This is a genomic window from Mesorhizobium sp. WSM4833, from assembly GCF_055811095.1.
On record NZ_JBVVQG010000022.1, the window covers coordinates 1 to 56,263 of the forward strand.

The following is a 56,263-nucleotide window of genomic DNA, read 5'->3' on the forward strand; positions in this document are numbered from 1 at the left end:
TCCAGCTCGGCGGCCTGCGCGTCGGTAAGGACGAATCGGCCTTCGATACGTTCGTCGGCTACGCCGGCAACGTCATCAACGACACGCTCGTTCCCTACGGCGATTTCGACACCAACGTCGTCCAGTACTACTTCGACGCCGGCAACGGCTTCTCGGCAGTGGTCTCGCTGGAAGAAGGTAACGCCAATGACACGATCGACAGCTATGTTCCGCATGTCGTCGGCGGCGTGAAGTACACGCAGGGCTGGGGCGCCATCACCGGTGTCGTCGCCTATGACAGCAATTACGAAGAAGTGGCCGGCAAGGTTCGCCTGGATGTGAACGTCTCCAACGAACTCTCGCTGTTCATCATGGGCGGCTACGGTTCGGACGACAATCTCAACGATAACCTCAGCAATCATGTCGACGCCAACGGTCGCGGCTTCTACAAGATGTGGGGTGGCAATTGGGCAGTGTGGGGCGGTGGCACCTACAAGTTCAACGAAAAAACCTCGTTCAACGCTCAGGTGTCTGCTGACGATTGGAAGAACGTCGGCGTTGCCGCGAACATCGCTTACGACGTTGTGCCGGGCTTCACGGTCACGGCCGAAGTCGACTACCTCCATGCAGGCCGATTTGGCGATGTCAACTATGTTAACCCATCGTTCACACCGGCCGACAAGAAGAACAGCATCGGCGGCCTCCTCCGCTTCCAGCGCTCGTTCTAATATATTTCGACTTGTCGAAATCGAAAACCCGGCGGGCAACCGCCGGGTTTTTTACGCCGGGTTCCGAGAGACTCGTCAAATGCAGTTGAGCCGCCCCGAGACCGAGCCCCTGCACTTCTTGAAGGTTTGCGAGCGACAATAGCCAGCCGACGAAGCCGAGCCCCGGCAGCTCCGGCAGTCCGGCAGTGCGTGAGTTTTCGCGCCAAGCACTTCGAGCGTGTCGACCAGCAGAATCAATTGACCAACCGAGCGATTGTGTTGGGATCATCGGGTGCGGAATCACGCGCATCCGTAAGCTTCTTCAGCTCTATTTCTCAGCAGTGCCAACCAAATCGAGGAGACGTGCGCGCATGAGCGGAACGCAGGACTGGTCTGAGTTACGTGTCCGCCAAGTCGCCCAAAGCATCGATGAGTGGCTGGATCTCGCCTTCATAATTCTTCCAGCGCTTGACCGACGATTTGTAGATCGGTTGGCGAACCTGCCAGCGACTGGGTGTGTTGACCGAACCATCCCTGTCGAAAAAGCGCAGGCAGGCGTCATCCCAGGGCAGCCCAAGGTAATCGATGAGGCGGCGTGACTGCGCTTCCTGATCGTCGACCAGCGTCTCGTACTGATTTTCGAAGATCAGGTTCGGGAAAACCTCGTTCCAATGCTGCATCAGGCGGTCATATTCTCGATAGTACAGGCCGAGTGTCTTCAGGTCGGTGTTGTAGCTGTGCCCCTCGCCGAATTTCTGGACAAAACAAGAGACGCAATTGTCGATGGCGTCACGACGGCAATGAATGATTCGCGCGTTGGGAAAGAGAACGGCGATAAGACCGATCAGCTCAAAATTATGAGGCATCTTATCCACGATCCGAAGCGCGGCAGGCGCTCGCTCCCTCAGATAGGTCAGGTGCTCTTCGGCCAGTGTTCCGGACAGGTGTTCTGTGATCGACGCCATCGCATGGTTTAGCCTCCCGGCCGATGACTTTCTGAGGTCGATCGCATTCGCGACTCTTCTGAGTTTGCTTAGTTCCCCTGCGCCATGGACATCGGGATGACTTGCGCAAATTTGTTCCGTGAGTGTCGTTCCCGAGCGCGGCATGCCGACCACGAACACAGGAACTTCCGAAGGATTTCCGTAACCCGACCTGGCAGCCAGCATCTCAGGCGTGAAGGTCTCAATCAGTGAATCTACCCACCGACGGTATTGGTCGATATCGAAGTAGCGGCCCGAGGCCTGTTTGGCCTTGTTGAAATGGCCGAATGCATCCTTATAGCGCTTGAGGTCGTTCAGCACCTTGCCGGCCGCCAGATGGAGCTTCTCTACGCCGTCCAGATCAAGCTTGGGATTGCCGAGTTCACCAACGATGGATTGTAGTTCCTTTGGCTCTTCGGTGAACTTTTGCGTCTGTACAAGGTCGTTGTAGGCAGTCGGCATTGCGATGCGACGTTCGATTGCTTCTTTAAGAAAGGCGGCGGCCTCGTCCATGCGCCCCAGGCTGCTGAGCGCGCTGGCCAGTCCTATCCGCACTTTGGGATGATCGCGGTTGATCTTCAGCGCCTTCTCATAGAGCGGCAAAGCCATGTCGGGTTTATCAAACTGGATATAAGCGTCCCCCAATGCACAAAGCGCTTCGATGAGACCTGGCTGCAACTCCAAGGCATACTGCATATGCTCGATTGCCGGTGAATATTCACTGACCTTCACATAGGCCGAAGCCAAACCAAGGTGGTAGTAGGGGTTTTTTGGTTCCTCGCCGACCGCTCGTGCGAAATATCGCAAGGCCGCCTCATCGTCGTAGCCCAGGCACACGGTCCCCAAAATATACAGGGCGAGCGGATGGTTAGGCGTGCGCGCCAGCACCCGAAGGCATAGGTCCTGAGCCTCGTTAAGCCGCTTGGCCTGCTGAAACTGATACGCCTGCTCCAGCAACGCATCGTCTGCCTGCGCAGGCGAAAGCGAATTTGCGTTGCGCAGATTTGGCTGCGGGAATTTGGGTTTCGGCCCGGTTTGGACCTTGAGGTGTTTGGACCAGGCAGGCGGCAGACGGTTGTTCATCACGTCTCGCTAGCAAAAGCGGCCGAAAGAATCCAGCGTTACGGATCTGCCCAGCGGCAACTTGCACCGACCCATCCGGCGCGCTAGCAAGAAGGCCCTTTCAAGCGAGCTTCCACCATGCACCAGCGCCCTCCCCTCATGCCGCTCATCGCAGCGCTTCCCTCGACGGTGCCGTTTGTCGGCCCCGAAGCGCAGGAGCGCGAGCGTGGCCGCGCTTTTCGCGCCCGCATCGGCGCCAATGAGAGCAGCTTTGGTCCCTCGCCGCGCGTCATCGCCCGCATGGCCGAGATCGCCGGCGACATGTGGATGTATTGCGATCCCGACAATCACGATCTGAAGGTGGCGGCGGCCGCGCATCACGGCGTAAAAGCTGAGAACGTCGTTGTCGGCGAAGGCATAGATGGCCTGCTCGCTCTGGTGGCACGCATGTATGTGGCACCCGGCGATGCTGTGGTCACATCGCTCGGCGCTTATCCGACCTTCAACTTCCACATCGCCGGTGTCGGCGGACGACTGGTGACGGTCCCTTACGAGAACGACCGGGAAAGCCTGGATGGCCTGCTGGCGGCGGTGCGCAGGGACAGGGCCCCGCTGGTCTATCTCTCCAACCCCGACAATCCGATGGGCAGTTGGTGGGAGGCGAGCGAGATCATCCGCTTCATCGAGGCGCTGCCGGAAACCACCATGCTGGTGCTCGACGAGGCCTATGGCGAACTCGGGCCGGCCTCGGCGCTGCCGCCGATCGATATCTCCAGGCCAAACGTCATCCGCATGCGAACCTTCTCGAAGGCGTACGGGCTGGCGGGCATACGCTGCGGCTATGCGATCGCCGAGGCCCAGGTGATCCGCGACTTCGAGAAGATCCGCAACCATTACGGCGTCAGCCGCATGGCGCAGATCGCCGGCGTCGAGGCGCTCGCCGATCAGCACTATCTGCAAAGCGTGGTGGCGCGGGTCGCGGCCGGCCGCCGACGCATCGCCGGCATTGCCGAGGCGAACGGGCTGAAGCCACTGGCGTCGGCGACCAATTTCGTCACCATCGATTGCTGCGGCGACGGCGCCTTCGCGCTGAAAGTTCTGCAAGCCCTGCTGTCGCGCGACGTCTTCATCCGCAAGCCGATGGTGCCACGGCTCGACCGCTGCATCCGCGTCAGCGTCGGCCTCGATCACGAGCTCGACATTTTTGCCGAGGAACTTCCCGGTGCTTTGGCGGCAGCGCGGGGCAATTAGGATACCGCTGGCGCGCAACCGGCAGCAAAAGCCGCCTACAAATCCATTTCCCAGGTCTGGCCGGTCAGATCCTTGCCGAAGCTGCGGTGGTGCTCCTGCGAGACCAGCCTGAAGCCGGCACGTTCGTAGATCGCGCGCGCCGCAACGAGGATGTCGTTGGTCCACAGAACCAGCTTGGCGTAGCCGCAAGCCCGGGCCTGGTTCACGCATTCCGCCACCAGTCGTTTGCCGATGCCGAAGCCGCGCGCCGACGCCTCGACATGCAGCATTCTCAGCTTGGCCACCTTGTCATCCTGATGAACCAGGAACACCGCGCCGACCGGCTGACCACCGCGCTCGGCGATCCAGCAGAAATCGCGGCCGGGCACGAAATTGCGAATGAAATCGGCGCCGATCTCGGCGAGCATGGCCTCGAACTCGATCGTCCAGCCATATTCCTCGGCATAAAGTTGGGCCTGGCGCTGCACGACCCAGCCGACATCGCCGACGCGGTGCGGCCGCAACGTCACCTCGCCGCTTTCACGGGTGGGATCACCCAGCAATTCCCCCGCCTTGCGCAAGGCGCTGCGCAGTTCATGCAACCTGTCGTCGGGTACGCTTTCGATCAGCCGCGCCGTATCCCGATCGGCCGCCGCCTGCAGCCTGGCAAGCGCTGCCTCGCCCCTTGCGGTCAGCGAGAGGACCCTTCGGCGCCGGTCAGCCGGGTCCGTTCTGGCCTCGGTCAGCCCCTGGCCCGCGAACTTGCGCAGGATCCGCGTCAGATAGGCGGCATCGACACGCAACTGTCTCGATATTTCGGAGGCCGCCGGGCCATTCTCCAGCCGAAAAGCCCCAACCAGGAAACCTCGCTCGCCGGCGATTTCGGCGGAAGCCGGGTTGCTGCGGTGACCCAGTTCGAACAGCACGCGCGCCTCGGTCAAAGTGAATGCACTTTGTGTCAGCGTCTCGTCGAGAAGGCCGACAGTGCGCGTGTAGAAGCGATTGAAGCGCCGGACATCGGCCACCAATGCGTTGCGTTCGTCCAACATTTGCGGCCAGCTCCTAATAAAGCAGTTCCATTTTCCTAAATTAGTGGACTGAGTCAATTAAATTCAAGGCCAGAAGGCCAGCTAAAGCCGGAAGGCCCAGCTATTGCGTCCGCGCGCAGGTTGCATTCCTCAGGCCGTGCGCCAGATTCAAAACGAGACAGGCTTGGAGAGATTCATGGCTGGGTCTACGGCAACGTGCAAGGCGTCGGCTTCAGAGCCTGGGCCCGGGATGAGGCCACGGGCCTTGGTCTTGCGGGGTGGGTTTGCAATGAAGCGGACGGGTCCGTAACGGCCGAGATCGCAGGCCTCGATGAGGAGGTCTCGACAATGATCGAGCGCCTCTGGAAAGGGCCGGCCGGGGCTTTGGTTTCCAAGGTCGACGTCGAGGAGTTGGAGGCAGACAACGCCTCTGTTGGGTTCAGGATCGTGGCATGAAGGCGGATTTGGATTGAGCGCCTTGAATTAATTAAACGTTCGTTTTATTATTGCTCCGCAGAGGAGCTGACATGGCACGCACCGCCGGGTCTGATGGCGAAAAGACCGAAGCGACCATTCGTGAGGCGGCGGTCAATCTGATCGCGCGTTTTGGCTACGAGGCGATGTCGATGCGACAGCTCGCCGCCGAGGTCGGCGTACAGGCGGCCGCACTCTACCGCTACTTTCCGACCAAGGAAGAGCTTCTGTTCACGCTGATGCGCGAGCACATGGAAGGTTTGACCGAAGCGTGGGAAACAGCTCGCCCGGTTAATGCGGATCCCGTGCAGCGGCTTTCGGCCTATGTCGAAAACCACATCACTTTCCACATCGAGCGACGGCACGCCACGCATGTGTCGAACATGGAATTGCGCAGCCTGTCGCCGGAAAGGCTGACGCAGATCCTGCGCATGCGCACTGCCTACGAGAAGGAGCTGCGCACCATCCTGCGCGACGGCGCCGAGACGGGCACCTTCAGCATCGACGACACCGGGCTGACCGCCATGGCGCTGATCCAGATGATGACCGGCGTCATCGTCTGGTTTCGGCCGGGCGAACGGCTGTCGATCGCTGAAGTGACCACAACATATCTTTCAATGACAATGCGGCTCGTCGGCGCGAAGATCGACGCCTACAGCGCCGCGCGTCCCTTCGGACGCGCAAAGGACGCTGCAGCATTTTGATTTTGCGCATGATCCCTTTTCGAATCAAAGTCGATTTTCGGGGTCATGCGCAGGGAGGAGAAAAATGTACACCAACACGCTCAGCTTCGGGCATGACGAAGAGATCGAGGCGCTGCGCGACATGGTGCGGCGCTTTGCCCAGGACCGGATCGCGCCGATCGCCGCCGACATCGATCGCTCGAATGAATTCCCGGTGCATCTGTGGGGCGAATTCGGTGCGCTCGGCCTGCTCGGCATCACCGCCGACCCCGATTTCGGCGGCAGCGGCATGGGATATCTCGCCCATGTGATCGCCGTCGAGGAGATTTCGCGCGCTTCGGCCTCGGTCGGCCTCTCCTACGGTGCCCATTCCAACCTCTGCGTCAACCAGATCAACCGCTGGGCGACGCAGGCGCAGAAGGAAAAATACCTGCCGCCGCTGTGCTCGGGCGAGCGAGTCGGCGCGCTGGCGATGTCGGAATCCGGCGCCGGCTCGGACGTCGTCTCGCTGAAGCTGCGCGCCGAAAAGCGCAATGACCGCTACGTGCTCAACGGCACCAAGATGTGGATCACCAACGGGCCGGACGCCGAGACGCTGGTGGTCTATGCCAAGACGGATCCGGACCAGAAATCGCGCGGCATCACCGCCTTCATCGTCGAGAAGGCTTTTGCCGGATTTTCCGTGGCGCAAAAGCTCGACAAGCTCGGCATGCGCGGCTCCAACACCGGCGAGCTGGTGTTTAGGGATGTCGAGGTGCCCTTCGACAACGTGCTGCATGAGGAAGGGCGCGGCGTCGAAGTACTGATGTCTGGCCTAGACTATGAGCGCACGGTGCTTGCCGGCGGCCCGATCGGCCTGATGGCGGCGTGCCTGGACGTGGCAATCCCCTATGTGCATGAGCGCAAGCAGTTCGGACAGGCGATCGGCGAGTTCCAACTGGTGCAGGGCAAGCTGGCCGACATGTACACGACGCTGAATGCCGCGCGCGCCTATGTCTATGCCGTCGCCGCCGCCTGCGATCGTGGCCAGACGACGCGCAAGGATGCCGCCGGCTGCGTGCTGTTTGCCGCCGAGAAGGCGACGCTGATGGCGCTCGACGCCATTCAGCTGCTTGGCGGCAACGGCTACATCAACGACTATCCAACCGGCCGCCTGTTGCGCGACGCCAAGCTCTACGAGATCGGCGCCGGCACCAGCGAAATCCGCCGCTGGCTGATCGGCCGCGAGATCATGGCGGAGGGGGTGTAGGTATGGCCACGTTGCAAACCCAGATCTCCCCCTCCTCCGAAACCTTCCGTGCCAATGCCGAACGCATGCGGGCGCTGGTCGCCGACATTGCGGAGAAGGCTGCCACCGTCGAGCTCGGCGGTTCGGAGGAAGCGCGTGAGCGCCATGTCTCGCGCGGCAAGCTTCTGCCGCGCGAGCGCCTTGCGCAATTGCTGGATGTCGGCTCACCCTTCCTCGAGATCGGCCAGTTCGCGGCATGGTCGATGTATGGCGAGGAGATCTCTTCGGCCGGCATGATCGCCGGCATCGGCCGCGTCGAAGGCACCGAGGTGATGGTCGTCGTCAACGACGCCACCGTGAAGGGCGGCACCTATTATCCGCTGACCGTGAAGAAGCATTTGCGGGCGCAGGAGATCGCGCTGCAGAACAATCTTCCCTGCATCTACCTCGTCGACAGCGGCGGCGCCAATCTGCCCAACCAGGACGAGGTGTTTCCCGACCGCGAGCATTTCGGCCGCATCTTCTACAACCAGGCCAACATGTCGGCATCAGGCATTCCGCAGATCGCCTGCGTCATGGGTTCGTGCACGGCGGGCGGCGCCTATGTGCCGGCGATGTCCGACGAGACGATCATGGTGCGCAACCAGGCAACCATCTTCCTCGGCGGCCCGCCGCTGGTGAAGGCGGCGACGGGCGAGGATGTCAGTGCCGAGGATCTCGGCGGTGCGGATGTGCACACCAGGCTTTCCGGTGTTGCCGACCACTATGCGCTGGACGACGACCATGCCCTCGCCATCTGTCGGCGCATCGTCAAGAACCTGAATCGGAACAAGACTGTAAGCCTGAACTCTAGGAGAGCGATTCCGCCGCTTCATCCGGCGGATGAACTTTATGGCATCGTGCCGACCGACCTGCGCCAGCCCTATGACGCGCGCGAGGTCATCGCGCGCGTCGTCGACGGTTCCGAATTCGACGAGTTCAAGCAGAATTACGGCACCACGCTGATCACCGGCTTTGCCCATCTCCATGGCATGCCGGTCGGCATCATCGCCAACAACGGCGTGCTGTTTTCCGAAAGCGCGCTGAAGGGCGCGCACTTCATCGAACTGTGCTGCCAGCGCAAAATTCCATTGGTCTTCCTGCAGAACATCACCGGCTTCATGGTCGGTCGAAAATATGAAGCAGGCGGCATCGCCAAGGATGGCGCCAAGCTGGTGATGGCGGTTGCCACCGCCAGGGTGCCGAAGGTGACTGTCATCATCGGCGGTTCGTTCGGCGCCGGCAATTACGGCATGTGCGGCCGCGCCTATTCACCGCGCTTCCTGTGGATGTGGCCGAACGCCCGCATCTCGGTGATGGGCGGCGAACAGGCGGCAACGGTGCTTGCCATGGTCAAACGCGAAGGCATCGAGCGCAAGGGCGGAGAATGGAGCGCCGAGGAAGAGGCGAAATTCAAGAAGCCTATCCTGATGAAATACGAGCATGAGGGCCATCCGCTCTATTCGTCCGCACGCCTCTGGGACGACGGCATCATCGACCCTGCGAAGACGCGCGACGTGCTGGCGCTCAGCCTGTCGGCCGCGCTCAACGCCGAAATCGAGGACACGCGCTTTGGCGTGTTTCGGATGTGAGAATGGACGGTCAACTTCGACAGCCAAACGGCGGAACTATACCGGCAGGCCGTTGCTGCCGTGTGAAAAGGCTGAACTGTATGGACCAAGCGATTGGCCAGTATAGGCGGCTTCGAATCTCAAACAGTGAACTGGCGGGGGGACAAAATATTCGCTACTGTTTATCCAGCATGGGGCAATGGGGACGGGCTGGAAATGAAACTGAAATATTGCCAGGGAACGGCTGCTTCGATACTTTCCGCATTTCTAATATTAACGGCGACCGGCATCAGCTCGGCGGAATCGCTCGCAGGACGCAAGGGAGACGTGCGTTTTCCGCCGACCTTGGGTTCGGGCGAATGCAACGTTGCCTACAAGGGTTACGTCGCGGCGAGCGGCCATTCGGCCTACGCCACAACCTTTTATTCGCGCGTTGTCGACCTCTACATCATCTGCGGGACGAAGCTCAACGCGCCGTCCCAGAAGGCGGCGGAAGAGACGGCGCTGCGCAATTGCCAGGCCGGCTTGACACGGTGGAAGCTCAAGACCGCGAGTGGCGGCTGCGCAATCTCGTCATCGAAATAAGCAACCGGCCGAGACTTTTTTGCGAATGGGGGAAGCAGAATGAAATCCGGGACCTGCAAACGAGCAGCCACCCCCATAGTGGCAGGCTTGCTGATGGTGGCGGCCTCCACCGCTGCCATGGCCGGATCGCTGGCAGGCAGCAGGGGCGACGTGCGCTACCCGGTGACCATTCCTATAGGAACCACCGGGGGCTGCGGGAAGGCCTATGCAGCGTATCTCGCAGCCGCAGGCCATTCGGCTTTCGCGGCGACGCCAATCGTTCCGGCGACCGAGTACTTCGTTTGCGGCGTGAAGCTGAATGCATCGTCACAAAAGGCGGCGGCGGAACTGGCACTGAAATCCTGTCAGGCCAGCAAAAGCAAATACAAGGTTACCGTCGCCGGCGCCTGCAGCATCGCCGCGTCCAAATAGACCGGAACGCGCCCGGTTTTTCTCCTTGGGGAAGACAAAATGAAATCCACGAATTCCAAGCGAACAGCCATGGCGATATTGGCCGGATTGCTGACGATCGCGGCGTGCGGCGCGGGCATGGCCGGCTCATTGGCGGGAAGCGAGGGAGACAAGCGTTTCCCGCCGTACCTGCCGCGAAATCCCAAGGATCCCTGCACCAAGGCCTACAAGGCCTATGTCGCGGCCGGTGGCCATTCAGCGTACGCAACCACTCCCTACGCACGGATAATGTCGTCGTACATAGTTTGCGGCGGCCACCTCAACGCACCATCTCAAAAAACGGCCGAAGAGTTGGCGATGAAATCCTGTCAGTCCACCCGCGGCCACTACAAAGTCACGACCGGCGGCAGTTGCGAGATCGCGGCCTCGAAGTAGGTACAGCCGACCGCAAGGTAGAGCACTTCCCTGGTAAGGGAGAGGTTTACTCCGAGGGCTTAAAAGGCTCGCGGGACAGCCCCCCCCTCTGTCCTGCCGGACAGAGGGGGGTGTTCAAGCGCCATGCTTCCCATGGACTTCGAACCTTACATGCGGAGGCTCCATGTTCGCCAAGATCCTGATCGCCAACCGCGGCGAGATCGCTTGCCGTGTCATCCGTACGGCTCGGAAGCTGGGCGTGCGTACCGTCGCCATCTATTCGGATGCCGACGCAAAATCCCTGCATGTCGAGATGGCCGACGAGGCGGTGCATATCGGCGCCTCGCCCGTCGGCGAAAGCTATCTGCGCGGCGACAAGATCATCGCGGCGGCCCTGGCAACGGGTGCGCAAGCCATTCATCCCGGCTACGGCTTCCTGTCGGAAAATCCCGATTTCGTCGACCAGGTGACAGCGGCGGGGCTTATTTTCATCGGCCCATCCGCGGCCTCTATCCGTGCCATGGGACTGAAGGACGCCGCCAAGCGGCTGATGGAAAAGGCCGGCGTGCCGGTCGTGCCGGGCTATCATGGCGAGGCGCAGGAGATCGTGCTGCTTGCCTCCAAGGCGCGCGAGATCGGCTATCCCGTACTGATCAAGGCGCGCGCCGGCGGCGGCGGCAAGGGCATGCGCCGGGTCGAGCATCCCGATGAGTTTTCCGAGGCGTTGTCCAGCGCACGGCGCGAGGCGAAAGCCGCGTTCGGCGACGACCGTGTGCTGGTCGAAAAATATGTCGACAAGCCGCGCCATGTCGAAGTGCAGGTCTTCGGCGACAATTTGGGCAATGTCGTGCATCTCTACGAGCGCGATTGCTCGGCGCAGCGCCGCCACCAGAAGGTGATCGAGGAATCGCCGGCGCCCGGCATGACGCCCGCTTTGCGCAAGGCGATGACGGAGGCGGCGGTGAAGGCCGCCAAAGCGATCAATTATTCAGGCGCCGGCACCATCGAGTTCATCGTCGATGCCTCGCAGGGCCTGAAGGCCGACCGCTTCTGGTTCATGGAGATGAACACCCGTCTGCAGGTCGAGCACCCGGTCACCGAAATGGTCACCGGCACCGACCTGGTCGAGTGGCAGTTGCGGGTCGCGTCAGGCGAAAAGCTGCCCAAGACGCAAAGCGAGATCGCGCTCGTCGGCCATGCCTTCGAGGCGCGCATCTATGCCGAGGACGCGGCAAAAGGGTTCCTGCCGGCGACCGGTACGCTGCATCATCTGAAATTTCCGGATGCGGCCCCGCAAGGCGCCACGATGCGCATCGAGACTGGCGTGCGAGCGGGTGACGCCATCTCGCCCTATTACGACCCGATGATTGCCAAGCTGGTCGTCCACGCAACGGACAGGCAGGCGGCTCTCGAAGCTCTCGGTGCAGTGCTGTCGCGAACCGAGGTCGCCGGCTCGACCGTCAACACCGCCTTTCTTGCCGCTCTCGCCGCCGATCCGGATTTCGCCGCAGGCGATGTCGACACCAGCCTGATCGCCAGGCACCAGACGGCGCTGACCGAGGTCGCGCCGCCGACCGGTGAAACCATCGCTGCCGCGGCCGTTGCGGCCTCCGGCGCCGGAGCATCGCCGTCACCCAACGATCCGTGGTCGTCGCTTGCCGGTTATGCGCATTTCCACAGCGTGGCGCGACGCACACGATTGAAGTTTGGCGAAGACGAAATCGTGGCGAAAGTTTCGGTGCGGCATGACGGGCGGTTCCAGGTGACGCTGGACAAGCCCTATGACGACACCAATTCGCATGATTTTCGCTCAACACCACGCCTCGCCCGCTGGCCAGGCCACATCACCGTGTTCGAAGGCGCCGTCGGCTACACCTTTACGGTGCCGGACCCGCTGGCACGGGCCGACGAGGCAGCGGCGGGTTCAGGCAGCCTGCGCGCGCCGATGCCGGGACTTGTCAAGCTGGTGCGCGTGGGAAAGGGCGATGCCGTGATCAAGGGCCAACCGCTGCTGATCCTGGAGGCGATGAAGATGGAACATACCATCGCCGCGCCGCATGACGGCGTGATCGCCGAGATTGCCACCGAGGGCGCGCAGGTGACCGACGGGACAGTGCTGGTGCGATTCTTCGAGGAACAAGCTATCCCGACCGCTGTAGCCAGCTGACGGTTTGAAGGTAAACAACAAAATGGCCGGGACGAACCCGGCCATTTCTCTATGCTATTCAGTCGCCGGGCCGGCGATTACTGCGCGATCGGCGCATATTTTCCGTCATGCCACTGGTTGATGTCGTAGCTGGCATTCTTGAGATCGCCCTTCTCGTCGAAGGTGACATTACCGACGACGGTGCTGATCGGCGTGCCGTTCTTCAGCGCCTCGGCAACCTTGGCCGGATCGTCGCTGCCGGCACGCTTGATGCCTTCGGCGAATGCCTGGATGGTGGCGTATGAGAACAGCGTGAAGCCCTCCGGCACGAAACCGCCGGCCTTGATTTTCTCGACGGCTGCCTTGGCTTCCGGCTTTGCCTGCGGATCCGACGGGAAGACGAACATGGTGCCCTCGCCGGCCGGGCCAGCGACCTGCCAGAATTCCGGCGAGGCGATGGAGTCCGGCATGATCAGCTGGAACTTCAGGTTCTGTTCCGCCGACTGACGCAGGATCAGGCCAGCTTCAGGATGGTAGCCGCCGAAATAGACGACGTCGGCTTTCAAGTCCTTGAGCTTGGTGACGAGAGCCGAATAGTCCTTCTCGCCAGCGTTGATGCCGTCATAATAGACCTCCTTGAGGCCGCCGGCATTCATCGTTGCCCTGACGGCGTCAGCCACGCCCTGTCCGTAGGCGCTCTTGTCGTGCAGGACGACGACATTCTTGCCGGCGAACTTCTTGGCGATCCATGGGCCGATGAAGGCGCCCTGCGCATCGTCGCGCGTATAAAGCCGCATGATCGTCGGCCAGCCGGCCTTGGCGGCCGCGTCGGTCAGCACCGGGTTGGAAGAAGCCGGGCTCATCATCAGCGCGCCGGCTTCGGCATAGACGGCCGAGGCCGGAATGCTCGAACCCGAGCAGGCATGGCCGTCGATGAACTTGACGCCATCGGCGACGACGCGGTTGGCAACCGACACCGCCTGCTTGGGATCGCACTGGTCGTCTTCGATATCAAGCTTGATCATCGACCCGTTGACGCCGCCAGCGGCGTTGATCGCATCGGCAGCGGCCTGTGCGCCCTGCTTGAACTGATCGCCGATGGTGGCGAGCTGTCCGGTCATCGGGCCGATCACCGCAAAGGTGATATCGTCGGCGAATGCGACCGGCGTGCTCATCATCAGGCCGAATATGGCCGCGTTCAAAATACTCAATTTTTTCATGATGGTAGAACTCCTCCACTCACGCGCGGCCGCCCCGGCCACGCTTCTTCCAGAGAGGCGGGACAATTTCATCCTTCATTCGGCCTGTCTAGGCGCATTGGCGCCGCTCGATTGGGCCTGCAAGACGTCATCCACGCAAAAAGCCACGCCAGCCTTGTTCCGGCTGGTCGTGGCTTTTTTGCCCGTCGAGCAATCTCCAGGCGCCCCGCCCCTAAAAATCCCGCTCAGCTTCCCTGTGTCGCGCACGACTGGGCCTTGCGGCCTGCCGCGTTCTTTCTCTTGCCCTCGTGACCGTCTTGCGCGGCCTTCAATTTCGCCGGGTCCGGCCGTCTGTGCGGCCTTGATCCCGGAGCTTCCCTGTCTTCGATAGGCCTGTCTGCGATTGGCAGATTTCAGTGCATGGTCATCCATTCGCGGGCTTCGCGAAGCGCCGTGGCGATCTCGACCTTCGACATGGCCGCCGACAGTTCCGAGCGCAGTTCCGCGGCGCGGGCCGAGCCCTTGATGGCGGCGATGTTGAACCATTTGTGGGCGGCAACGACATCGGTCTCGCAATCGCGGCCGGTCGCATACATCATGCCCAGTTCGAAAAGGATGTCGGCCTGGGCAGTTGCCCCCATGGCGCCGAAACCTGCTTCAAGCATTTCAAAACGTGCCATTTCAATCCCCTGTTTCCGGCCCCTGTCAGGCTCCCGAGAGCTGCCTTCTTTCGTCCTTGGCGGCTGCTCTTCCGATGCTTTCGAGAATGCCGTGCAGGCTTGAATCCGTCGTTAAATGGCGTGCTTAATTTGAGGAAAACAAAGCTAAAACAAGAGGTAAACGCGGAAATTCGTTAAGGATACAAAGCCAGCAATTCAGCCTGCTTGCGTCAAATTTGACGAAAATTTCCCGATGCCAATTCAAGACTTCGCTAACCACAGGAGACAAAGGCGATACGCCGATCGTTTCATTTCCTTGGCCAGGAGGCGCATTCGGGGCCCTTCAAAATCCGAAAGTCTTCCGTTGCGGCACCGCTTTTGTTTTGCCGGGAGCTGGATTAGCTTACGTTTGCGTAAGCGGCAGACCGGCGAGGCGGAGCATCCGGCCGGACATCTAAAGGGAGGAAGACATGTTTCGAAGAGTGAGCCTGGCCCTTGCGGCCACATTGATCATGGCCGGTGCGGCCTGGGCCGATCCGATCGAGGGCAATTGGAAGACGCAGGCCGGCGACACCGCAGCCATCGCTGGCGGCGGCTCGTTTTCCATCACGCTCAAGTCCGGCAAATATGCCGGCAAGACCATCGGCTCGCTCAAGGCGACGGGCGACAACAAATATGCCGGCAACATCACCGATCCGGCAAACGACAAGACCTATTCGGGCAAGGCGACATTGTCGGGCACCTCTCTCAAGATGAGCGGCTGCGTGCTCGGCGGGCTGATCTGCAAGAGCCAGACCTGGCACAAGCTCTGATCGAGCGCATCTTCCGACCTGATGACGGGGCCCCGACGGGCCCCGTTTTCGTTTTGTCGACACATCCTGCGCCGGTGATGCTCGATGGAGGCCGGGGGCTATCCAACCGACGCCGGCGCCGTCGAAACCCCGTCAATCATCTTGAACCGCAGATGAACGCCGCCATCAGAGCCGGTTCAGTTGCATCAGGGCATTCTCCGGCGTGTTGAAGGAGACCGACCCAATGCTTGCTCGCCGCTTCACCATCGTCTGCCTGCTGGTGAGCCTGTTTGGAATGTTCTTCGCCATCCTCGTCGCTGAAGCGGGCCGTCCGACCCGCGCCTGGGACGAAGCCAGTTCCAGAACCTGCCGCCTCGCCTGCCCCACCCATCTTCGCAACTGAACAAAGAAACCAAGACCTCGAAAAGAAAAGCTGAACGCCATGAACCGCATCGCCGCCAACGCTCTCAAGACCCTTCGGCTTCTGCCGCGGGCGGCGCTTATCCTGACGGTTCTGGCCGCTCCGGTTCTGGCCGTGCCGATGATGCGCGCTGACGCCGGCTCGACGATCGACGCACCGGCCCTGAAGAAGTCCGGCGTCGGCTTTGTGCTTCTGGTCAGCCTGCAGCGCGGTTGAAGAAAAACGGCGCTTTGACCGCCTTCGGTCGCGACACCCCTCCCAAGTGCCGATCCAAGTCTCTATATTGAGCCATGGAAAAGCGAATCTACCCACAAGCCATCGAATCTGTCGTCATGCCGGAGCCTTTTGGCCGGCAAAGCTTTGATAGCGCCGAGAAGGCCGTCAAGGCACTGCAGGCGCTTTACGATCGCAACACCAGGTTCCTGCGCGACTCCTTCGCAGAGCTGGCGGCAGCAGGCGGTGATAATGGCAAGCGCTACCGGGCCTTCTATCCGGAGATCGGCGTCACCACCAACTCGTTCACCCAGATCGACTCGCGCCAGGCCTATGGGCATATGCCGACGCCTGGGCATTTTTCCACCACCATCACCCAGCCGGGCCTGTTCGAAAACTACCTCGTCGAGCAGTTGCGCCTGATCATGCGCAATCATGGGGTTGCGGTCACGGTGTCGGAATCGACCACACCCATCCCGCTGCATTTCGCCTTCCTTGAAGGCACCCATGTCGACGGCGCGACGGCAGAGCGTATCAAGCGGCCGATCCGCGACCTGTTCGACGTGCCCGATCTCGATGGCACCGACGACCAGATCGCCAACGGCACCTTCGAAGTCGCCTTCGGCGAGCCAAGGCCTCTGGCGCCCTTCACGGCGCAGCGCATCGACTATTCGCTGCACCGGCTGTCGCACTATACGGCAACCACGCCGCAGCATTTCCAGAACTTCGTGCTGTTCACCAACTATCAGTTCTACATCGACGAATTCGTCGCCCGCGCCCGCGACCTGATGGCCAATGGCGGCGGCGGATACACGGAGTTCGTCGAGCCGGGAAATGTCATCACCAAGCGCGGGCAGAGCGCGCCCAGCGAAGGCGTTGCACCGCCGCGCTTGCCGCAGATGCCGGCCTATCACCTGAAGAAATCGGGACATGGCGGCATCACCATGGTCAATATCGGCGTCGGGCCTTCCAACGCCAAGACCATCACTGACCATATTGCGGTGCTGAGGCCGCATGCCTGGGTGATGCTCGGTCACTGCGCCGGCCTGCGCAATACGCAGGCGCTTGGCGACTATGTGCTGGCGCATGCCTATGTGCGCGAGGACCACGTGCTGGACGACGATCTTCCGGTCTGGGTGCCGATCCCGCCGCTGGCCGAGATCCAGGTGGCGTTGCAGGAAGCCGTCGCCGAAGTCACCGGCCTTTCGGGCTACGACCTGAAGCGCATCATGCGCACCGGCACCGTTGCCACCATCGACAATCGCAACTGGGAACTGCGCGACCAGCGTGGGCCGGTACAGCGTCTGTCGCAATCTCGCGCCATCGCACTCGACATGGAATCGGCGACCATCGCCGCCAATGGCTTCCGCTTCCGTGTTCCCTACGGCACGCTGCTGTGCGTTTCGGACAAACCGCTGCATGGCGAGTTGAAGCTGCCCGGCATGGCGACCGAATTCTACAAGCGCCAGGTGGCGCAGCACCTGACCATCGGCATCAGGGCTATGGAGAAGCTCGCGGAAATGCCGATGGAACGGCTGCATTCGCGCAAGCTCAGAAGTTTTTCGGAAACGGCGTTCCAGTAGGCCGGTTCCACGCATCGCATGGGCGTTTCGCCATCTTGATTGAGCCGCATTTCTGCCGATAAGCAGGCGGCATGGAGAAAGCGGGCTTCGGGACATTGCTGATTTCGGTTGCATTCCTGGCAATGCTGGCCTGTTCGATCGCGCTGGTGGCCGGGTTTTTCGGAACGCTGCATCCCGCCTTCGATTCCTTCTCGCATTTCCGCGTCCATCTTGCCGTGCTGATGGCGCTTTGCGCACTGCCGCTGCTGGCCACGACATTTCGACTGCAAGCGGCCGTGGCACTGCTTTTTGCCGTGGCGGCCTTCGCCACCACTTCCGGCTCGCTGTCCTTCTCCCGCCTGTGGCCGGTTCAGGCCGCCTATGAAGCCAAGAACGAAGACCGCGCGATCTACAAGCTGCTGCAGATGAACCTGCGCTACGACAATCCAACGCCGAAGAAGGTGCTGTCGCTGATCGGCCGGACCAATCCCGACGTGATCACCCTCGACGAGGTGTCGGCGATGTGGGCGACCGAGCTTGGCTATATCAGCAGCGCATATCCATACCGGATCCTCTGTCCTTACCCTAACAAGATATTCGGCGTCGCGCTGCTCTCGCGGCGGCCCTTTGCCGCCGGCACCGAGGCGCGTTGCGAAAGGCGTGGTGCCATGGCGACAGCGACCGTCGACTTCGGCGGCATCGACGTCGATGTCGCCGCGATCCATCTCAGCTGGCCCTGGCCACGCGAGCAGTACTGGCAGATCGGCGAGTTGACGGAGCCGCTTTCCGCGCTCGGCGAGACGGCCATCATGGCGGGCGACTGCAATGCCGCCCCGTGGAGTGCCGCAGTGCGGCGGGTCGCGGCGCTTGGCGGGCTGACCGTCATGCCTTCCGCCGGCCCGACCTGGATCCACATCAGGCTGCCGGATTTCCTGCGGCGCTTCGCCGGCCTGCCGATCGACCAGGTTTTCAGCAAGGGCGGCGTGACGATCCATTCGGCGACACGGCTGGAAGACACCGGCTCGGATCACCTTCCGGTCATGGTGGAGTTCTCTCTCAGGCTGAACCAGCAAAAGCCGCTCGATGAACATGAAACCGCGACCGCGGCCATTGTCCAGACGGGCAAGACGCCAGGCTGAAGGATCAGGGCCTGACCAAAGCGATGACGAGATGCTGGACATGGCCGCCGTCGCGATGCTCGCGCGCATCGAAAGCGAGCTGCTTGGCCTCATATGCGGCATTGGTGGCCTTGATGCGTCGCTGTGCCTCGCGACGTGTCTTGTAGCAGGACCGGTCGTCGGCAATCCTGAGGCCGGAGATGGATCTTTCCGTGGCCCGCATCATCTCCCTGGCGATGCGGCCATGGGTTTCCTCATGGGCGCGGACGCCGGCGAAGAACCGCGTCCAGCGCTTCCGGAGCGTCGGGGTGGTGGCCGAGGCGACACGCGGAAACGTGTAGAAGAGATTGAGCGTGCCGTTGGCACGCCGCAAGCGGCAGACGCCATTGTCCTGGCTGGTGTCGAGGTCCCAATCCACAGCGTAGCCGGTCAGCGCGATGGCATGCGTCATGAAGCCGTGCTTCGGCCCCTTGCGGTCCATAGCCTGGACTAGTGCCAGCCCCGTGTTCCCGGTGATGTCGTAGGTCCGCGTCTTGACCACCACCCTGGTGCCGGCCGGGGCCGCCGAAGCCAAACCGAACAGCGCACCGATCGCCACAAGGCATGCCAGAACCGCCAGGCGCATTGGCCATCTCCTTATCGTCAAGGAATGGAACCATAAGCGCGCGGCAGTTTCAACAGTTCTAATGTTCCACATGCCACGGGAGACCCCGAGCCATCGTCGGGACCTTTGCACGCCGCGGCCGGCGCGGGCCTACATGCCTTGATAGACCGGGCCTTCTCCGCCTTGCGGCGGCACCCAGTTGATGTTCTGGTTCGGGTCCTTGATGTCGCATGTCTTGCAGTGGACGCAGTTCTGCGCGTTGATGACGAAGCGCACATCCTTGGCCGTGGGATCGGCGGCGGCGTTGCCGTCTTTGTCGACCCACTCGTAAACCCCGGCCGGACAATAGCGCGTCGAGGGGCCCGCAAAGACATCGTGCTCGGAACGCTTCTGCAGCTCCATGTCGCCGACAAGCAGGTGGACCGGCTCGTTTTCCTCGTGATTGGTGTTGGACAGGAACACCGAGGACAGCCTGTCGAAGGTCAGCACGCCATCGGGCTTCGGATAGGCGATCTTCTTGTGCCGGGCGGCAGGCTCGAGCGTTGCGTAGTCGGCCTTGCCATGCTTCAGCGTGCCGAAGGGCGAGACACCGAACAGCGCGTTCAGCCACATGTCGAGGCCGCCAAGGCCGACACCGACGATGGTGCCGAAGCGCGACCACAGCGGCTTGACGTTGCGCACCTTCTTCAGATCCTTGCCGATGTCGGTCGCGCGCCAGGCTTCCTCGTAGGACGCGAGTTCGTCGTTGGCGCGCCCGGCGCCGATCGCCTCGGCGACATGCTCGGCCGCCAGCATGCCGGACAGCACGGCATTGTGCGAACCCTTGATGCGCGGCACGTTGACGAAGCCCGCGGCACAGCCCATCAGCGCACCGCCGGGGAAGGACAATTTCGGCACCGACTGCCAGCCGCCCTCGGTGATGGCGCGCGCGCCATAGCCCAGCCGCTTGCCGCCTTCGAACGTAGCCGCGATCGCCGGATGGGTCTTGAAGCGCTGGAATTCCTCGAACGGCGACAGCCAGGGATTCTTGTAATTGAGGTGGAGGACGAAGCCGACCGCCACCTGGTTGTCCTCGAGATGGTAGAGGAACGAGCCGCCGCCGGTCTTCAAGTCAAGCGGCCAGCCGAAGGAATGCTGGACCAGCCCCGGCCGGTGGTTCTCCGGCTTGACCTGCCAGAGTTCCTTAAGGCCGATGCCGTATTTGCCCGGTTCGCGGCCATCGGAAAGCTTGTATCTGGCGATCAGCTGCTTGGCGAGCGAGCCGCGAGCGCCCTCCCCGATCAGCACATATTTGCCCATCAGCGCCATGCCGGGTGCGAAACCCGGGCCGTGCGTTCCGTCCTTCTCGACGCCCATGTCGCCGGTAACGACACCGGTGACGGCGCCTTGCTCATTGTAGAGCAGGCCGGCAGCGGCAAAGCCCGGATAGATCTCGACGCCGAGCGCTTCGGCCTTGCTCGCCAGCCAGCGGCAGACATTGCCCAGCGAAACGATGTAGTTGCCGTGATTGTTCATCAGCGGCGGCATGAAAATGTTGGGCAGACGGAACGAGCCGGCAGGACCAAGGACCAGGAAATGGTCCGCGGTGACCGGCGTCTTGAAGGGATGGCCGTCCTCGTCGCGCCAGCCCGGCAAGAGCCGGTCGATGCCGATCGGATCGACGACGGCGCCGGAGAGAATATGGGCGCCGACCTCACCGCCCTTCTCCAGGACGACGACCGAAAGCTCGGGATTGACCTGCTTGAGGCGGATGGCGGCGGCGAGGCCCGCCGGCCCGGCACCGACGATAACCACGTCGAATTCCATGCTTTCGCGTTCGATGTCGCTCATCAACCCCTCCGCACTGGCTTATCCCATTCGGGTATCTTGCTGGCTCCCGCGCTGCATAGCGCATCAATTGACGACAGGAAACCGGCGCATACGTGACAATGCCGTTTTGGCCAAAAAGTCGCGCATTGCGAGGCTGGAAGACTGCTTTTCGCCCGCCATTGCCTGCGAGGCGCGCGTTTTTAATTGTTCGACGGCTTGCTTATCGGCCATACTTCACGCCATGCGCTTTCCTGGGCCAGCCGGCTTTTCATCGACGCGCTTTCTTTTCCCGCCCGGCCGGATCCGCCGGGCGCTCCTTTTGGCCCTTCTGATGCTGGCGCCGCATCACGCTGCCGCCGACGAAGTGAAGGTCTGGGCGGCGGGCGCCTACTCCTTCTCCGACGAGCTTGGCGGCTTCCACATCACCGGCGCCTCGGGCATCGGCACAAAGGACGATCCGTTCGTCATCACCGAAGAGCTGACTTCGTCAACGCCGGTGACGCTGACGATCCGCACGACAAAGCCGATCCAGGCCTTCGGCAAGGCCGGCGAATTCGCCAACGGCATGATGTATATGCGCATCGAGGTGCTCAACAACAGCGGCCAGGCCTGGGTCGAATTCCAGTTCGAATTGCAGGAGATCCTGAACCAGCCAAGCGTGTTCGGCGACGGGCTTTCCTTCGACCAGCGCAACAAGACGCCGGACAATATCCGGTCGAGCAATTTCGCCGATTTCGATCGCGATTTCGAACCCTATGACCGGCTGCTGTTCAGGAATGGCAAGGTCGACCCGCTGAAAACCGCCAGCTTCGAATTCCTGATGACCGACTACACGCCCAGATGGACCTTCTACCTGGTGCAGGATCCGCGCATACCAACGGGCTGACACGATAGGAATTTTTTCTTGACTCGGTGAGCTCAGCTATGGTACATTTTTGCCTATGGTGCTGAGTTGCGCCAGTGACCCGCCGCACAGGCGGGTTTTTCGTTTGATGCTCCGTCAGCCAACGCGCCGGCGAGAGGCTCCGAAGGAACCCAAGCTGCCAGCCTTGCAAATTGCCGCCACGCGGACGAATGTGAATCGATGACTGCCGCTTCCCCAACCAACAGACCTGATATCGCCGACCTGCTGGCGTTTTACGCCAGCGTGGGCGTCGACGAGGCGCTCGAAGAGCAGCCGGTGAACCGGTTCGCCGAGGTTGCGCCAAAGCCGATGGAGCGCGCGCCGATCGCAGCGCCTTCGGGTGGCACCGCCGCACCGCTGCGCTCGACGACCGTGTCCCGCGGCGAAGCCGGGGACAGAGCAAATGCACCACCCGTTGCGCGGTCGCCGTCTGCGACGACTGCGGTTCCCGACGAAGCGCAGGCGGCACTTGCCCGCCAATTGGCGACCACAGCAACGACGCTGGACGAGCTTCGCCAGCATATGGCGGCGTTCGAGGGCTGCAATCTCAAGGCCACCGCCAAGAACCTGGTGTTTGCCGACGGCAACCCGGAAGCCGCCGTCATGCTGGTCGGCGAGGCGCCCGGCCGCGACGAGGACATCGAGGGCCTGCCCTTCGTCGGCCGCTCGGGCCGGCTGCTCGACCGCATGCTGGCCGCGATCGGGCTCGACCGCACTTCAGCCTATATCGCCAATGTCATTCCCTGGCGGCCGCCGGGCAATCGCACGCCGACGCCGCACGAAACCGAGATCTGCCGGCCGTTCATCGAACGGCAGATCGAGCTGGTCAATCCCAAGGTGCTGATCAACCTTGGCGGCCCGTCGGCCAAGACCTTGCTCAACACCTCGGAAGGCATATTGCGGCTGCGCGGCAATTGGCGCGTTCACACGACGGCATCCGGCATCGCCATCCCGGCCATGCCGACGCTGCATCCGGCCTATCTCCTGCGAACCCCGTCGCATAAGAAGCTGGCGTGGCGGGATTTCCTCGAAGTGAAGGCAAAGCTGCGAGCGCTCACCTAGCGATAACCTTGCAGGTAATTGAAATGCCGTCCTCACCAGCCTAGCCATCCACTCATGACAACAGCCCAAACCTCCGCCGGCAGCCTCATTCGCGAATGGCGCACGCGCCGGCGCATGTCGCAGCTCGACCTCGCCATGGAGGCCGAAATCTCGCAGCGGCATCTGAGCTTCGTCGAAAGCGGCCGCGCCGCGCCCTCGCGCGACATGGTGCTGCATCTGGCCGAGCAATTGTCGATCCCGCTGAGGCAACGCAACCAGTTGCTGCTCGCCGCCGGCTTTGCTCCCAGTTTCGGCGAACGCTCGCTGACCGACACGACAATGGCACCGGCGATGGCGGCGGTCGAAATCGTGCTCAAAGGCCACGAGCCGTTCCCGGCACTCGCTGTCGACCGCCACTGGAACCTGGTTTCGGCCAACGCCGCCATCGCTCCCTTCCTTGCCGATGTCAGCGAGGCTTCGCTGCTGACGCCGCCGGTCAACGTGCTTCGCCTCAGCCTGCATCCCGGCGGCATCGCGCCACGCATCGTCAATCTTCAGGAATGGCGCACGCATCTGCTCGAGCGCCTGAAACACCAGAATGACGCGAGCGGCGACGCGGTGCTGATCGAACTCGAGCGTGAACTGAGGACTTATCCGTCCGGCCTGAGGAGCAACCGGCCGTCGCCGGTCGAGCCGAACGCCATCGTGCACCCGCTCAGGCTGGCGCATGGCGATCAGGTGCTGTCGTTTATCAGCACCATCACGGTGTTCGGCACGCCGCTCGACGTGACGCTTTCGGAACTGGCGATCGAATCGTTTTTCCCCGCCGATGAACAGACGAGGACGGTGCTGGTTCGGTTGGCGAAGGAGCGAGCCGAGCTGTCGTAATCACCCTTCAGGCAAAGATGCCTTGCGCGTGCGGGTGCGCTCCAGGCCGAGCTGGCGTTCGCGCCAGATGATGAAGATGCCGGCGGCGACGACGATCAGGCCGCCGACAAGCATATGGAGCGTGGCGACGTCGCCGAAGACGAGATAGCCGACGACGAGGCCTAGGATCATCGAGGTGTATTCGAACGGCGCCACGACCGAGGCTTCGGCATGGCGATAGGCCGCCGTCATCAGGATCTGGCCAAGGCCGCCGCAGAAGCCGGCGGCAACAAGAAGGGCCGCCTGGAGCGGCGTCAGCGCCTGCCAGCCGAATGGCAGCGACAGCAGCGACATGCCGCTCGCCGTCACCGAAAACCACAGCACGATGGTCGCCGTGCGCTCGCTTTGCACGAGATTGCGCACCAAGAGCATGGCGACGGCCGAGATCGCTGCCGCGACAAGAGCGGCCATGACGCCAAGCACTCCCTGGTCGTCGAGCGCCTCGTCGGAACTCAGCAGCGTCAGTTCCGGCCAGGAGATGATCAGCACGCCGACCAGGCCGACCGCGACCGCACTCCAGCGATACACACGGATGGCCTCGCCGAGGAAGATGGAGCTGAACACCACCACCAGCAGCGGCTGCGCGTAGTTCAGCGTGATCGCTTCGGGCAGCGGCAGCCGGGTCAACGCGAAAAAGCCGAGCCCCATGGCGCAGACGCCGACCAGGCCGCGGGCGATGTGGTTGAACGGACGCTTGGTGGTGAAGGCAGTGCCGAGTTCTTTCCTGAAGGCCAGGAAGGCGATGATCGGGAAGATGGCGAAGAAAGAGCGGAAGAAGACAATCTGGCCGGCCGGAACGGTGCCTGCGGCTTTGATGCAGGTCTGCATGCCGACGAAGACCGCCACCGACACGATCTTGAGCATGATGCCGGTAAGCGTGTCGTGCCCGCCGGCATCATCGCTGGCTGTGGCCGAGGGGCTGCCGGGGCCTGCTGTCACGCTCCCGACGCTTCTCGGATCGTCGCCCAGATACGCGCCGGCGTTGCCGGCATGTCGATGTGCTTGACGCCATAAGCGCGCCAGAGCGCGTCGGTCACCGCATTGAGTGCCGCCGGGGTCGAGCCGATGGTGCCGGCCTCGCCCGCGCCCTTGATGCCGAGTGCATTGGTCGTCGACGGCACGTTGCGGGTCTCGAAATGGAAGAACGGGAAATTGTCGGCGCGCGGCATGGCGTAATCCATGAAGCTCGCCGTCAAAAGCTGTCCGTCCTCGCCGTAGATAGTGTCCTCGGTCAGTGCCTGGCCGATGCCTTGCACGACGCCGCCATGCACCTGGCCGGCGAGCAGGATCGGGTTCACGGTGACGCCGAAATCGTCGACGATGGTGTAGCGGACAATCTCGGTCGCACCGGTGTCGGGATCGATCTCGACCTCGCAGATGTGGGTGCCGTTGGGATAGGTGCATTCGTCCTGCACGAACTCGCCAAAGCCCTTGAGGTCGTCAGGCGTCTTGGCGGCCTTGGCGATGCTGGAAAAATCGAGCGAGCGATCGGTGCCGACGATCCGGGCAACACCATCGGACAGCTCGATGTCGCCGGCAGAAGCCTCCAGTTCGTCGGCGGCGATGCGCTTGATCTTGTTGGCCAGATCCTCGCCCGCACGGGAAGCCGACACACCCCCCAGCGGAATGGAGCGCGAGCCGCCGGTGCCGCCGCCGGCCTTCAATTCATCGGTATCGCCCTGGCGGACATGGATCTTGTCGATGTCGAGATTGAGCTTTTCCGACAGGAACTGCGCATAGGCGGTGGCGTGTCCCTGTCCGTTGGTCTGGGTGCCGATCTTCAGCGTCACCGTGCCGTCGCCATTGAGTTCGACGAAGGCCGGCTCCGAGCCCGGAAAGGCACAGGCCTCGATATAGGTCGCCATGCCGAGACCGCGGATTTTTCCGCCGGCCTTCGACTGCGCCAGCCGCTCCGGAAACGCTTTCCATTCGGATTGCTCAATGGCGCGCTCCATATGGCCTTCGAATTCACCGGTGTCGTAGAGGCGGCCGGTTTGCGTCCGGTAGGGAAATTGCTCCGGCCGGATGAAATTGCGGCGGCGGATCTCCTCGACGGGCAGGCCGAGATCGTGGGCGCAGGCATCGACCAGTTTTTCCAGCAGGAAGGCTGCTTCCGGCCGGCCGGCACCGCGATAGGCATCGACCGGGCAGGTGTTGGTGTAGAGGCCGGTCACCGAGACGTCGAGTGCCTGGATATCGTAGACACCGGTCGACATGGTGACGCCGATATAGGGGATGAACGGACCATATTGCGAGATATAGGCGCCGATGTTGGCGAGCAGGTCCACCTTCATGCCGAGAAAGCGGCCGTCCTTGTCCAGCGCCATCTCGGCCGTGACGAAATTGTCGCGGCCTTGCGCGTCGGTCAGAAAGTGTTCCGTGCGGTCGCCGGCCCACTTCACCGGGCGGCCAAGCCGCTTCGCCGCTTCCAGCACCAGCGGATATTCGCGGTAGACGAAGCTCTTGGGCCCGAAACCACCGCCGACATCTGGCGTGATGACGCGCAACTGGCCCTTCTTGACCTTGAACACGCTGGCCAGGATATACTGCATGGAGTGCACGCCTTGCGACCCGGTGGTCAGCACGAAGCGCTTCTCCTCGGCGTTCCATTCGCCGATCGCGGAGCGCGGCTCCATGTAGTTGCAGACCAGCCGGTTGTTGACGAACTCGATGCGGGTGACGTGTGCGGCCTTGGCGAAAGCCGCTTCGGTCTTTTTCCTGTCGCCCATGTGGTAGCTGAAGGCGCGGTTGGAACCGAGCTCCGGCCAGACCAGCGGCGTGCCTTCGGCAAGTGCATTTGCGGTCCCGGAGGCTGCGTCTTCGCCGTCATAGTCGACATCGATCAGTTCAGCGGCATCCTGCGCCAAGGCACGGCTGTCGGCGACGACGAAGGCAACGGCATCGCCGACATAGTTGACGCGGTCGCGGCACAGGATCGGGATGTCGCGCGTCGGCGCCTTGGTGCCGTCCGGCTGTTCCTGCATGACGCCGGATTTCAGATCGCCGAGATGGGCAAGGTCCTTGCCGGTCAGTACCAGACGGACGCCAGGTGCGGCCTTCGCCGCCTCGGTCGAACCGATGGTGAAGCTGGCCTTGGCGACCGGCGAACGCAGGACATAGCCATGCAGGACGCCAGCCGGCTGGATGTCGTCGGTATAACGACCCTGGCCCTGGATGAAGGCGGCATCCTCGCGCCGCAGCACGGATGCGCCCATGCCGAATTTCGGTGTGACGACGGTCATGGATGCCTCGTGATGATGACAGGAGAACGAACGCCTGAAATAGGCATTGCCTCAGTTTTGTCGAGGGGCCGTTTCGTGTAAAGAGCGCGGACTTCAAATTTCTTGGACCAGCGGACACAATCCGCCGCCAACGCAATCGACAGGAAAACCCACGGAATGCGCACGGACACCGGCCAGGTCTTCAAGCTCGAAGACTATCGCCCCAACGACTACCTCATTCCGCAAACCGACCTCACCTTCCGCCTTTCGCCAGACGCAACGCGTGTCACCGCCGTGCTCACGATAGAGCGCCGTGACGGCGTCTCCCTGTCGGCACCGTTGGTGCTCGACGGCGACGGGCTGACGCTCAAGCGCATCGAGATCGACGGCAAGAAGGTAAAACCGGCGGATCTGCTGGCGACGCCCGACCAGTTGACCATCCTCGAGCCACCGGTGGCGCGGCGCTTCCAGTTGCTCATCGAGACCGAGGTGGCGCCGGCGGGCAACGAAGCCCTGATGGGCCTCTACCGCTCGAGCCACGTCTACTGCACGCAATGCGAAGCCGAGGGCTTTCGCCGCATCACCTATTTCCTCGACCGTCCCGATATCCTGTCCGTCTACACCGTGCGCATGGAGGCAATGCGCGGCGAGGCGCCGCTGCTCCTGTCCAACGGCAACCCGCTCGAAAAGGGCGACCTCGGCGACGGCTGGCATTATGCCGTGTGGCACGACCCTTTCCCCAAGCCGTCCTATCTGTTCGCATTGGTAGCCGGCAATCTCGGCCGGCTCGCGGACAGTTTCGTCACCCTGTCCGGCCGCACGGTCGAGCTCGGCATCTATGTCGAGCCCGGCAAGGAGACGCTGGCCGGCTATGCGATGGACGCCCTGAAGCGGTCGATGAAATGGGACGAGGAGGCGTTCGGCCGCGAATACGATCTCGACGTCTTCAACATCGTCGCCGTGTCGGACTTCAACATGGGCGCGATGGAGAACAAGGGCCTCAACATCTTCAACGACAAATATGTGCTGGCCGACCGGGAGACCGCGACGGACGCCGATTTCGCCAATATCGAGGCGATCATAGCGCATGAGTATTTCCACAATTGGACAGGCAACAGAATCACTTGCCGCGACTGGTTCCAGCTCTGCCTGAAGGAAGGCCTGACCGTTTTTCGCGACCACGAATTCTCTGCCGACCAGCGCTCGCGCGCGGTCAAGCGCATCGCCGAAGTGCGGACCTTGCGCGCCCACCAGTTTCCAGAGGACCAGGGCCCACTGGCGCATCCGGTGCGGCCGCGCCGCTACCGCGAGATCAACAATTTCTACACCGCGACGGTCTACGAGAAGGGCTCCGAAGTGGTGCGCATGATCCGCACAATTCTCGGTGCCGACGTGTTTCGCGCCGGCATGGACCTCTATTTCGAGCGGCACGACGGTGACGCGGCGACGATCGAGGATTTCATCAAGGTGTTCGAGGATGCGTCCGGCCGCGACCTGTCGCAGTTCGCGCTCTGGTATCATCAGGCGGGAACGCCGAACCTGACGATCAGTTCGACGCACAATCCAGCCGCGCAGGAGTTCACGCTCGAAATCGAGCAGTCGGTGCCGCCGACACCCTCCGAAAGCCGCAAGCGGCTGATGCACATCCCGCTCGCTTTCGGGCTGATCGGCGCCGGCGGCAAGCCTGTGCCGTATAGCAGCGTCGAGGGCGCCAGCGTCGAGGACGGCGTCATCCATATCCGCAAGCGCCGCCACATGGTGCGGTTTTCAGGCGTCACCGAGCGCCCGGCCGTGTCGCTCAACCGCGGCTTTTCGGCGCCGGTGACATTGTCCGTCGAGCAGAAAGCCGACGACCAGTTCTTCCTTGCCCGCCATGACAGCGACGCCTTCTCGCGCTGGCAGGCTTTCAACACATTGCTGACCGATGCGCTGATATCAGCGTTCCGCGAGATCCTCGGCGGCAAGCAGCCGGCCTTTGCGCCGCGGCTGACCGAGCTCGCCGGCAGCATTGCCGGCGACGAGACGCTGGAGCCGGCCTATCGGGCATTGGCGCTGGCCCTGCCCGGCGAAGCCGACATTGCCCGCGACATCGGCAGGAACATCGACCCCGATGCCATCTATGCGGCTCGCCAGGCACTGGCGCTGGCGATCGGCACTGCGAACCGGGACGTTTTTTCGGGCCTCTACCTCAGCCTTGCCGACAGAGAAGCGTTCAGCCCCGACGCCGCAAGCGCCGGACGACGCGCCTTGCGCAACACCCTGCTGGATTATCTGTCGCTGCAGCCGGGCGGAGCGGAACTCGCTGCCGGGCATTTCCAGTCCGCGACCAACATGACCGACCGCGCGGCAGCACTTGCCGTGCTCGCGCATCGTCACCACGGTTCGCCCGAGGCGGTCGAGGCGCTGGCGGCTTTCGAGACGACCTACGGGTCCGACCCGCTGATCATGGACAAATGGTTCCAGATCCAGGCCAGCGTACCGGGGCCGCAAACCGTCGACACCGTGAAGGCCTTGACCAACCACCCGGCCTTCTCGATGGGCAATCCGAACCGGGTGCGCTCGCTGATCGGCACCTTCTCCAGCGCCAATCAGACCGGCTTCCACCGGGCCGACGGCGAAGGCTACTGGTTCTTTGCTCAAACCGTCCTCGAGGTTGAAAAGCGCAACCCGCAAGTGGCGGCAAGGCTGGCGACGGCGCTCAGATCCTGGCGTTCGCTCGAACCCTTGCGGCAGGCGAAGGCCAGGGAAGCGCTGCTCTCGATCGCCGGCGCCGAAAACCTGTCGGCGGATCTGCGGGATATTGTCGAGCGCACGCTGGCTTAGCCGCTCTCTTCCTTCTCCCCTTGTTGTGGCAGAAGGGAGATCCGTGCACGCCGCCAAGCTGGTGAATTTCAACCAGGACCTGCCAGCAGCGGCTTCCGTTAGGCGCTGCGCCAGCGAAAGCCCATTATTTTAGTCGATTTTTAATCTTTTTTCGCCGGACCACTGGACAAGGCGAATCACCTTTGATTCTTTACTGACGATTCGGAAGTGCGGCGTTTGCCGGATCACCAAGCAGCATAGGCAAATTCGGGGAGTGCCATTTATGGCGAAGGCGGACGCGTGGGGCGCGCCCGGAGGGACGGTTTTTGCGCATCGTGAGACGCGCGGCGACGGTCTTGCCGGGAATACGCGACTCATCGCCGAACCGGCCTACCGGCGGCTTCTGGCCGCCGAGCCGCTGCTGCGCCGATCAATACCCGTCCTCATCATCACCTTCCTGATCGTCATCGCGGCGCTGCGCGTGCTGTCGCTGATGAACGAGCGCGAAGATGTCGAGCGCAATGCCAAGGCGATCCTGACGCTGGCGGCGGGCCAGCTGGCCAGTTCGCTCGCCACCACCTCGGAAACGGTGCCCGGCGCCATACAGGATTTGCTGGAGACCACCAGCCGTCAGGGCGCGATGGGCCGCAGCCATGTGCTTGTCATCACCGACAGCGCTTTCAAGATCGTCGCGGTGACGCCACGCTCGATGCCATGGCAGGGCCATTCGCTGGACGGCCTCGTCGAGGGCGGCCAGCCCTTGTTCATGTTCGGCGATCGTGCCGGCGTCATGGACGTCAACATCGACGGACGGGATTGGTACGCCGCGGTCAGCCTCGCGAATGGCGGAAAGGGTGCATCGGCGGCCCTGGTGCCACAGGACGCGGTTTTCGATGCCTGGCGCAAGACCGTTTCGCTGAACGTCACCCTGTTCGTGCTGACGGCCGGTGTGCTGATCGTCATCCTCTATGCCTATTTCGGCCAGGCGGCACGTGCGCAGGCGGCCGACCGCATCTACCTCGAAGCGCATCAGCGCATCGACATGGCGCTGGTTCGCGGCCGCTGCGGCCTGTGGGACTGGGACATGGTGCGCGGCAAGATGTACTGGTCGCGCTCGATGTACGACATGCTCGGCTACAAGCCTTGCGAAACGATGCTGTCCTTCGGCGAGGTCGATCAGATCATCCATCCCGAGGACGGCGACCTGTTCGAGCTCGCCAACAGAATCGTCGCACGCGAGATCGATCACATCGATCAGGTGTTCCGCATGCGCCATGCCGATGGCCAATGGGTCTGGATGCGCGCACGGGCACAGGTCATCGATCCGGAAGCGCCGGAGATCCAGCTGATCGGCATCGCCGTCGACGTCACCGAACAGCGTCATCTGGCGCTGCGTTCCGAGGCTGCCGACCTTCGCCTCAGAACGGCAATCGAGAACATCAACGAATCCTTCGTGCTGTGGGATTCGACGCAGCGCCTGATCATGTGCAATTCCAAATACCAGCAGGACAACGGGCTTTCGGACCGCGACGTGATGCCGGGCACCGCGCGCGCGGCGCTGGAAGAACGCATGCTGGCCTTTGCTTCCGAAAGGCGGCTTGCCCACACCAGCGGCCTGCAGGGCGGCGCCACTTTCGAGCGGCAGTTGGCCGATGGCCGCTGGCTGCAGGTCAACGAACTGAAGACCCGGGACGGCGGCATCGTCTCGGTCGGTTCCGACATCACCCAGATCAAGCTGCACCAGGAGAAGCTGGTCGACAGTGAGCGACGGCTGATGGCAACGATCCATGATCTCAGCCTCGCGCGGCGGGCCGAAGAGGAGCGTTCGCGCGAACTGGTCGACCTCAACCGCAAATACATGAAGGAAACCGAACGGGCCGAAGCGGCGAACCGGGCCAAATCCGAATTCCTGGCCAACATGTCGCATGAGTTGCGCACGCCGCTGAACGCCATCATCGGCTTCTCCGAACTGATGGAACAAGGGCTGTTCGGCCCGCTCGGATCGGAGCGCTACGAGGAATATGCCACCGACATCAACAGCAGCGGCAAGTACCTGCTGGGCGTCATCAACGATATTCTCGACATGTCCAAGATCGAGGCCGGCCAGTTCTCTCTGGACCGGGAAGAGATCGACCTCGGCCCGCTGATCAGCGAAACCGTACGCGTCGTTTCGCTGCAGGCGGCGCAAAAGGCCATCACCGTGGAAACGCGCATTGCCGATGCGCTGACGCTGGTCGCCGATCGCCGTGCGATCAAGCAGATCGTCATCAACCTTTTGTCCAATGCGGTGAAGTTCACCGGCCAGGGCGGCCACATATCGGTCAGGGCCCGCAACACATCCGGCGCGCTGGTGCTGACGATCGAGGACAATGGCTGCGGTATCCCCAAGGAGGCGCTCGGAAAGCTCGGACGGCCGTTCGAACAGGTGCAGAACCAGTTCTCCAAGAGCCATGCCGGGTCCGGCCTTGGCCTTGCCATCTCACGTTCGCTGGCCGAGCTTCAGGGCGGCGCGCTGAAGATCCGGTCGAGCGAAGGTGTCGGCACTATCGTGTCGGTGCGCATTCCGGTGAAGAGGACCGTGCTGGCCGTCAAGGTTGCAGCGTGAAGTTTTTATCACCATCCCAGGCCTGATCCACCTCGTGGACGCGAGGTGAAACGCTTTGACAAAGTTATCTATTTTATCTATTTTGGATAAAAAGAAAGGCCTTGTCATGCGAGTGACTTCAACGGAATTCCAGCAGAATGTCGGGCGTTTTCAGGATGCTGCCCAGCGTGCGCCGGTCGCAATCACAAAGAATGGCCGGACCCACACGGTACTCCTGTCGGCGGCGATGTTCGAGGTCTTGGTCAAGGGACGGGTCGCCCGTCCTGTGGAAGAGCTGGACGACGAGACGCTTAACGCCATCGCCGAAAGCGCCGTATCGAGCGAATATGCCGGGCTTGATGCAATGCTCAAAGACTGGACACCGTGAGCCTGCCCAAACCTATCCCGGGTCTGGTGATTTCCTATTCTTACCTCTGGGTGAGAGAACACGAAAAGGGTGCCGAAGAAGGTCGCAAAAACCGACCATGCGCCATTGTCGCCGCGCGGTCGTGGAGGGCCGTGAAGTCATAACGGTCGTTCCGGTCACACACTCGCCACCAGCTGATCCCGCCGATGCAGTAGAAATACCTGCGCCCCTCAAAGCCTATCTCGGCCTCGATGACACGCCATCATGGATCGTCGTCACCGAAACCAATCATTCCCTCTGGCCGGGTCCCGATCTCAGGCCTATCGCGGGGAGCAAACCGTCCCGATTCGACTATGGCATGCTGCCGCCGCGTTTCTATGCCTATCTGCGCGACCGGATTTTGCAGTCTCACGCAAGCCGGGCGCTGCAGCAGATTCGGCGAACAGAGTGGCTGCATGAGACTGGAGGACCACGAAACGTCCCCGATTCCAAGGGACGATCGCTTCCCGGTCATCCCGCACGAAGCAAAAGGTCGAAATCCTTCCTGACCTTCTGCGACGTCTCCTTGAGATGTGCTTCGAGCACACCGAAATCCGGCAGGTCGGTCACCGCCAGAAGCAGATCCGAAAGCCCCGGCGGAACGTCGTCGCGCTCGAAGGCTCCGGTAAGGCACAGCCGCGTCATCTGGGTCAGCGCCAGATAGAGCGCATAGGCGTCGAAAAGCTCCTGCCTCGCCCCGGCATTGGCGAAGCCCGGTGACAGGCGCGAAAGGATTTCGGCGGTACCGGTAACGCGCGGCCCGGCGCCTACCTGCCCGGTGATGACAGCGACTTGGGCGATGAATTCGAGATCGATCAGGCCGCCGGGGATCAGCTTGATGTCCCACAGGTCGCGCGGCGGCTTTTCCTTCTCGATCATAGCGCGCATCTCCGAGGCCTCGGCCATCACCTTGGCGGCGTCGCGCGGCTGACCAAGCACCGCCGCCACTTCCGCTTCAACCTCGCCGCACAGGCTGGCGTCACCGGCAATGGCGCGGGCGCGTGCCAACGCCATGTGCTCCCAGGTCCAGGCCTCCTGGCGCTGGTATTTCTTGAAGGCATCGATATGGGTCGCCACAGGACCCTTGTTTCCGGATGGCCGCAGGCGCAGGTCGAGTTCGTAGAGCACGCCCTCCGCCGTCGGCGCCGACACGGCCGCGATCAGCCGCTGCGTCATGCGGGTGTAGTAATGCGAAGGCGCCAGCGGCTTGTCGCCATCGGACTCCTCGGCGTCCGGCGCGTGGTCGTAAAGCAGGATCAGGTCGACATCCGATCCGGCGGTCAGCTCGCGGCTGCCGAGCTTGCCCATGCCGAGCAGCGCAACCACGCCGCCGGCAATGGTGCCGTGGCGCGCCGCGAATTCGGCCGTCACCGCCTGCAACGCAGCCTCGATGGTGAGATCCGCCAGATCGGAAAAGGCGCGGCCGGCGCGCGCCGGATCGATCGAGCCGGCGAGCAGCCGGACACCGATCAGGAATTTCTGCTCGGAAGCAAAAATGCGCAGCCGGTCGAGCACGTCCTCATAAAGCCGGTCGCCCTCGACAAAGGCGGAAAGCCGTGCCGACAGATAGGCGCGGTCCGGTAGCTCCGTCAGCAAGGCCGGGTCGAGCAGACCATCGAAGACATGCGGCCGGCGGGTGATGATCGCCGCCAGCCGGGGCGCCGCACCCATGATCGTTGCCAGGAGCTTCAGCAGGGCCGGATTGGACTGCAGTAGGGAAAACAGTTGGATGCCGGCCGGCAGGCCGGCGAGAAATTCGTCGAAGCGCATCAGCGCTTCGTCGGCCCGGCGCGTCTGGCCGAAGGAGCGCAGCAGAGCCGGCGTCAATTCCGTCAGCCGCTCGCGCGCCTCCGCCGACTGGGTGACGCGATAGCGACCGAAATGCCAGCCTCGGATGACGCGGCAGATGTCGCTTGGCCGCTGGAAGCCGAGGCCGTGCAAGGTCTGCAGCGTATCGGGATCGTCGACATCGCCGGTGAAGACGAGATTGCCGATGCCTGTCGAAAGTTCCGGTGCTGTTTCGAACAGTGCCGCGTAGTGGCGTTCGACCTGCTGCAGCGAGGCGCGAAACGCCTGGGAAAAGGCAGGAGCATCGGCAAAGGCGAGCATGCGGGCGATGCGCTCCAAGCCTTCATCATCTTCCGGCAGCGTGTGGGTCTGCTCGTCGGCAACCATCTGCACGGCATGTTCGACGCGGCGCAGGAACCAGTACTGGCGGGCGAGCGCATCGCGCGCCTCGATGGTGATCCAGCCGCGTGTCGCAAGCTCGCCGAGCATCGGCACGGTCTCGCGGCCACGCAATTCAGGGAAGCGTCCGCCGGCGATAAGCTGCTGGGTCTGGACGAAGAACTCGATCTCGCGAATGCCGCCGCGGCCGAGCTTGACGTTGTGGCCCTTGACCGCGATCTCACCATGGCCCTTGTGGGCGTGGATCTGTCGCTTGATCGAATGGACGTCGGCAATCGCCGCGTAGTCCATGTATTTGCGCCAGATATAGGGCTGCAACTCCTTGAGGAAGGCCGCACCCGCGGCCAGATCGCCTGCCACCGGGCGTGCCTTGATCATCGCGGCGCGCTCCCAGTTCTGGCCGCGCGCCTCATAGTAGCGCAGTGCCGCCTCGACCGGGATCGCCAGCGGTGTCGAACCGGGGTCGGGGCGCAGCCTCAGATCGGTGCGGAAGACATATCCGTGCTCGGTGCGGTCCTGCAGGATGCGCACCAGGCGGCGCGTCAGCCGCGAAAACAATTCGGTGGCGTCGAGCGGGTCGACGACCGCCGGTGCTTCCGGATCGAAGAAAACCACCAGATCGATGTCCGAGGAAAAATTCAGCTCATGTGCCCCGAGCTTGCCCATGCCGAGCAGGATCCAACCCGACTGTTTCGACGGGTTGTCGACATCCGGCAGTTTGAGTTTGCCCTGGCCGTGCGCGTCGCGCAGCAGGAAGTCGACGGCGGCACGGGTACAGGCGTCAGCGAGGTCGCTCAACCGCCGGACCGTCAGCGCCGTTTCGGCCTCGCCGGCAAGATCGGCCAGCGCGATGAGGAAATGCGCCTCCGCCTTCCACTGGCGCAGCTCCATCATTAGGCCGGATTCCGAAAGGGTCTCCGCCAAATGCGCCAGGTCTATGGCGGCGCCGATCGCTTTCAGCCGAGCCTCGATTGTCTGCTCGAACAGCCCGTCCAGGATTTGCGGCCGGCGACGTGCCGTATCGCGCAGGAACGGCGACAGATCGAAGACGGCGGCGAGGAAATCCTGGCCCTCCCCTTTGCCGGCCAGAAACTTGGCCAGCCGCGTCAGCCCTTCTTCGCGTGCGGCGGACGCGATCTCGGCCAGTTCCAGCCGCGCACGGTCCTCGTCCAGCGGAACAAGCCTGGCCGCCGGCTTCAGCAGCCAATCTTTCGCTCTCGCAGTCGTGCTCATCAGTGATCCTCCCGAACCGGGAAACTCATGACCACGGATAGTCCAGGATTGCCAGGCAAGAGTTCAAGCCGGCCATTGTGGAATGTCATGACCGCCTTGGCGAGGCTGAGGCCAAGACCGGAACCCGGTTGCGAACGGCTCTTCTCCAGCCGCACGAAACGTTCCGTGGCACGCGCGCGGTCGCCATCGTCGGGAATGCCGTGGCCATTGTCGGCAACCGACAGGCGAACGTCCGCACCGGTTCGCTCGAGCGTGACGCGCACCGCCGGCTGGGCATTGGCGCCGGTGGAATATTTGATGGCGTTGTCGACGATGTTCGACAGCGCCTGACCGATCAGTTCGCGGTTGCCGTTGACGGACACCGCCTCGTGCGCGTCTGCTTCCAGCGACACGCCCGCCTCTTCCGCCACCGGCTCATAGAGCTCGACGACATCGCGTACGGCTTCCGCAAGATCGACGCGGTTCGTATTTTCAGACGAGTAGCCAGCCTCCAGCCGGGAGATCATCAGGATGGCGTTGAAGGTTTTTATCAACTGGTCCGACTCGGCGATGGTGCCTTCCAGCGCCTGCCGGTAGTCGGTGGGCTTTTGCTTGCCCGAAAGCGTCGCTTCGGCCCGGTTGCGCAGCCGGGTCAGCGGCGTCTTCAGATCATGCGCGATGTTGTCGGAAACCTGCTTCAAGCCTTCGTTCAGCGTGGCGATCCTGGCCAGCATGGCATTGAGATTTTCGGAGAGCCGGTCGAACTCGTCGCCAACCCCCGTCACCGGCAGCCTGCCCGACAGATCGCCGCCCATGATGCGACGGCTGGCTTCCGACACGCTGTCGATGCGCTTCAGCGCAGCGCGGCCGACAAAAAACCAGATCAGCAATCCGCCCAGCCCCATCATGCCGAGCGCCAGCATCAGCGCACGGCGGATGACCGCACGAAACCGTTCCGGCTCGCCAAGGTCGCGGCCGACCAGCATGATCATCTGGTTCGGCAGCCGCAGCACCAGCGCAATGGCGTTGTGGCCTTTTTCGCCCTGCGCCTGCGCATCGTTCTGCTCGGATTGGGTGGTGGTACCCTGCTCGGCGGGAAGGTTGCGCAGGCGCTCGAGCTCTCCCTCGCCAAAGCGCTGATAAGAGAACGGACTGCTGGTCCAGCCTTCGGTTTCGAGAACACCAGGTTCGAGGCTCTGCACGTTGCCGGTCAGGATCTGGCCGTTGGCGTCGGCGATCAGGTAAAGGTTTGCGCCGGGCTGGCGCGAGCGCGCTTCGACCACGCGGACCAGTACCGGCAGGCCGCCGCGCTGATAGGCGCGGGCAAGGCCGAGCACTTCGTCATTGATGGTCTCCTGCGTCTGCGCGGTCAGCATTCGCGCCGACAGCGAGGTCATGTAGAAGACGAGCGCCACCGCGCAGAGCGCGAAGAGCAGGAAGTAGAGCGCCGAAAGCCGCGCTGCCGTCGTCTTCATGATGGCTGGCACGGAAAGAGCCATGCCGCAGCTAACCACTCTTCAGCATATAGCCGGCGCCGCGAACCGTATGCAGGATGGGCTTGTCGAAGCCCTTCTCGATCTTGCCACGCAGCCGGGAGACATGGACGTCGATGACATTGGTCTGCGGATCGAAATGGTAGTCCCAGACATTTTCCAGCAGCATGGTGCGCGTCACCACCTGGCCGGCATGCCGCATCAGATATTCGAGCAAGCGGAACTCACGCGGCTGCAGCGTTATCTCGCGTGACGCACGGCGGACCGAATGCGACAGCCTGTCGAGTTCGAGATCGCCGACGCGGTAGACGGTTTCCGCTTCCTTGGCACTGGCGCGCCGGTTCAGCACCTCGACGCGGGCGAGAAGCTCGGAGAAGGCATAGGGCTTTGTCAGGTAATCGTCGCCGCCGGCGCGCAAACCCGTGACCCGGTCATCGACCTCGCCGAGCGCCGACAGGATCAGCACCGGCGTCGTGTTGCCCCTGGACCTGAGACCGGCAATGACCGACAGGCCGTCGCGACGCGGCATCATCCGGTCGATCACCATCACGTCGTAGTCGCCGGCGTCGGCGAGCGCAAAGCCGGTTTCGCCGTCACCGGCGACATGCGCGGTGTGACCGGCCTCGGCAAAGGCTTTCTGCAAGTAATCCGCAGCCTCGCGATCGTCTTCTATGACGAGAATCTTCATAGGGCTGTTATACGCGATTTCGCCGGAAGGTTGAGTGGCAGACATCTGCATTGTGGCCTTTGCCAAAGCGCATCGCGACCGAGATCGCTCGAAGCAGTGCGCGATAAAGCTGCTCGCTGCCGATGTCGTTGGCATCGGATCGTTGAAGCGCTTTTGAAATTGTGCGGCAGCGGGCGATGGGAAGCCCGCTGCCGCCGGGGGAAGGCGCGATGACTGACTAACGCGCGCTCCTCCATGCTTTCCCGTACGGCGGCTCGGGGGTGTTGAACCGGCCCACTGGAAAAGTCCAACTTGCCGCCGGAACGCCCTCACCCGCCTCGGAAGGCCGAGAGAACGCTCCGGAGCCGACCTCAGCCCTTGGCGACGGGCAGCGCGACGAAACGATTGGTGTCGTCGCGGGTGATCTGCATCAGCACTGCCTTGCGGCCGGATTTGACCGCTTCGGTCATCGCCTTGGTGACGTCCTCGGTGCCGTTCACTTCGGTCGAATTGACCGATGTGATGACGTCGCCCGGCTGGATGCCGCGATCGGCGGCATCGCTGTCGGGATCGACGTCGGTCACCACCAGCCCCTTGCCGTTTTCGGACTTGGTGACGGTCAGGCCGAGATCGGCCAGCGTGTCGGGCTTTGCCGGAGCGGCAGGCTGCGACTGGTCGACAGAGGCCTGCTTGTCGCTCGAGGGCAGTTTGCCGAGATCGACCTTGACCGTCTGGCTCTTGCCGTCGCGCCACACGGTGACGTCAACCGACTTGCCAGGCGAGTAGGCGCCGATCAGCCGTGCCAGTTCCTTCGGCGAAGCGACGTCCTTGCCGTTGACCTGGGTGATCACGTCACCGGCCGTGATGCCCGCCTTCTTGCCGGGACCATCGTCCTGGGCACTGGAAACCAGTGCGCCGTTGTTGGACTTCAGACCAAGCGACTCAGCGATGTCGGAGGTGACCGGCTGGATTTCGACACCGAGCCAGCCGCGCTGAACGGAACCGCTCTTCATCAGGTCCTGAACGACCTGCTTGGCGGTCGAAGCGGGAATGTCGAAGGCGATGCCGACGCTGCCGCCGGACGGCGAGAAGATCGCGGTGTTGATGCCGACGACCTGGCCGTTGAGGTTGAAGGTCGGGCCGCCCGAATTGCCGCGGTTGACCGATGCGTCGATCTGGATGAAGTCGTCATAAGGGCCAGCGCCGATGTCGCGGCCGCGGGCGGAGACGATGCCGGCGGTGACGGTGCCACCAAGGCCGAACGGATTGCCGACGGCCACCACCCAGTCGCCGACGCGAACCTTGGAGTCATCGGCGAAGTCGACATAGGTAAACTTGCCGACGCCATCGACCTTGAGCACGGCGAGATCGGTGCGCGGGTCGGTGCCGATCAGCTTGGCATCGAGTTCCTTGCCGTCATTCATCACCACGGTGAAGGCCGAGCCTTCCGACACGACGTGGTTGTTGGTGACGAGATAGCCGTCATCCGAGATGAAGAAGCCGGACCCTTGTGCAACCGGCCGCGGCTGGTCGTTGTTGCGGTCGCGATGGCTGAAGCGCCTGTTGCCGCCACCCTGGCCGTCCTGATCACCAAAGCCGCGGAATTCCTTGAAGAAGCGGCGCAGTTGCGGATTGTTGGGCAGGTTGTTCATGCCATCCTGATCGTCGGACGGGTCGGAGCCGTCATCGGCGGCCGGGCTGATCCTGGCCTTGACCTTGACGCTGACAACAGCGGGAGAAACCCGCTCGACGACATCGGCGAAGCCCGGTACCTGCGGCGCCTCGACACGCACGGCATCGGCCAGAACAGGGCTGGTTCCGCTGGTCAGCGCACCGACGCCGATCGCACCGGCCACGGCGACAGACGCGACGGCAGCCATGAGACGCTTGCGGGTGACGGAATATGAACGGGGGGCAATATTCATGGATCTCGTATCCTCTTTCCAAATGGACGCTGCTGATGGGCATCCTCAAGCAAGAGAATTAGAGTGGCGCACATTACAGCGCCATTTCCGACACATGAAACTTTGGTAATGTTTTGGGGTCGGGAGACGCACAAACCCGTTGGCCGCGATGCCCTATGCGCTATCTTGTACACAACTCAGCACAAGGCTTTCATAATGACAGCAAGCACGCCTGGCGGATCGTATTCGTGAAATGGGCCGAGACCTTGGTGATATGGCGACGGGCCGGCCAGGCCGAGTAACAGGCACATATGAGACGTTCATCGGCCGCCTGCCCCACACCACATCATTGCCTATGAGTTGCGCCCGATCGCTGGCCGTCAGAGCGTCGTTATCCTGCGCGTCATTCACACGTCGCGGGACTGGCCCTCGGAAGAATGGCCGAGCTAATTGCCTAGTATCTTGTCCAGCGCCGCCTGTTCCTCAGTGGTCAGCGCATTGGTTGCCAGCGAGCGACGCGACCGCGCGGTCAGCACGATGAAAACGCCTCCCACCAGCAACAGCAGGACAGGCGTGCCCCACAGCAATGCATTGCGCAGGTCGAAACGCGGCTTGAGCAGCACGAACTCGCCATAGCGCGAAACCACGTAGTCCATGACCTGCTGGTCAGTGTCGCCGGCGACGAGGCGCTGACGCACGAGGACGCGCAGGTCGCGGGCAAGGTCGGCATCGGATTCGTCGATCGACTGGTTCTGGCAGACCATGCAGCGCAAGCCTTCCGAAAGCGCCCGAGCCCGCGCCTCAAGTGCAGGATCAGGCAGCATCTCGTCAGGCTTCACCGCCAAGGCCGTGCCGGCAAAAAACAGCGCCAGCAGCAGGATAATGGAGGTCAGCGAAAGCCGTGCGTTCATGGCAGGGTCGCGGATGGCACCACGCTCGCCTGCTTGCGCCGTCGCGACGGCGCGCCGACGCGCAGGCGCCGGTCCATCAGCGACATCGCCGCGCCCGCCATCATCATCAGGCCACCGCCCCAGATCAACGTCACCAGCGGCTTCCACCACAAACGCACGACGACCGAACCGTCTTTGCCCTCGTCGCCGAGCGAGATGTAGAGCTGCGAGAAACCGATCGTCCTGATGCCGGATTCCGTCGTCGTCATCTGCCGCACCGGATAAAACCGCTTGGCGGAGCTGATTTCGCCAACAGGGCTGCCGCTGACGCCGATCAACTCGAAGCGGCCGCGATCCTCGCTGTAATTCGGTCCCTGGGCCGGATAAAGCCCGACGAAACGCAGCGTATGGCCGGACAGTTCGACGGTCTCGCCGGCATGCATCGACAGGATCTTCTCGGTGCCGAAGCAAAGTGTGCCGACGATGCCGAGCGTGGTCAGGCCGAGGCCGAGGTGAGCGAAGGCTGTGCCGAAGACCGAGCGCGGCAAGCCGAGCAAGCGCCGGACCATGATCCCCGTTGCGACGGTCCGAAAGCCGGATTTGACGGCGAGATCGGTGAGCGCGCCAAGGATCAGCCAGACGGCAAGGCCTACGCCCAGGGCTGCGAACACCGAGGCGCCGTCGATGAACAGAGCGGTGACCAGCGTCGCCAGCAGCGCCGCTGCAAAGGCCACCATCAGGCGCTGCGCGACGGCGAAAACATCGCCGCGCTTCCAGGCCAGCAACGGCCCGAACGGAACCACGAGCAGCAGCGGCACCATCAGCGGCCCGAAGGTGAGATTGAAGAACGGCGCGCCGACCGAGATCTTGTCGGCTGAAAAGGCTTCGACAGCGAGGGGATAGAGTGTGCCGACAAGCACGGTCGCCGTCGCCGTGGTCAGGAACAGATTGTTGAGGACGAGTGCCCCTTCTCGGGAAATCGGGTGGAACAGGCCGCCGGTCGTCAACCGGGAAGCGCGCAGCGCAAACAGCGCCAGCGAGCCGCCGATAAACAACGTCAGGATGCACAGGATAAACACGCCCCGGGTCGGATCGGTTGCAAAGGCATGCACCGAGGTCAGCACGCCCGAACGCACGAGGAAGGTGCCGAGCAGCGACAGCGAAAAGGTCAGGATGGCGAGCAGCAGCGTCCAGATCTTCAGCGCCGAGCGCTTTTCCATGACAATGGCCGAATGGAGCAGCGCGGTGCCCGCCAGCCACGGCATGAAAGACGCGTTCTCGACTGGATCCCAGAACCAGAAACCGCCCCAGCCAAGTTCATAGTAGGCCCAGTATGATCCCATGGCGATGCCGCCGGTCAGGAACATCCAGGCGACCAGCGTCCACGGCCGCACCCAGCGCGCCCACGACGCGTCGATGCGCCCTTCGATGAGAGCGGCGACCGAGAAGGAAAAACAGATCGAGAAGCCGACATAGCCGAGATAGAGGAACGGCGGGTGGATGGCGAGGCCGAGATCCTGCAGGATCGGGTTGAGATCGCGGCCTTCGATCGGCGCCGGGTTGAGCCGGATGAACGGATTGGACGTCGCCAGGATGAACAGGAAGAAGGCGGCGCCGATGGCGCCTTGCACCGCAAGCACATTGGCGCGCAGCGTCGCCGGCAGGTTGGAGCCGAAAGCGGCGACGAGTGCGCCGAAGAAGGTCAGGATCAACACCCAAAGCAGTATCGAGCCTTCATGATTGCCCCAGGTTCCGGTGATCTTGTAGATCAACGGCTGCAAGGAATGCGAGTTTTCCCACACGCTTGCCACCGAGAAATCGGAGCTCGCATAGGCACTCGCCAGCGCTGCGAAAGACAGCGCCGTCAAGGCGAAGCCGGTCACCGCGACCGGACCGCCGACGGCCATCAGGCGCTGGTTGTTCAGGCGTGCGCCAAACAGCGGCACGAGCGTCTGCACCAGCGAAAGCGCAAACGCCAGGACGAGGGCGAAATGTCCGGTTTCAACCATGCCCGTGATCCACTGTCGCTCTCCTGCCGGAGCTATTCACTCTTGCTCTCCTGCCACACGCCCTTGGCCTTGAGGCCGTCTGCAACCTCCTTGGGCATATAGCGCTCATCATGCTTGGCCAGCACGCTATCGGCAACAAAAACCCCGTCCGGGCCGAAACTACCCTCGGTGATGACGCCCTGCTCTTCGCGGAAAAGGTCGGGCAGGATGCCGGTATAGGTGACCTTGACCGATTTGTGCGTGTCGGTGACCGAAAAGCCGACCGTGGCCCCCTGCCCGCGCTGGATCGTGCCTTTTTCGACCAATCCACCCAACCGGATGCGCTGGCCAGGCTGGACGCTTGCCGTGGTGAGATCGGCCGGCATGTAGAAATAGGAGGCCTTCTGGCCAAGCGCGTAGAAAGTCAGCCCGGTCGCGGCACCCAGGAAGACCAGGCCGCCCGCGATCACCGACAATCGTTTCTGCTTGCGCGTCATGTCTTGTTCTACTCCGTCGCCGCAAGCCCAAGCGAAGCGGCAAAGGCGGTGAATTTCTTCGCCTGGTCACTGTCGGCCCCAAAGACGGCAATGGCGCGACCGAGCGCCTGACGCGCCTGATCGGCCTTGCCAAGCACGACATAGGAACGAACGAGCCGCATCCATCCTTCCGGGTCGTGCGGATTTTGCCGCAGTTTGTCGTCAAGGCCGGCAACCATGGTGTTGATCATGGCTTCCCGATCCTGCGGCGACATCGAGGATGCGGCGTCGATATCGCCGGCATCGGGGCCGTTGGCGGCGCCGCCGGAAGCCACTTCGGGGTTGCGGGACTTGGCCAGCGCCTGCTCGACGGCACCGCGCCATGGCGAGTCCGGCGGCAATCTGCCCAGCATCGCCTGCCATGCCGTGGTCGCTTCCTTGGCGCGACCCTCCTGCGCCAACGCCATGGCCAGGTAGAAACTGGCCTTCGCATTGGCCGGATCGAGCTTCAGGGCTGCCTCGAAAGCATCCTGGGCATCGGCCGAGACAATGCCGCCTGCCGCGCCGGCGATCGCCTCTCCGAGACCTGCCTGGCGAACGGCGCTGTCGCCATCAAGCCGAATGGCGTTGCGATAGGCATCCGCCGCGTCGGAAAAGCGCTGCATGCGCAGATAGACCGGTGCAAGCACGTCCCAGCCCCTGCCATCGGTGGGATTGGCGGCCAGATGGGCTTCGGCCCGCGCCACCAGTTCGTCGACCGAACTGTCGGCGGGATTCTTGGCCAACCGCTCGCTGAGCGGTTGTGACGGCAGGTCGGGAGAGCCAAGCTTGACATAGAGCCCCCAACTGACCAGCGGCACCGCCAGCACGGCTACGGTCGCTACCAGCCTTGCGGTGGCCGGCGCTCGGCCCGCGTTTGCGCCGCCGGCGGTACCCGCATTGTCAAGGCGAAGGATGCGGCGAGCGATCTCGGCGCGGGCTTCGGCCGCTTCGGCCGGCTGGATCAAGCCACGCGCAGCGTCGCGGTCAAGCTCGGACAGTTGGTCGCGATAGACTTCGAGATCATGTTCGCCGCTCGACGACGCGCCCTTCGCGCTGGCGGCCAGCGGCAACAGCACCGCCAGGCTTGCACCCAGCGTGAGAATGGCGGCTATGACCCAGAACAGCATGGTTCTTCCAATAACGGCAGAGCTCTGCCGTGCCAACAGATGCATGCTGCGACGCTTTGACGACGCCAGCCGCCAATCGTCGGCAGACGGTCGTCAGGTCAGCGGTGTCCAGCTGCCATCGGCGTTGCGGCAAGCGGTTCCGCGCGCCGTGACTCCGGCGCCGCCGGAAAACACCGTCTGCGTGTACTGGCGGCAGTCCTGCGAACCGACGCGGTAGGGCTGGGCCGGAACCACCTCGCCGTAGCGCGAAGCCTGGGCGCCTTTCCACGTCACCTTCTGGCCGCTGGTCGTGTATTCCAGCGCTTTGTACTCAGCCTCGAGCGCGCTGCGCTTCTCGGTCTCGCTGAGGCCGTTGCCGATCGCCCCGCTGATGAGGCCGCCGCCCATCGCCGAAATGATCGTCGTGGTGACCTTGCCGCTGGAAGGAGGTGTCGAGGCCGGTGTCGCTGCCACGGTTGGACCCTTGCCGCTCAAGGTGGTGCAGCCGGAAACAGCCAGCAATGCGGAAACAAGCGCGACGCGAATCTTCATGCCAACAACCGGTTTTCTTGAGTTGGAGCCTGCCATGGATGCGCCGGGGGCCGCGTCATCGAGAAGTCGGCGTGGCCATAGTATTGATATTTGTCGGAAATTTGGCCGCTGGCCGCTGCGGGACCAATGGACATGCCGCCAACAACATCTCCCGCCCCTCTATGTCGATCGGCTCTGGTGAACATCACTGAAGGCTCCGCAATCGCACCACCGCCTTCAATCCGCCCATACCGGACCGTTCGAGCGCCAGAACGCCTCCATACTCGTTGACGAGGTCTGCGACAATGGCCAGGCCCAGACCTGTTCCGGGCTTTGTCTCGTCCAGACGCCGTCCGCGCTTCAGCGCCTCGCGCGCCTTGTCCTCGGGAATGCCCGGACCGTCATCCTCTATGCCGATCTCGAACAGGCCGGCCGGGTCGTCCTTGCCGGTCAAGGGCACGACCGAGACCTGCACCGCGCTCTTTGCCCATTTCATCGCGTTTTCAAGGAGATTGCCCAGCAGTTCCTCAAGGTCCTCGCGCTCGCCGGCGAAGACGATCTCGGCCGCCGGCAGCGACAGCGATAGATTTGTCTGCGGATTGAGCTTCCGCAGAACCCGCACCATGCGCTGCACCAGCGGCGTCACCGGCGTGCGGTAGACGACGCTGTCGCGTTGTGCCGCGACGCGGGCGCGCTGGAGATAGTGTTCGACCTGCTTCTGCATGGAAGCCGCCTGTTCGGCGATCAACTGCCCCTTGGCGCCGCCGAGCGCGCGGCCCTCGTTGAGCAGTACCGCCAGCGGCGTCTTCAGCGAATGGGCGAGATTGCCGACCTGTGTTCGCGACCGCTCGACGATGCGCCTGTTGTTTTCGATCAGCGCATTGGTTTCGTTGGCAAGCGGTTCGATCTCGGCCGGGAAGCGGCCGTCGAGCCTCTGGGCGGTGCCTTCGCGCACCATGGCGAGCGCGTTCCTGACCCGGCGCAGCGGCTGCAGGCCGAGCAGGATTGCGATCGCGTTGATGGCAATCATGCCGACGCCGAACAGGCTGAGATAGGTCAGCAGGCGGCGCTGAAAGGTGGCGATTTCCTGTTCGAGTTCGCTCTGGTTGCCCATGACGCGGAAACGCGCGGCGCGGTTCTTGGCGTCGAGGACGAATTCGCTCTCGAACACTTCGAGCTGCTCGCCGTCGATGCCTTCGGCTGCGTAGCTGCGCTGGAAGCTCGCGTTGAACGGCACCTCGGCAACGCTCGGTGACGGGATCGTCGTGGTCATCGACGACGAATGGAGATCACCATGCACGCCTTCCGAAGCGGGCTCAACCGACCAGTACCAGCCCGAATTCGGCTCCGAGAACCGGAGGTCGCCGAGATCTGGCGCGCCGGTCAGCGCACCGCTGTCGGAGATGCCGATCGAACCGATCAGGTTGAACAAATGCGCCGAAAGCAGGCTGTCGAAGCCGCGCTCGCTGGCCTGGCGGTATAGGGTGGTGATCAAGGTGAAGATGACAACGAGCGTCACGATCGCCCAGACCGTGGAAAAGGCGATGACGCGGAACGTCAGCGAACGCGGCCACAAACGCGGCGAAAGCGGCGTCCTTGCGGTTGGTTTGAGCGGTTCCGAGTTACGCCTCCGGCTCACGCATGCGGTAGCCCATGCCGCGCACGGTTTCGATCATGTCGATGCCCATCTTCTTGCGCAGCCGCCCGACAAACACCTCGATGGTGTTGGAATCGCGGTCGAAATCCTGATCGTAGAGATGCTCGACCAGTTCGGTCCGCGAGACGACCTCGCCCATATGGTGCATCAGATAGGCAAGCAGGCGGAATTCGTGCGACGTCAGCTTCAGCGGCACGCCGCCGACATCGGCCTTGGAGGCCTTGGTGTCGAGGCGCAGCGGTCCGCAGGTCAGCTCGGACGAGGCATGGCCGGCAGCGCGCCGGATCAGAGCCCGCAGCCTCGCCAGCACCTCCTCGATGTGGAACGGCTTGGTGACGTAGTCGTCGGCGCCGGCATCGATGCCGGAAACCTTGTCGCTCCAGCGGTCGCGCGCCGTCAGGATCAGCACCGGCATCTTGCGGCCGCCGCGTCGCCAGCGCTCGACCACGCTGATGCCGTCCATCTGCGGCAGGCCGATATCGAGCACGACCGCGTCATAGGGCTCGGTGTCGCCGAGGAAATGGCCTTCCTCGCCGTCGAAGGCGCGGTCGACGATATAGCCGGCATCGACCAGCGCATCCGATATCTGCCGATTGAGATCCTTGTCATCTTCGACGACCAGTACACGCATGCGGAGTTCGATACCTGTTGAAGAGCTTTGTCGGATGGAAGAGCTTTGTAGGATTGAAAACTGGGGCAGATATAGGCCGATTCCGGCGGCCTGGGAAACGTGGCCTAAGGTTGATTGGATCAGTTCAGCGGAACGACGATCTCGGAACGGCGCGGACGTTGTCCGTCCTTGCCCGGAACGAGCACGACGATGACACAGACAGGCTGACCGCCGCGCGTCGATTGCGAGGCCTTGGCCAGCGTTCCGCCATTCTGCTCAGCCACCTGTTGGCCGATGGCGTAGCAATCGGAGGCCGCCAGTACGATCGGACTGGCAAGATCGGGCGGCGCGATGACCGGCATCGCCATCGCCTGCGACGCAAACAGTCCGGCAGCACAAAGCGCCAGTGTCGCGGTTCGGAAGTGGGAGCGAAGCGTTTTCATGACCGGCGTTGTAACGCATCGGTGCTGAACGTGAAATGAACGGTGAACGCCGCTGAAAACATCCTCGTCACACCCCTGCAACGCGAGACAGTCAACCTGGAATTTCACCGCCTCGAACAGGCGAAATCCCGCGAAAGTCCAGTCTAGACTCCGTTTTGACCATATTGAAAGCGCATCAGGCATTTTCCTGCGTCATCGCGCGAAAACGCAGCAGCCCGTGATGCACGAGCAGATCCTCGTCATGGCGGGCTTCGGCAAATTCCAGCGACAGTCGTGTCTGGCCGCGAGGGCCGATCACCAATGCTGCGTCGGCAAGGCGCGCCTGGATGGCGGCCATGATGGCTAGCGTTTCGGCATCACCATGGGCTTTCGACCAGACATGCAGCGTAATCAACTGATCGTCAGTGTTCTCGATGCCCGTATCCCAGTCGAAAGCGGAGGTATGGCCGCAGGTCACGTACGGAAAAGCGGCGTTGTCGGCTGGCCGTTCGAGCAGTCCGGCGCCGCCCAGCAAGGCCGACAGCGATGGATCGCTTCTCAATCTCTGGAACAATGCCTGCTGCAAATCGCCGGACGCGGTCATCGTCTTTTCCTCCGGTTCCTGCGCTGCCGACTGTTGCTTTTCGGAAGCTGTCCGCGTTCTGCGTGTTCTGACAGATATAGCCATTCGACGCGCAGAGGCGATGGCGATTCGTCATCGGAATGATGGATGCCGATGATCTCGAAAGGGCGGCTTTGCCAAGACCACCGTCGCGGGCACCACGCCGTGAACATGGACTCTCGATTCCTGGTCACATATTCTCGCTCCATACAGCGTCGCATGACGCAATGTTTCCTTGCCGTTTTTGATCCACGAAGCAATTTCGGAAGCTGATGATGCTCGATGCAGAAAAGACCAAGGCTGCGTCGCGGTTGTTGGTAGGCCACTGGGACAAGGGCACCCGTCTCGACGCCATACCCGAGGCGTTGCGCCCACAAACACGGCTCGAAGGTTACGCTATCCAGTCGCATGTCATGGATCGCTCGGCGGCTCCGCTTTTCGGCTGGAAGATTGCCGCGACCAGTCTGGCGGGACAAAGGCACATCAATGTCGACGGCCCCATGGCCGGACGTCTCCTGGCCGAGAAAGCGGTGGAGATCGGCGGGACCGTTTCCCTGGCGACGAGCAAGATGCGCGTGGCCGAGATCGAGTTCGCTTTCCGTTTCGGCCGCGAGCTGCCGCCTCGTCCGGCACCCTATGAAATCGCCGAGGCGATGGAAGCCGTGGCGAGCTTGCACCCGGCGATCGAAATCCCGGACTCACGGTATGACGATTTCTGCGCCGTCGGGGCGCCGCAGCTCATTGCGGACAATGCCTGCGCCAATCTGTTTGTCATCGGCGAGGCGGCGGAAGACGACTGGCATGACGTGGATCTTGCAAAGCACCCCGTGATCGCGTCCGTTTCCGGAAGGTCGCAACATAGCGGATCGGGAGCAGCCGTATTGGGCGATCCTCGCATCGCGCTTACCTGGATCGTCAATGAACTGTCGGGCCTGGGCATAGCGCTCCAGCCGGGACAGGTGGTGATTACCGGCACCTGCGTGACACCGATAAGCGTCGAGGCAGGCGACGAAGTCATCGGCGATCTAGGCAGGTTTGGCCGCGTCTCGGTGAGGTTTGTCTAGGCTCCGCGCTGCCTGGCCACGAAACTGCGCACCGCCAGCACCAGCACGGTGATGATGATCAGGATCACCGACAATGCCGCGATCGCCGGGTCGATGTTGTCGCGCAAGCCCATCCACATGAGCCGCGGCAGCGTGATGGCGTTGACAGAGGTGATGAACAAAGTGACGCCGATTTCTTCCCAGGACAGCACGAAGGAGAGAAGTGCAGCGGTGACGATGCCGAACTTGATGTTGGGCATGATGATGCGGGTGGCGCGCTCCCACACAGTGGCCCCTAAGCCCCGCGCGGCAAGGTCGATGCGGCGGTCGAGCTGGCTGAGCGAGACCAGCATCAGCACCGTGGCGAAGGGCACGGTCATCACCGAATGGGCCATGGCGACGCCCAGCCAGGTGTCGTAGCCGAAGAACGCGCTGAAGCCCGAGATCGAGGTGAGCAAGAAGTAGAGCGTGATCGCCGAGACCACCGGCGGCACCACCATCGGCAGTAGCACGAAGCCGACCAGGGCCGCGGTGAAGCGCGGCTGGAACATCCAGACGCCAAGGCTGAAGCACAGCGCCAGCACAGTTGAAAAGGCGCTGCTGACGACACCGATGCGGATCGAGAGCAGAATCGATTGGAGCCAGCGCGGGTCTTCGATCAGCGCCCGGTAATGGCGCAGCGACAGTTCGCCCGACGGCATGGCCAGCATGCGGCTCGGCGTCAGCGACACCGGGATGACGGCGAGCAGCGGCATCAGCAGGAACAGCGCCACGAAGGCGGCGATGATCAGCGAGACGGGACCGGGGCGGTAGGTCGGCATCAGATCAACTGCTTCGGTCTGACATATCGGAACAAGAGCGCCATCAGCGCGCCGACGAACAGCACCAGCACGACGCTGATCGCTGCACCCAAGCCCCAGTCCGGGCTCTGGAATATCCTGAGATAGATCAGCTCGGCAATCATGACGCTGCGGCCGCCGCCAAGGATCGCTGGCGTGACGAAGAAGCCGAGCGAGAAGACGAAAACGATCATCGCCGCGCCTATGATGCCGGAGCGCGTCATCGGCACGAACACCGTCCAGAAGGTGCGCATGCGGCTGGAGCCGAGCCCGCGCGCCGCCAGGAGCACGCGGTCGTCGAGGCTGCGCATGGCCGATGCCAGCGGAAAAACGGCGAAAGGAATGAGGAAGTGCGTCATGCCGACGATGACGCCGAATTCGTTGCGCACCAACGCCAGCGGTTCGGAGATGAAGCCGATCGCCTGCAGCCACGTGTTGATCAGGCCGCGATTGGAGAGCAGCGCCACCCAGCCGAAGGCACGGGTCAGCACCGAAATCCAGAAGGGAACGAGAATGCAGAACTCGGCGATCAGGCGCTGTGCCGGGGTTCCACGCACCCAGACGACGGTGATGGCGTAGGCAGCGGCCACCGAAACCACGGTGACGACCGCCGCGATGCGCAGCGTGCGGATGAACACCGACTGCACCAGATCGTCAGTGAGCAGCGCCTCATATTGGCCGAGGCCGGGCGTCGGCAGCGTAAAACTCCATTTGACGACGCCAAGGAACGGCCAGGCATAGGCCAGGACAAGAAACAGGAGCAGCGGCGCCATCAACAGCGCCGCGCCCATCCTGTCGGAGAGATAGGATCTCATTGACCCGATTACCCCGGCCCTGATCAGGCCGAGATGATCTTGGTGTATTCGTCGAGCGCCGGCCCGTAGTTCTTGGCGTACCAGTCCATGTCGAGCGCGATCTGCTTCTTCATGTTCTCGGGATCGACCGGGTTGATGCGCTTCTTGTCGGCCGTGATCAGCGCGTCTGCCGCCGGGTTTGCAGGACCTTGGCCGAGCTTGTCGAACATGACCAGCTGCTTTTCAGGGTCCTGGGCACTGGCGATGAACTTCATCGCAGCGTCCTTGCCGCCGGGGTTGTTCTTGAGCACGGCCAGCGCACCGGGCGAGATCAGTCCCTGGTCCCAGATGAACTTGATCTTGCCGCCCGAATCCTGCTCGATCAGCGAAGCGCGCGTCGACCAGACGATCGCCATCGAGGCCTCGCCATTGAGCAGCACGCTCTGGCTTTCGGCGCCGCCACCCCAATAGGCAACGACGTTTTCCTTGAACGCGGCGATCTTGTCATGGGCGCGCTTGAGGTCGAGCGGGTAGAGCGACGCCGGCGCGATGCCGTCGGCCAGAAGTGCTGCTTCCCAGCTCGATACGCCCCATTTGTAGAGCGAGCGCTTGCCGGGGAATTTCTTCACGTCGAAGAAATCGGCCATGCCGGTCGGCGCGTCCTTGCCGTACTTCTCGGAATCATAGGCAATGACATAGGAGAAGAAATAGGTCGAGGCGGCGTATTCCCAACCAAAGCCGGGCCGCATCTTCTTCTTGTCGACGATGTTGTAATCGATCGGCTCGAGAGCCCCTTGGGCGCCGAGCGTGATGGCCGAGAAGGGGTCTACGTCGACGAGATCCCAGGTCGGCGCGCCGCTCTTGAACTGCGCGGCGATGGCGCCTTCAGTCGGACCCGAACCGTCCATCTTGACGGCGATGCCGGTGTCCTTGGTGAAGGCCTGGCCATAGGCGGCATCATAGGCGGTGATGGCATCGCCACCCCAGTTGACCAGCACGAGTTCCTTGGCCTGCGCAAAGGCACCTGTCGAGCGCAGCAGCATCGGCGCGCCAGCCAGCACGAGTGCCGCCAGCTGTGTGAACTGCCGGCGCGAGATCTCGCCGCGACCTGCCCTGGCGGACAGGCTCTCGACGGCTTGTTTTTTGGTGTCATGTGTCATGTCAGTTCCCCTTTTTTGTTGTTGATAGTGCCGGAAAGCGGTGGAGCGATATCTCGCCACACCGTCGTCATTGCCCTCCATGCGGAAGGAGGAAACCCTTTTCCGCCGGCCAGGTGAGCCAGACGGAATTGCCCTTGCTGAGCGCTGCGGCCGCCACCTCGTTCGGCACCGACACGGTAACCTTGGCGCCTTGCCGTGTCGTCAGGTCGAGCCGCGTTGCAGCGCCCAGATAGGTGGAGTTGGTGGCGGTAGCGGCGATGCCATTCTCGCCATCCGCCGCCTCGCCCGATATCGACATGTATTCGGGCCGGATCGCCAGGATGGCATCGCCGCGCACGAGTTCGGCCTTGCAGCCCATGCTGACCGCGCGGTCTTCGCACAGGCCGGTCGAGCCATTGCCGGCAGGCTTGACGCCCTTCAGCGGCAGCATGTTGATTTCGCCGAGGAACTCGGCGACGAAGCGGTTGTCCGGCCGGTCGTAGACTTCGTCGGGCGCTCCGACCTGCAGCAGTTTGCCGTGGTTGAAGATGGCAACGCGCGACGACAGCGCCAGCGCCTCGCTCTGGTCGTGGGTGACGAAGACGAAAGTGGTTCCGGTTTCCTGGTGCAGCCGCTTCATCTCGGCCTGCATCTGGCCGCGCAGGCTCTTGTCGAGCGCCGAGAACGGCTCATCGAGCAACAGCACGCCAGGTTCGAACACCAGCGCACGGGCCAGCGCCACGCGCTGCTGCTGGCCGCCCGACAGTTGCGCCGGCAGTTTCTTCTCGTGGCCCTTGAGACCGACGCGCTCGATCATCTCGCCGACACGGCGCTTGATGTCGGCGGCCGGTTTCTTGCGCACCTTGAGTGGGAAGGCGATGTTGGCTTCGACGCTCATATGCGGGAACAGCGCGTAGCCCTGGAACACCATGCCGGCGGCCCGTTGCTCTGCCGGTCGGTCGGTGATGTCGACGCCGTCGCTGAACAGCTTGCCCTCGGTCGGCTGCACGAAGCCCGCAAGGATCATCAGGAAGGTGGTCTTGCCCGAACCCGACGGCCCGAGCAGGGTCAGGAACTCGCCACGGCCGATATCGAGCGACAGATTGTCCAGCGCACGGAACGAGCCGAAGCTCTTGCCGATCCCGATTGCCTTGATCTCTGCGGCACGGCCGGGTTGCTGCATAGCCTTTCCCTAACGCTTGTCGAAATCGTAGGCAGGGTGCCGGCTCACCGCAACCGAATAGTTTTCGCGTGATCGGCAAATTCCATTCATCTATGGCGAGATGGCGCCGCCTTGCCCTCAATACGGCAGAATGCGGTTCTCCTGGAGTTTCGACCGCAGCCATCCCGCGAACGCTTCCAGCACCGGATGCGAGGCCTTGGCGTGTTCGGAGACCAGGAAATAGGAGCGCGGCGACTTGATCGCGATGTCGAACGGCCTGACCAGCCGGCCCTCGCTCAGCGCCCGCCGGCTGGTCAGTTCGTCGCCCATGGCGATGCCCTGGCCGGCAATAGCCGCCGAAAAGACGAGGTTCATGTCCGAAAAGAAGATGCCGCCCTCAATGTCGGGGTTTTCCACCTTGGACAGCGCCAGCCAGCGCGCCCAATCCTCGGTGTCGTCGAGATGCAGCAGGTTGGCGCGTAGCACGTCCGACGGCCGGGAAAACCCGCCGACCTTGTTGAGCAGCGTCGGGCTGCAGAGCGGCGTGAACGAGATTTCGCAGAGCGGCTCGACCGCCCGGTTCGGCCAATTGCCGACACCAAACGCAATGAAGGCATCGGCATCTGCGTTGCTGACATCGTCGAGCCGGCGCGGCGTCAGGATGCGCAGCGCCACGTCAGGATACATCTGCCGGAACTCGCCGATATGGGTGCACAAGAACAGCGAGGCGAAGCCGGGCGTGCAACTGACGGCAAACGAGCCGCCGACGCCGGTGCCGGCGTCCCGCGTCACCGCATCGCCCAAAACGGTGAGCGCCTTGCGCACGTCGCTGGCGTAGCGCTGGCCGCGCGGCGTCAGCGCCACGCCCTTGCCGATGCGTTCGAGCAGGTCGAAGCCGAGATCGCGCTCCAGCAGACGAAGCTGATGGCTCACGGCGCTGCGGGTCAGGTGCAACTCGTCGGCGGCGCGCCAGACGCTGCCATGGCGGGCGAAGCTGTCGAGCGCACGCAGCGCTTGTGTGGATGGTATACGCAAGGAGCCTCAGGTGAACCGAATTTGCACGAACCGGGAAAACATATCACTTTTTAGCGAACCGCTTCACTGCTTTCTTCTCATGCCATGGAGAAACCGGTGGCCACCTCGGCGCAAGCAACCGCCCTTGCCTGTCTCGACGGCATCCAGCCGTTGTTGTCCGCGTGGACACGCATCATCTTCGATTACGGCGAGACCGCGTGGCGGGAATATCAATCCGCCGCCTGGTATGTCGAGCGACTGAAACTCGAAGGCTTTTCTGTCGAAGAAGGCTCCGGCGGCATGCCGACCGCCTTCTGCGCGCATTGGACCAACGGCCCCGGCCCGACCATCGGCATGTACGCCGAATACGACGCGGTGCCGGGCAATTGCCAGGATGCCGCTACGGTCGAGCGTCCGCGCCGGGGACTTGGCAACCAGGCCGGCGGCCACACCGACCCGCATTCCGGGCTGGGTATTTCGAGCCTCGGCGGGCTGCTGGCGACCAAGGCCGCGATGCAGCGCCACGGCATATCAGGCACGCTGCGCTTCACCGGCGAGCCGGCGGAAAAGGTGCGTGGGTCAAAGCCGATCCATGCCGCCAAGGGCTATTATGACGGCCTTGCCGGCATGATCTCCTTTCATCCGTTCTACATGCTGCCGCTCTGCAACACGGCGCGCTGGGACACGCATTGCGGCGCGGCCTACGCGATGATCTATCGCTTCATCTGCGACCAACCGGAGCGCTGGGCGCTGGCTGCGGGCGCTGCACCCATTCCGCAAGCACATTCGGCGGCGCGCGCGCCCGGCGCCAACGACGCATTGATGATGATGTACATGGCCTCCAAGGCGCTGCGCGATTCCATGCTGCCTCACCAGGGCGGCTGGTCGATCAGCGAGGCGATCCTGACGGCTGGGCAAGCGACCGCCGACAATTTGCCGGCGGGGCTGGCCGAGATTCAGTACATGATCCGCGTGCCGACGCTTGCCATGGCCGAGCAGGTCACCGCGGTGCTCGACCGCAATGCCGAGGCGGCGGCAGCGATGAGTGGTTGCCGCACCGAGCGGCATTGGGTGTCGAAGTCACGACCGGGACTTGCCAATCATGCCATGGCCGAGATCGCCTATGAAGCGCTGTCGACGGTCGGGCCGCCGCGCTGGGACGAAGACGCCAAGGCAGTCGCGCGCGAAATACAGGTCAATGCCGGGCGCATGGCGAGCGACGAGCCGTTCATCGAAGAGCTGGAGCGCCTGATCGAGCCGCAGGCGGCGGAAGCGATCCTGCGCCGCGACCTGCCGCCCTCGCAGGTCAATTCGACCTCCGACGATTACACCGACATGAGCTGGCACACGCCGACGGCGCGCTTCTATGTCGCCCGCCCGGCGCTGCGTTCGGAGACCGGCTATCCCTATCCAGCCTGGGTGATGAATGCGCTGGGCGGTATTTCGGCCACGATCGACCCGATGGTGGCCTGCGCCTCCCGCACGATTGCGCTTGCCGCCCTTCGCCTGCTGGAAGACCAGACTGCCCGCGAGGCGGCGATGGACGAGTTCGTTACCCGCACCGGCGGCGGCATCGGCGGTTCGAACTGGATCGCGCCGCTTTGCGACTACGAGCCGCCGATCGGGTTTCGCTGGCCAGAATATGTCACCACCCCGCGTGGACGCGACTGGTGGATACCGAGCAA

50 protein-coding genes and 1 pseudogene (1 of these 51 cut by a window edge) are annotated in these 56,263 nt (G+C 62.9%); 24 read left to right on the top strand and 27 right to left on the bottom strand.

Annotated elements, in window-relative coordinates:
- A partial coding sequence (locus AC0L2D_RS29270; RefSeq protein WP_473543653.1) for a porin occupies positions 1–707 on the top strand: 707 nt, incomplete at its 5' end.
- A gap of 377 nt (positions 708–1,084) precedes the next feature.
- On the opposite strand, the gene AC0L2D_RS29275 is transcribed toward AC0L2D_RS29270, so the two are convergent.
- Positions 1,085–2,752 (bottom strand): tetratricopeptide repeat-containing sulfotransferase family protein, encoded by a 1,668-nt coding sequence (locus AC0L2D_RS29275; protein WP_063171757.1) that lies wholly within the window; start codon positions 2,750–2,752, stop codon positions 1,085–1,087.
- Between the two features lie 117 nt (positions 2,753–2,869).
- Between AC0L2D_RS29275 and AC0L2D_RS29280 the strand changes: the two genes are divergently transcribed.
- Positions 2,870–3,982 carry a pyridoxal phosphate-dependent aminotransferase gene (locus AC0L2D_RS29280; protein ID WP_473543655.1) on the top strand — a complete coding sequence of 371 codons (1,113 nt, stop codon included), beginning with the start codon at positions 2,870–2,872 and terminating at the stop codon, positions 3,980–3,982.
- 35 nt (positions 3,983–4,017) lie between these two features.
- Here AC0L2D_RS29280 and AC0L2D_RS29285 read toward each other — a convergent pair whose 3' ends face one another.
- The gene (locus tag AC0L2D_RS29285; RefSeq protein ID WP_013532604.1) at positions 4,018–5,010 is read right to left on the bottom strand and encodes a bifunctional helix-turn-helix transcriptional regulator/GNAT family N-acetyltransferase; all 993 of its coding nucleotides are present in this window, start codon (positions 5,008–5,010) and stop codon (positions 4,018–4,020) included.
- A 171-nt stretch (positions 5,011–5,181) separates the two neighbouring features.
- Here AC0L2D_RS29285 and AC0L2D_RS29290 point away from each other — a divergent pair, with 171 nt between their 5' ends.
- The 8 genes from AC0L2D_RS29290 to AC0L2D_RS29325 all read left to right on the top strand — a co-directional run bounded on the left by AC0L2D_RS29290 (position 5,182) and on the right by AC0L2D_RS29325 (position 12,540).
- Complete coding sequence (locus AC0L2D_RS29290; RefSeq protein WP_473543719.1) at positions 5,182–5,445, top strand: acylphosphatase; 264 nt, start codon at positions 5,182–5,184, stop codon at positions 5,443–5,445.
- A 71-nt stretch (positions 5,446–5,516) separates the two neighbouring features.
- The gene (locus AC0L2D_RS29295) at positions 5,517–6,167 is read left to right on the top strand and encodes a TetR/AcrR family transcriptional regulator (protein WP_224674144.1); all 651 of its coding nucleotides are present in this window, start codon (positions 5,517–5,519) and stop codon (positions 6,165–6,167) included.
- Between the two features lie 64 nt (positions 6,168–6,231).
- Positions 6,232–7,395, top strand: a complete 1,164-nt coding sequence (locus AC0L2D_RS29300; RefSeq protein WP_473543658.1) for an isovaleryl-CoA dehydrogenase — start codon at positions 6,232–6,234, stop codon at positions 7,393–7,395.
- Between the two features lie 2 nt (positions 7,396–7,397).
- Positions 7,398–9,005, top strand: coding sequence for a carboxyl transferase domain-containing protein (locus tag AC0L2D_RS29305; RefSeq protein WP_224674142.1), 1,608 nt, complete (start codon positions 7,398–7,400; stop codon positions 9,003–9,005).
- A gap of 93 nt (positions 9,006–9,098) precedes the next feature.
- The gene (locus AC0L2D_RS29310) at positions 9,099–9,569 is read left to right on the top strand and encodes a hypothetical protein (protein ID WP_473543660.1); all 471 of its coding nucleotides are present in this window, start codon (positions 9,099–9,101) and stop codon (positions 9,567–9,569) included.
- 39 nt (positions 9,570–9,608) lie between these two features.
- Positions 9,609–9,980: a hypothetical protein gene (locus AC0L2D_RS29315; RefSeq protein ID WP_473543662.1), complete on the top strand. Its 372-nt coding sequence runs from the start codon at positions 9,609–9,611 to the stop codon at positions 9,978–9,980.
- Positions 9,981–10,019: 39 nt separating this feature from the next.
- Complete coding sequence (locus AC0L2D_RS29320) at positions 10,020–10,394, top strand: hypothetical protein (protein ID WP_164770151.1); 375 nt, start codon at positions 10,020–10,022, stop codon at positions 10,392–10,394.
- A 163-nt stretch (positions 10,395–10,557) separates the two neighbouring features.
- Positions 10,558–12,540: an acetyl/propionyl/methylcrotonyl-CoA carboxylase subunit alpha gene (locus AC0L2D_RS29325; protein WP_473543664.1), complete on the top strand. Its 1,983-nt coding sequence runs from the start codon at positions 10,558–10,560 to the stop codon at positions 12,538–12,540.
- Positions 12,541–12,617: 77 nt separating this feature from the next.
- Here AC0L2D_RS29325 and AC0L2D_RS29330 read toward each other — a convergent pair whose 3' ends face one another.
- The gene (locus tag AC0L2D_RS29330) at positions 12,618–13,739 is read right to left on the bottom strand and encodes an ABC transporter substrate-binding protein (RefSeq protein ID WP_013532613.1); all 1,122 of its coding nucleotides are present in this window, start codon (positions 13,737–13,739) and stop codon (positions 12,618–12,620) included.
- Between the two features lie 392 nt (positions 13,740–14,131).
- Positions 14,132–14,398: an SEL1-like repeat protein gene (locus AC0L2D_RS29335; protein ID WP_013532614.1), complete on the bottom strand. Its 267-nt coding sequence runs from the start codon at positions 14,396–14,398 to the stop codon at positions 14,132–14,134.
- A 449-nt stretch (positions 14,399–14,847) separates the two neighbouring features.
- Here AC0L2D_RS29335 and AC0L2D_RS29340 point away from each other — a divergent pair, with 449 nt between their 5' ends.
- The 5 genes from AC0L2D_RS29340 to AC0L2D_RS29360 all read left to right on the top strand — a co-directional run bounded on the left by AC0L2D_RS29340 (position 14,848) and on the right by AC0L2D_RS29360 (position 18,503).
- A complete protein-coding gene (locus AC0L2D_RS29340) occupies positions 14,848–15,189 on the top strand; it encodes a DUF2147 domain-containing protein (RefSeq protein ID WP_013532615.1) in 342 nt (113 codons plus the stop codon).
- 223 nt (positions 15,190–15,412) lie between these two features.
- The gene (locus AC0L2D_RS29345; RefSeq protein ID WP_473543667.1) at positions 15,413–15,571 is read left to right on the top strand and encodes a hypothetical protein; all 159 of its coding nucleotides are present in this window, start codon (positions 15,413–15,415) and stop codon (positions 15,569–15,571) included.
- Between the two features lie 39 nt (positions 15,572–15,610).
- Positions 15,611–15,805, top strand: a complete 195-nt coding sequence (locus tag AC0L2D_RS29350) for a hypothetical protein (RefSeq protein ID WP_024505272.1) — start codon at positions 15,611–15,613, stop codon at positions 15,803–15,805.
- Between the two features lie 116 nt (positions 15,806–15,921).
- Positions 15,922–17,385, top strand: coding sequence for an AMP nucleosidase (locus tag AC0L2D_RS29355; protein ID WP_473543669.1), 1,464 nt, complete (start codon positions 15,922–15,924; stop codon positions 17,383–17,385).
- A gap of 71 nt (positions 17,386–17,456) precedes the next feature.
- Positions 17,457–18,503: an endonuclease/exonuclease/phosphatase family protein gene (locus AC0L2D_RS29360; RefSeq protein WP_063171749.1), complete on the top strand. Its 1,047-nt coding sequence runs from the start codon at positions 17,457–17,459 to the stop codon at positions 18,501–18,503.
- A 4-nt stretch (positions 18,504–18,507) separates the two neighbouring features.
- Here AC0L2D_RS29360 and AC0L2D_RS29365 read toward each other — a convergent pair whose 3' ends face one another.
- The 3 genes from AC0L2D_RS29365 to AC0L2D_RS29375 all read right to left on the bottom strand — a co-directional run bounded on the left by AC0L2D_RS29365 (position 18,508) and on the right by AC0L2D_RS29375 (position 21,126).
- Entirely contained in the window at positions 18,508–19,107 is a 600-nt protein-coding gene (locus AC0L2D_RS29365; RefSeq protein WP_024505275.1) for a DUF922 domain-containing Zn-dependent protease, read from the bottom strand.
- A 129-nt stretch (positions 19,108–19,236) separates the two neighbouring features.
- The gene (locus AC0L2D_RS29370; RefSeq protein WP_473543672.1) at positions 19,237–20,916 is read right to left on the bottom strand and encodes an electron transfer flavoprotein-ubiquinone oxidoreductase; all 1,680 of its coding nucleotides are present in this window, start codon (positions 20,914–20,916) and stop codon (positions 19,237–19,239) included.
- 63 nt (positions 20,917–20,979) lie between these two features.
- Entirely contained in the window at positions 20,980–21,126 is a 147-nt protein-coding gene (locus AC0L2D_RS29375) for a hypothetical protein (RefSeq protein WP_156949323.1), read from the bottom strand.
- Between the two features lie 10 nt (positions 21,127–21,136).
- Here AC0L2D_RS29375 and AC0L2D_RS29380 point away from each other — a divergent pair, with 10 nt between their 5' ends.
- The 3 genes from AC0L2D_RS29380 (at position 21,137) to AC0L2D_RS29390 (ending at position 23,728) form a co-directional block, all read left to right on the top strand.
- Entirely contained in the window at positions 21,137–21,781 is a 645-nt protein-coding gene (locus AC0L2D_RS29380; RefSeq protein ID WP_013532621.1) for a hypothetical protein, read from the top strand.
- A gap of 198 nt (positions 21,782–21,979) precedes the next feature.
- Complete coding sequence (locus AC0L2D_RS29385) at positions 21,980–22,861, top strand: uracil-DNA glycosylase (protein ID WP_024505277.1); 882 nt, start codon at positions 21,980–21,982, stop codon at positions 22,859–22,861.
- Positions 22,862–22,915: 54 nt separating this feature from the next.
- Complete coding sequence (locus AC0L2D_RS29390; protein ID WP_063171745.1) at positions 22,916–23,728, top strand: helix-turn-helix domain-containing protein; 813 nt, start codon at positions 22,916–22,918, stop codon at positions 23,726–23,728.
- Here the strand turns inward: AC0L2D_RS29390 and AC0L2D_RS29395 are convergent, their stop codons facing one another.
- Together AC0L2D_RS29395 and AC0L2D_RS29400 are read right to left on the bottom strand one after the other, a co-directional pair.
- Positions 23,729–24,631, bottom strand: a complete 903-nt coding sequence (locus AC0L2D_RS29395; protein ID WP_473543721.1) for a DMT family transporter — start codon at positions 24,629–24,631, stop codon at positions 23,729–23,731.
- 71 nt (positions 24,632–24,702) lie between these two features.
- A complete protein-coding gene (locus AC0L2D_RS29400; RefSeq protein WP_473543675.1) occupies positions 24,703–27,009 on the bottom strand; it encodes a xanthine dehydrogenase family protein molybdopterin-binding subunit in 2,307 nt (768 codons plus the stop codon).
- A gap of 156 nt (positions 27,010–27,165) precedes the next feature.
- On the opposite strand from AC0L2D_RS29400, the gene pepN reads away from it, so the two are divergent.
- From pepN to AC0L2D_RS29415, 3 genes are all read left to right on the top strand, one after another.
- Complete coding sequence (gene pepN / locus AC0L2D_RS29405) at positions 27,166–29,811, top strand: aminopeptidase N (protein WP_473543677.1); 2,646 nt, start codon at positions 27,166–27,168, stop codon at positions 29,809–29,811.
- Between the two features lie 262 nt (positions 29,812–30,073).
- A complete protein-coding gene (locus tag AC0L2D_RS29410; protein ID WP_473543679.1) occupies positions 30,074–32,395 on the top strand; it encodes a PAS domain-containing sensor histidine kinase in 2,322 nt (773 codons plus the stop codon).
- A 55-nt stretch (positions 32,396–32,450) separates the two neighbouring features.
- Positions 32,451–32,762 carry a type II toxin-antitoxin system prevent-host-death family antitoxin gene (locus AC0L2D_RS29415; protein WP_224674129.1) on the top strand — a complete coding sequence of 104 codons (312 nt, stop codon included), beginning with the start codon at positions 32,451–32,453 and terminating at the stop codon, positions 32,760–32,762.
- Between the two features lie 489 nt (positions 32,763–33,251).
- On the opposite strand, the gene AC0L2D_RS29420 is transcribed toward AC0L2D_RS29415, so the two are convergent.
- The 4 genes from AC0L2D_RS29420 to AC0L2D_RS29435 form a co-directional block, all read right to left on the bottom strand.
- Complete coding sequence (locus tag AC0L2D_RS29420) at positions 33,252–36,200, bottom strand: bifunctional [glutamine synthetase] adenylyltransferase/[glutamine synthetase]-adenylyl-L-tyrosine phosphorylase (protein WP_473543682.1); 2,949 nt, start codon at positions 36,198–36,200, stop codon at positions 33,252–33,254.
- Positions 36,200–37,678 carry a sensor histidine kinase gene (locus AC0L2D_RS29425; protein WP_013532630.1) on the bottom strand — a complete coding sequence of 493 codons (1,479 nt, stop codon included), beginning with the start codon at positions 37,676–37,678 and terminating at the stop codon, positions 36,200–36,202. The genes AC0L2D_RS29420 and AC0L2D_RS29425 overlap by 1 nt, the downstream gene beginning before the upstream one ends.
- A gap of 7 nt (positions 37,679–37,685) precedes the next feature.
- Positions 37,686–38,360, bottom strand: a complete 675-nt coding sequence (locus AC0L2D_RS29430; protein ID WP_023812818.1) for a response regulator transcription factor — start codon at positions 38,358–38,360, stop codon at positions 37,686–37,688.
- 350 nt (positions 38,361–38,710) lie between these two features.
- Entirely contained in the window at positions 38,711–40,264 is a 1,554-nt protein-coding gene (locus tag AC0L2D_RS29435; protein WP_473543685.1) for a Do family serine endopeptidase, read from the bottom strand.
- Between the two features lie 205 nt (positions 40,265–40,469).
- Between AC0L2D_RS29435 and AC0L2D_RS29440 the strand changes: the two are divergent.
- A pseudogene (locus tag AC0L2D_RS29440) lies at positions 40,470–40,693 on the top strand (type II toxin-antitoxin system RelE/ParE family toxin); the annotation flags it as partial.
- On the opposite strand, the gene AC0L2D_RS29445 reads toward AC0L2D_RS29440, so the two are convergent.
- The 9 genes from AC0L2D_RS29445 to AC0L2D_RS29485 form a co-directional block, all read right to left on the bottom strand.
- The gene (locus AC0L2D_RS29445) at positions 40,690–41,154 is read right to left on the bottom strand and encodes a cytochrome c-type biogenesis protein (RefSeq protein WP_024505284.1); all 465 of its coding nucleotides are present in this window, start codon (positions 41,152–41,154) and stop codon (positions 40,690–40,692) included. The pseudogene AC0L2D_RS29440 and the gene AC0L2D_RS29445 sit on opposite strands and share 4 nt — an antisense overlap.
- Positions 41,151–43,142: a heme lyase CcmF/NrfE family subunit gene (locus AC0L2D_RS29450; protein WP_473543687.1), complete on the bottom strand. Its 1,992-nt coding sequence runs from the start codon at positions 43,140–43,142 to the stop codon at positions 41,151–41,153. Before AC0L2D_RS29450 ends, AC0L2D_RS29445 begins: the two co-directional genes overlap by 4 nt.
- A 32-nt stretch (positions 43,143–43,174) precedes the next feature.
- The gene (ccmE, locus tag AC0L2D_RS29455) at positions 43,175–43,618 is read right to left on the bottom strand and encodes a cytochrome c maturation protein CcmE (protein ID WP_013532635.1); all 444 of its coding nucleotides are present in this window, start codon (positions 43,616–43,618) and stop codon (positions 43,175–43,177) included.
- Positions 43,619–43,626: 8 nt separating this feature from the next.
- Complete coding sequence (gene ccmI, locus AC0L2D_RS29460) at positions 43,627–44,766, bottom strand: c-type cytochrome biogenesis protein CcmI (protein ID WP_224621021.1); 1,140 nt, start codon at positions 44,764–44,766, stop codon at positions 43,627–43,629.
- A gap of 93 nt (positions 44,767–44,859) precedes the next feature.
- The gene (locus tag AC0L2D_RS29465; protein ID WP_013532637.1) at positions 44,860–45,297 is read right to left on the bottom strand and encodes a hypothetical protein; all 438 of its coding nucleotides are present in this window, start codon (positions 45,295–45,297) and stop codon (positions 44,860–44,862) included.
- A gap of 184 nt (positions 45,298–45,481) precedes the next feature.
- The gene (locus AC0L2D_RS29470) at positions 45,482–46,915 is read right to left on the bottom strand and encodes an ATP-binding protein (RefSeq protein WP_473543690.1); all 1,434 of its coding nucleotides are present in this window, start codon (positions 46,913–46,915) and stop codon (positions 45,482–45,484) included.
- The gene (locus AC0L2D_RS29475; RefSeq protein ID WP_473543692.1) at positions 46,899–47,564 is read right to left on the bottom strand and encodes a response regulator transcription factor; all 666 of its coding nucleotides are present in this window, start codon (positions 47,562–47,564) and stop codon (positions 46,899–46,901) included. The genes AC0L2D_RS29470 and AC0L2D_RS29475 overlap by 17 nt, the downstream gene beginning before the upstream one ends.
- 119 nt (positions 47,565–47,683) lie before the next feature.
- Positions 47,684–47,986 (bottom strand): hypothetical protein, encoded by a 303-nt coding sequence (locus tag AC0L2D_RS29480; protein WP_013532640.1) that lies wholly within the window; start codon positions 47,984–47,986, stop codon positions 47,684–47,686.
- 175 nt (positions 47,987–48,161) lie between these two features.
- Positions 48,162–48,569: a DUF3168 domain-containing protein gene (locus tag AC0L2D_RS29485; protein WP_224621022.1), complete on the bottom strand. Its 408-nt coding sequence runs from the start codon at positions 48,567–48,569 to the stop codon at positions 48,162–48,164.
- Positions 48,570–48,862: 293 nt separating this feature from the next.
- On the opposite strand from AC0L2D_RS29485, the gene AC0L2D_RS29490 reads away from it, so the two are divergent.
- The gene (locus tag AC0L2D_RS29490; RefSeq protein WP_473543694.1) at positions 48,863–49,651 is read left to right on the top strand and encodes a 2-keto-4-pentenoate hydratase; all 789 of its coding nucleotides are present in this window, start codon (positions 48,863–48,865) and stop codon (positions 49,649–49,651) included.
- Here the strand turns inward: AC0L2D_RS29490 and AC0L2D_RS29495 are convergent.
- The 5 genes from AC0L2D_RS29495 to AC0L2D_RS29515 form a co-directional block, all read right to left on the bottom strand.
- Complete coding sequence (locus AC0L2D_RS29495) at positions 49,648–50,451, bottom strand: ABC transporter permease (RefSeq protein ID WP_027162976.1); 804 nt, start codon at positions 50,449–50,451, stop codon at positions 49,648–49,650. The two genes, AC0L2D_RS29490 and AC0L2D_RS29495, sit on opposite strands and share 4 nt — an antisense overlap.
- Positions 50,451–51,284 carry an ABC transporter permease gene (locus AC0L2D_RS29500; protein ID WP_013532644.1) on the bottom strand — a complete coding sequence of 278 codons (834 nt, stop codon included), beginning with the start codon at positions 51,282–51,284 and terminating at the stop codon, positions 50,451–50,453. Before AC0L2D_RS29500 ends, AC0L2D_RS29495 begins: the two co-directional genes overlap by 1 nt.
- A 23-nt stretch (positions 51,285–51,307) precedes the next feature.
- The gene (locus AC0L2D_RS29505) at positions 51,308–52,423 is read right to left on the bottom strand and encodes an ABC transporter substrate-binding protein (protein WP_127366760.1); all 1,116 of its coding nucleotides are present in this window, start codon (positions 52,421–52,423) and stop codon (positions 51,308–51,310) included.
- 67 nt (positions 52,424–52,490) lie between these two features.
- The gene (locus AC0L2D_RS29510; RefSeq protein WP_013532646.1) at positions 52,491–53,585 is read right to left on the bottom strand and encodes an ABC transporter ATP-binding protein; all 1,095 of its coding nucleotides are present in this window, start codon (positions 53,583–53,585) and stop codon (positions 52,491–52,493) included.
- 117 nt (positions 53,586–53,702) lie between these two features.
- Entirely contained in the window at positions 53,703–54,599 is an 897-nt protein-coding gene (locus tag AC0L2D_RS29515) for a LysR substrate-binding domain-containing protein (protein ID WP_013532647.1), read from the bottom strand.
- 84 nt (positions 54,600–54,683) lie between these two features.
- Between AC0L2D_RS29515 and AC0L2D_RS29520 the strand changes: the two genes are divergently transcribed.
- Positions 54,684–56,263: the 5' portion of a zinc-binding metallopeptidase family protein gene (locus AC0L2D_RS29520; protein WP_206524306.1), read on the top strand. It continues 40 nt past the right edge of the window; the window shows 1,580 of its 1,620 coding nt (coding positions 1–1,580); it begins with the start codon at positions 54,684–54,686; the stop codon falls past the right edge of the window.

What these genes read in the sequence shown, in the direction of transcription:
- AC0L2D_RS29275 (WP_063171757.1), bottom strand. Translation starts at nt 2,752, where the DNA reads ATGAACAACCGTCTGCCGCCTGCCTGGTCCAAACACCTCAAGGTCCAA.
- AC0L2D_RS29280 (WP_473543655.1), top strand. Translation starts at nt 2,870, where the DNA reads ATGCACCAGCGCCCTCCCCTCATGCCGCTCATCGCAGCGCTTCCCTCG.
- AC0L2D_RS29285 (WP_013532604.1), bottom strand. Translation starts at nt 5,010, where the DNA reads ATGTTGGACGAACGCAACGCATTGGTGGCCGATGTCCGGCGCTTCAAT.
- AC0L2D_RS29295 (WP_224674144.1), top strand. Translation starts at nt 5,517, where the DNA reads ATGGCACGCACCGCCGGGTCTGATGGCGAAAAGACCGAAGCGACCATT.
- AC0L2D_RS29300 (WP_473543658.1), top strand. Translation starts at nt 6,232, where the DNA reads ATGTACACCAACACGCTCAGCTTCGGGCATGACGAAGAGATCGAGGCG.
- AC0L2D_RS29305 (WP_224674142.1), top strand. Translation starts at nt 7,398, where the DNA reads ATGGCCACGTTGCAAACCCAGATCTCCCCCTCCTCCGAAACCTTCCGT.
- AC0L2D_RS29315 (WP_473543662.1), top strand. Translation starts at nt 9,609, where the DNA reads ATGAAATCCGGGACCTGCAAACGAGCAGCCACCCCCATAGTGGCAGGC.
- AC0L2D_RS29320 (WP_164770151.1), top strand. Translation starts at nt 10,020, where the DNA reads ATGAAATCCACGAATTCCAAGCGAACAGCCATGGCGATATTGGCCGGA.
- AC0L2D_RS29325 (WP_473543664.1), top strand. Translation starts at nt 10,558, where the DNA reads ATGTTCGCCAAGATCCTGATCGCCAACCGCGGCGAGATCGCTTGCCGT.
- AC0L2D_RS29330 (WP_013532613.1), bottom strand. Translation starts at nt 13,739, where the DNA reads ATGAAAAAATTGAGTATTTTGAACGCGGCCATATTCGGCCTGATGATG.
- AC0L2D_RS29335 (WP_013532614.1), bottom strand. Translation starts at nt 14,398, where the DNA reads ATGGCACGTTTTGAAATGCTTGAAGCAGGTTTCGGCGCCATGGGGGCA.
- AC0L2D_RS29340 (WP_013532615.1), top strand. Translation starts at nt 14,848, where the DNA reads ATGTTTCGAAGAGTGAGCCTGGCCCTTGCGGCCACATTGATCATGGCC.
- AC0L2D_RS29345 (WP_473543667.1), top strand. Translation starts at nt 15,413, where the DNA reads ATGCTTGCTCGCCGCTTCACCATCGTCTGCCTGCTGGTGAGCCTGTTT.
- AC0L2D_RS29350 (WP_024505272.1), top strand. Translation starts at nt 15,611, where the DNA reads ATGAACCGCATCGCCGCCAACGCTCTCAAGACCCTTCGGCTTCTGCCG.
- AC0L2D_RS29355 (WP_473543669.1), top strand. Translation starts at nt 15,922, where the DNA reads ATGCCGGAGCCTTTTGGCCGGCAAAGCTTTGATAGCGCCGAGAAGGCC.
- AC0L2D_RS29360 (WP_063171749.1), top strand. Translation starts at nt 17,457, where the DNA reads ATGGAGAAAGCGGGCTTCGGGACATTGCTGATTTCGGTTGCATTCCTG.
- AC0L2D_RS29365 (WP_024505275.1), bottom strand. Translation starts at nt 19,107, where the DNA reads ATGCGCCTGGCGGTTCTGGCATGCCTTGTGGCGATCGGTGCGCTGTTC.
- AC0L2D_RS29370 (WP_473543672.1), bottom strand. Translation starts at nt 20,916, where the DNA reads ATGAGCGACATCGAACGCGAAAGCATGGAATTCGACGTGGTTATCGTC.
- AC0L2D_RS29375 (WP_156949323.1), bottom strand. Translation starts at nt 21,126, where the DNA reads ATGGCCGATAAGCAAGCCGTCGAACAATTAAAAACGCGCGCCTCGCAG.
- AC0L2D_RS29380 (WP_013532621.1), top strand. Translation starts at nt 21,137, where the DNA reads ATGCGCTTTCCTGGGCCAGCCGGCTTTTCATCGACGCGCTTTCTTTTC.
- AC0L2D_RS29385 (WP_024505277.1), top strand. Translation starts at nt 21,980, where the DNA reads ATGACTGCCGCTTCCCCAACCAACAGACCTGATATCGCCGACCTGCTG.
- AC0L2D_RS29390 (WP_063171745.1), top strand. Translation starts at nt 22,916, where the DNA reads ATGACAACAGCCCAAACCTCCGCCGGCAGCCTCATTCGCGAATGGCGC.
- AC0L2D_RS29395 (WP_473543721.1), bottom strand. Translation starts at nt 24,631, where the DNA reads ATGCTCAAGATCGTGTCGGTGGCGGTCTTCGTCGGCATGCAGACCTGC.
- AC0L2D_RS29400 (WP_473543675.1), bottom strand. Translation starts at nt 27,009, where the DNA reads ATGACCGTCGTCACACCGAAATTCGGCATGGGCGCATCCGTGCTGCGG.
- pepN (WP_473543677.1), top strand. Translation starts at nt 27,166, where the DNA reads ATGCGCACGGACACCGGCCAGGTCTTCAAGCTCGAAGACTATCGCCCC.
- AC0L2D_RS29410 (WP_473543679.1), top strand. Translation starts at nt 30,074, where the DNA reads ATGGCGAAGGCGGACGCGTGGGGCGCGCCCGGAGGGACGGTTTTTGCG.
- AC0L2D_RS29420 (WP_473543682.1), bottom strand. Translation starts at nt 36,200, where the DNA reads ATGAGCACGACTGCGAGAGCGAAAGATTGGCTGCTGAAGCCGGCGGCC.
- AC0L2D_RS29425 (WP_013532630.1), bottom strand. Translation starts at nt 37,678, where the DNA reads ATGGCTCTTTCCGTGCCAGCCATCATGAAGACGACGGCAGCGCGGCTT.
- AC0L2D_RS29430 (WP_023812818.1), bottom strand. Translation starts at nt 38,360, where the DNA reads ATGAAGATTCTCGTCATAGAAGACGATCGCGAGGCTGCGGATTACTTG.
- AC0L2D_RS29435 (WP_473543685.1), bottom strand. Translation starts at nt 40,264, where the DNA reads ATGAATATTGCCCCCCGTTCATATTCCGTCACCCGCAAGCGTCTCATG.
- AC0L2D_RS29445 (WP_024505284.1), bottom strand. Translation starts at nt 41,154, where the DNA reads ATGAACGCACGGCTTTCGCTGACCTCCATTATCCTGCTGCTGGCGCTG.
- AC0L2D_RS29450 (WP_473543687.1), bottom strand. Translation starts at nt 43,142, where the DNA reads ATGGTTGAAACCGGACATTTCGCCCTCGTCCTGGCGTTTGCGCTTTCG.
- ccmE (WP_013532635.1), bottom strand. Translation starts at nt 43,618, where the DNA reads ATGACGCGCAAGCAGAAACGATTGTCGGTGATCGCGGGCGGCCTGGTC.
- ccmI (WP_224621021.1), bottom strand. Translation starts at nt 44,766, where the DNA reads ATGCTGTTCTGGGTCATAGCCGCCATTCTCACGCTGGGTGCAAGCCTG.
- AC0L2D_RS29465 (WP_013532637.1), bottom strand. Translation starts at nt 45,297, where the DNA reads ATGAAGATTCGCGTCGCGCTTGTTTCCGCATTGCTGGCTGTTTCCGGC.
- AC0L2D_RS29475 (WP_473543692.1), bottom strand. Translation starts at nt 47,564, where the DNA reads ATGCGTGTACTGGTCGTCGAAGATGACAAGGATCTCAATCGGCAGATA.
- AC0L2D_RS29480 (WP_013532640.1), bottom strand. Translation starts at nt 47,986, where the DNA reads ATGAAAACGCTTCGCTCCCACTTCCGAACCGCGACACTGGCGCTTTGT.
- AC0L2D_RS29485 (WP_224621022.1), bottom strand. Translation starts at nt 48,569, where the DNA reads ATGACCGCGTCCGGCGATTTGCAGCAGGCATTGTTCCAGAGATTGAGA.
- AC0L2D_RS29490 (WP_473543694.1), top strand. Translation starts at nt 48,863, where the DNA reads ATGCTCGATGCAGAAAAGACCAAGGCTGCGTCGCGGTTGTTGGTAGGC.
- AC0L2D_RS29495 (WP_027162976.1), bottom strand. Translation starts at nt 50,451, where the DNA reads ATGCCGACCTACCGCCCCGGTCCCGTCTCGCTGATCATCGCCGCCTTC.
- AC0L2D_RS29500 (WP_013532644.1), bottom strand. Translation starts at nt 51,284, where the DNA reads ATGAGATCCTATCTCTCCGACAGGATGGGCGCGGCGCTGTTGATGGCG.
- AC0L2D_RS29505 (WP_127366760.1), bottom strand. Translation starts at nt 52,423, where the DNA reads ATGACACATGACACCAAAAAACAAGCCGTCGAGAGCCTGTCCGCCAGG.
- AC0L2D_RS29510 (WP_013532646.1), bottom strand. Translation starts at nt 53,585, where the DNA reads ATGCAGCAACCCGGCCGTGCCGCAGAGATCAAGGCAATCGGGATCGGC.